The sequence below is a fragment of the Bradyrhizobium hipponense genome, from assembly GCF_008123965.1.
Classification (GTDB): domain Bacteria; phylum Pseudomonadota; class Alphaproteobacteria; order Rhizobiales; family Xanthobacteraceae; genus Bradyrhizobium; species Bradyrhizobium hipponense.
The window spans coordinates 1-50,464 of the sequence record NZ_VSTH01000010.1; the positions used below are offsets into that span (position 1 = coordinate 1).

At 64.4% G+C, this 50,464-nt stretch carries 44 protein-coding genes and 1 pseudogene; 21 read left to right on the forward strand and 24 right to left on the reverse strand.

Annotated features, from left to right (window positions below; genetic code table 11):
* Window positions 1-29 precede the first annotated feature (29 nt).
* The 3 genes from FXV83_RS01435 to murJ all read right to left on the reverse strand — a co-directional run bounded on the left by FXV83_RS01435 (window position 30) and on the right by murJ (window position 3,311).
* Entirely contained in the window at window positions 30-524 is a 495-nt protein-coding gene (locus FXV83_RS01435; protein ID WP_187435579.1) for a universal stress protein, read from the reverse strand.
* Between the two features lie 96 nt (window positions 525-620).
* Window positions 621-1,673, reverse strand: a complete 1,053-nt coding sequence (trpS, locus tag FXV83_RS01440; protein ID WP_148737049.1) for a tryptophan--tRNA ligase — start codon at window positions 1,671-1,673, stop codon at window positions 621-623.
* A gap of 87 nt (window positions 1,674-1,760) precedes the next feature.
* A complete protein-coding gene (murJ, locus tag FXV83_RS01445; RefSeq protein ID WP_148737132.1) occupies window positions 1,761-3,311 on the reverse strand; it encodes a murein biosynthesis integral membrane protein MurJ in 1,551 nt (516 codons plus the stop codon).
* Window positions 3,312-3,435: 124 nt separating this feature from the next.
* On the opposite strand from murJ, the gene FXV83_RS01450 reads away from it, so the two are divergent.
* Window positions 3,436-4,437 (forward strand): adenosine kinase, encoded by a 1,002-nt coding sequence (locus FXV83_RS01450; RefSeq protein WP_148737051.1) that lies wholly within the window; start codon window positions 3,436-3,438, stop codon window positions 4,435-4,437.
* Window positions 4,438-4,670: 233 nt separating this feature from the next.
* On the opposite strand, the gene FXV83_RS01460 is transcribed toward FXV83_RS01450, so the two are convergent.
* Window positions 4,671-5,864, reverse strand: coding sequence for a serine hydrolase domain-containing protein (locus FXV83_RS01460; RefSeq protein ID WP_187435580.1), 1,194 nt, complete (start codon window positions 5,862-5,864; stop codon window positions 4,671-4,673).
* A gap of 348 nt (window positions 5,865-6,212) precedes the next feature.
* Between FXV83_RS01460 and FXV83_RS01465 the strand changes: the two genes are divergently transcribed.
* Both FXV83_RS01465 and FXV83_RS01470 read left to right on the forward strand, forming a co-directional pair.
* Window positions 6,213-6,533, forward strand: a complete 321-nt coding sequence (locus FXV83_RS01465; RefSeq protein ID WP_148737057.1) for a hypothetical protein — start codon at window positions 6,213-6,215, stop codon at window positions 6,531-6,533.
* A 109-nt stretch (window positions 6,534-6,642) separates the two neighbouring features.
* A complete protein-coding gene (locus FXV83_RS01470) occupies window positions 6,643-8,136 on the forward strand; it encodes an NAD-dependent succinate-semialdehyde dehydrogenase (protein ID WP_148737059.1) in 1,494 nt (497 codons plus the stop codon).
* A 120-nt stretch (window positions 8,137-8,256) separates the two neighbouring features.
* On the opposite strand, the gene FXV83_RS01475 is transcribed toward FXV83_RS01470, so the two are convergent.
* From FXV83_RS01475 to FXV83_RS01485, 3 genes are all read right to left on the reverse strand, one after another.
* Window positions 8,257-10,467 carry an SLC26A/SulP transporter family protein gene (locus FXV83_RS01475; protein ID WP_148737061.1) on the reverse strand — a complete coding sequence of 737 codons (2,211 nt, stop codon included), beginning with the start codon at window positions 10,465-10,467 and terminating at the stop codon, window positions 8,257-8,259.
* 240 nt (window positions 10,468-10,707) lie between these two features.
* A complete protein-coding gene (locus FXV83_RS01480) occupies window positions 10,708-11,622 on the reverse strand; it encodes a phosphoribosylaminoimidazolesuccinocarboxamide synthase (RefSeq protein ID WP_148737063.1) in 915 nt (304 codons plus the stop codon).
* Between the two features lie 77 nt (window positions 11,623-11,699).
* A complete protein-coding gene (locus FXV83_RS01485) occupies window positions 11,700-12,617 on the reverse strand; it encodes a pirin family protein (RefSeq protein WP_148737065.1) in 918 nt (305 codons plus the stop codon).
* Window positions 12,618-12,806: 189 nt separating this feature from the next.
* On the opposite strand from FXV83_RS01485, the gene FXV83_RS01490 reads away from it, so the two are divergent.
* Both FXV83_RS01490 and FXV83_RS01495 read left to right on the forward strand, forming a co-directional pair.
* Complete coding sequence (locus tag FXV83_RS01490) at window positions 12,807-13,868, forward strand: AraC family transcriptional regulator (RefSeq protein ID WP_148737067.1); 1,062 nt, start codon at window positions 12,807-12,809, stop codon at window positions 13,866-13,868.
* A gap of 147 nt (window positions 13,869-14,015) precedes the next feature.
* Window positions 14,016-15,443 carry a serine hydrolase domain-containing protein gene (locus tag FXV83_RS01495; protein ID WP_148737069.1) on the forward strand — a complete coding sequence of 476 codons (1,428 nt, stop codon included), beginning with the start codon at window positions 14,016-14,018 and terminating at the stop codon, window positions 15,441-15,443.
* A gap of 200 nt (window positions 15,444-15,643) precedes the next feature.
* Here the strand turns inward: FXV83_RS01495 and FXV83_RS01500 are convergent, their stop codons facing one another.
* A complete protein-coding gene (locus FXV83_RS01500; RefSeq protein ID WP_148737071.1) occupies window positions 15,644-17,017 on the reverse strand; it encodes an MmgE/PrpD family protein in 1,374 nt (457 codons plus the stop codon).
* Between the two features lie 122 nt (window positions 17,018-17,139).
* Here FXV83_RS01500 and FXV83_RS01505 point away from each other — a divergent pair, with 122 nt between their 5' ends.
* Window positions 17,140-18,255, forward strand: coding sequence for an FUSC family protein (locus tag FXV83_RS01505; protein WP_148737073.1), 1,116 nt, complete (start codon window positions 17,140-17,142; stop codon window positions 18,253-18,255).
* Here the strand turns inward: FXV83_RS01505 and FXV83_RS01510 are convergent, their stop codons facing one another.
* From FXV83_RS01510 to rpsT, 9 genes are all read right to left on the reverse strand, one after another.
* The gene (locus FXV83_RS01510) at window positions 18,256-18,741 is read right to left on the reverse strand and encodes a DUF2867 domain-containing protein (protein WP_148737075.1); all 486 of its coding nucleotides are present in this window, start codon (window positions 18,739-18,741) and stop codon (window positions 18,256-18,258) included. It lies immediately after the preceding gene.
* Window positions 18,738-20,129, reverse strand: a complete 1,392-nt coding sequence (locus tag FXV83_RS01515; protein ID WP_148737077.1) for an MATE family efflux transporter — start codon at window positions 20,127-20,129, stop codon at window positions 18,738-18,740. The genes FXV83_RS01510 and FXV83_RS01515 overlap by 4 nt, the downstream gene beginning before the upstream one ends.
* A 209-nt stretch (window positions 20,130-20,338) precedes the next feature.
* Complete coding sequence (gene murA / locus FXV83_RS01520; protein ID WP_148737079.1) at window positions 20,339-21,634, reverse strand: UDP-N-acetylglucosamine 1-carboxyvinyltransferase; 1,296 nt, start codon at window positions 21,632-21,634, stop codon at window positions 20,339-20,341.
* A gap of 265 nt (window positions 21,635-21,899) precedes the next feature.
* On the reverse strand, window positions 21,900-24,335 hold the full coding sequence (gyrB, locus tag FXV83_RS01525) for a DNA topoisomerase (ATP-hydrolyzing) subunit B (RefSeq protein WP_148737081.1): 2,436 nt from the start codon (window positions 24,333-24,335) through the stop codon (window positions 21,900-21,902).
* Between the two features lie 281 nt (window positions 24,336-24,616).
* The gene (locus tag FXV83_RS01530; protein ID WP_148737083.1) at window positions 24,617-26,767 is read right to left on the reverse strand and encodes a hypothetical protein; all 2,151 of its coding nucleotides are present in this window, start codon (window positions 26,765-26,767) and stop codon (window positions 24,617-24,619) included.
* 121 nt (window positions 26,768-26,888) lie between these two features.
* A complete protein-coding gene (gene recF / locus FXV83_RS01535; RefSeq protein WP_148737085.1) occupies window positions 26,889-28,025 on the reverse strand; it encodes a DNA replication/repair protein RecF in 1,137 nt (378 codons plus the stop codon).
* Between the two features lie 202 nt (window positions 28,026-28,227).
* A complete protein-coding gene (dnaN, locus tag FXV83_RS01540; RefSeq protein ID WP_148737087.1) occupies window positions 28,228-29,346 on the reverse strand; it encodes a DNA polymerase III subunit beta in 1,119 nt (372 codons plus the stop codon).
* Window positions 29,347-29,609: 263 nt separating this feature from the next.
* A complete protein-coding gene (gene dnaA / locus FXV83_RS01545; protein ID WP_148737089.1) occupies window positions 29,610-31,022 on the reverse strand; it encodes a chromosomal replication initiator protein DnaA in 1,413 nt (470 codons plus the stop codon).
* Window positions 31,023-32,291: 1,269 nt separating this feature from the next.
* Window positions 32,292-32,558 (reverse strand): 30S ribosomal protein S20, encoded by a 267-nt coding sequence (gene rpsT, locus FXV83_RS01555; protein WP_148737091.1) that lies wholly within the window; start codon window positions 32,556-32,558, stop codon window positions 32,292-32,294.
* Between the two features lie 385 nt (window positions 32,559-32,943).
* Here rpsT and FXV83_RS01560 point away from each other — a divergent pair, with 385 nt between their 5' ends.
* From FXV83_RS01560 to FXV83_RS01570, 3 genes are all read left to right on the forward strand, one after another.
* Entirely contained in the window at window positions 32,944-33,261 is a 318-nt protein-coding gene (locus tag FXV83_RS01560; protein WP_148737093.1) for a hypothetical protein, read from the forward strand.
* 177 nt (window positions 33,262-33,438) lie between these two features.
* Window positions 33,439-34,095, forward strand: a complete 657-nt coding sequence (gene msrA / locus FXV83_RS01565; RefSeq protein ID WP_148737095.1) for a peptide-methionine (S)-S-oxide reductase MsrA — start codon at window positions 33,439-33,441, stop codon at window positions 34,093-34,095.
* A gap of 482 nt (window positions 34,096-34,577) precedes the next feature.
* Window positions 34,578-35,312 (forward strand): polysaccharide biosynthesis/export family protein, encoded by a 735-nt coding sequence (locus FXV83_RS01570; RefSeq protein ID WP_148737097.1) that lies wholly within the window; start codon window positions 34,578-34,580, stop codon window positions 35,310-35,312.
* Window positions 35,313-35,440: 128 nt separating this feature from the next.
* Here the strand turns inward: FXV83_RS01570 and FXV83_RS01575 are convergent, their stop codons facing one another.
* The 4 genes and pseudogenes from FXV83_RS01575 to FXV83_RS43810 all read right to left on the reverse strand — a co-directional run.
* On the reverse strand, window positions 35,441-35,920 hold the full coding sequence (locus tag FXV83_RS01575) for a hypothetical protein (protein ID WP_148737099.1): 480 nt from the start codon (window positions 35,918-35,920) through the stop codon (window positions 35,441-35,443).
* Between the two features lie 233 nt (window positions 35,921-36,153).
* A complete protein-coding gene (locus FXV83_RS01580) occupies window positions 36,154-36,825 on the reverse strand; it encodes a dienelactone hydrolase family protein (RefSeq protein WP_148737101.1) in 672 nt (223 codons plus the stop codon).
* A gap of 196 nt (window positions 36,826-37,021) precedes the next feature.
* Window positions 37,022-37,363, reverse strand: coding sequence for a hypothetical protein (locus tag FXV83_RS01585; protein WP_148737103.1), 342 nt, complete (start codon window positions 37,361-37,363; stop codon window positions 37,022-37,024).
* A 24-nt stretch (window positions 37,364-37,387) separates the two neighbouring features.
* Window positions 37,388-37,471: pseudogene (locus tag FXV83_RS43810) on the reverse strand (alpha/beta fold hydrolase); the annotation flags it as partial.
* A 575-nt stretch (window positions 37,472-38,046) separates the two neighbouring features.
* Between FXV83_RS43810 and FXV83_RS01595 the strand changes: the two are divergent.
* Window positions 38,047-39,141, forward strand: coding sequence for an HD-GYP domain-containing protein (locus FXV83_RS01595; protein ID WP_148737105.1), 1,095 nt, complete (start codon window positions 38,047-38,049; stop codon window positions 39,139-39,141).
* 65 nt (window positions 39,142-39,206) lie between these two features.
* Here the strand turns inward: FXV83_RS01595 and FXV83_RS01600 are convergent, their stop codons facing one another.
* Complete coding sequence (locus FXV83_RS01600) at window positions 39,207-39,617, reverse strand: VOC family protein (RefSeq protein ID WP_148737107.1); 411 nt, start codon at window positions 39,615-39,617, stop codon at window positions 39,207-39,209.
* 126 nt (window positions 39,618-39,743) lie between these two features.
* On the opposite strand from FXV83_RS01600, the gene FXV83_RS01605 reads away from it, so the two are divergent.
* From FXV83_RS01605 to FXV83_RS01620, 4 genes are all read left to right on the forward strand, one after another.
* The gene (locus FXV83_RS01605; RefSeq protein ID WP_148737109.1) at window positions 39,744-40,718 is read left to right on the forward strand and encodes a Bug family tripartite tricarboxylate transporter substrate binding protein; all 975 of its coding nucleotides are present in this window, start codon (window positions 39,744-39,746) and stop codon (window positions 40,716-40,718) included.
* A gap of 95 nt (window positions 40,719-40,813) precedes the next feature.
* Entirely contained in the window at window positions 40,814-41,278 is a 465-nt protein-coding gene (locus FXV83_RS01610) for an ArsR/SmtB family transcription factor (RefSeq protein ID WP_148737111.1), read from the forward strand.
* The gene (locus FXV83_RS01615; protein ID WP_235939279.1) at window positions 41,278-41,622 is read left to right on the forward strand and encodes an SRPBCC family protein; all 345 of its coding nucleotides are present in this window, start codon (window positions 41,278-41,280) and stop codon (window positions 41,620-41,622) included. The genes FXV83_RS01610 and FXV83_RS01615 overlap by 1 nt, the downstream gene beginning before the upstream one ends.
* Window positions 41,623-41,643: 21 nt before the next feature.
* Window positions 41,644-42,381 (forward strand): DUF899 domain-containing protein, encoded by a 738-nt coding sequence (locus tag FXV83_RS01620; RefSeq protein WP_148737113.1) that lies wholly within the window; start codon window positions 41,644-41,646, stop codon window positions 42,379-42,381.
* Window positions 42,382-42,477: 96 nt separating this feature from the next.
* Here FXV83_RS01620 and FXV83_RS01625 read toward each other — a convergent pair whose 3' ends face one another.
* Complete coding sequence (locus tag FXV83_RS01625; protein WP_148737114.1) at window positions 42,478-43,728, reverse strand: S1C family serine protease; 1,251 nt, start codon at window positions 43,726-43,728, stop codon at window positions 42,478-42,480.
* Window positions 43,729-43,927: 199 nt separating this feature from the next.
* Between FXV83_RS01625 and FXV83_RS01630 the strand changes: the two genes are divergently transcribed.
* The 4 genes from FXV83_RS01630 (at window position 43,928) to FXV83_RS01645 (ending at window position 46,334) form a co-directional block, all read left to right on the forward strand.
* Entirely contained in the window at window positions 43,928-44,545 is a 618-nt protein-coding gene (locus FXV83_RS01630) for a hypothetical protein (protein WP_148737116.1), read from the forward strand.
* A complete protein-coding gene (locus FXV83_RS01635) occupies window positions 44,532-44,906 on the forward strand; it encodes a winged helix-turn-helix domain-containing protein (RefSeq protein WP_148737118.1) in 375 nt (124 codons plus the stop codon). The genes FXV83_RS01630 and FXV83_RS01635 overlap by 14 nt, the downstream gene beginning before the upstream one ends.
* A 30-nt stretch (window positions 44,907-44,936) precedes the next feature.
* Window positions 44,937-45,677 carry a di-trans,poly-cis-decaprenylcistransferase gene (locus FXV83_RS01640; RefSeq protein WP_148737120.1) on the forward strand — a complete coding sequence of 247 codons (741 nt, stop codon included), beginning with the start codon at window positions 44,937-44,939 and terminating at the stop codon, window positions 45,675-45,677.
* A gap of 171 nt (window positions 45,678-45,848) precedes the next feature.
* The gene (locus FXV83_RS01645) at window positions 45,849-46,334 is read left to right on the forward strand and encodes a Crp/Fnr family transcriptional regulator (RefSeq protein ID WP_148737122.1); all 486 of its coding nucleotides are present in this window, start codon (window positions 45,849-45,851) and stop codon (window positions 46,332-46,334) included.
* On the opposite strand, the gene FXV83_RS01650 is transcribed toward FXV83_RS01645, so the two are convergent.
* Window positions 46,273-47,100, reverse strand: a complete 828-nt coding sequence (locus FXV83_RS01650; RefSeq protein ID WP_148737124.1) for a metallophosphoesterase family protein — start codon at window positions 47,098-47,100, stop codon at window positions 46,273-46,275. The genes FXV83_RS01645 and FXV83_RS01650 overlap by 62 nt on opposite strands.
* Before the next feature lie 207 nt (window positions 47,101-47,307).
* Here FXV83_RS01650 and FXV83_RS01655 point away from each other — a divergent pair, with 207 nt between their 5' ends.
* The 3 genes from FXV83_RS01655 (at window position 47,308) to FXV83_RS01665 (ending at window position 49,266) form a co-directional block, all read left to right on the forward strand.
* Entirely contained in the window at window positions 47,308-47,994 is a 687-nt protein-coding gene (locus FXV83_RS01655; protein ID WP_148737126.1) for a DNA-3-methyladenine glycosylase I, read from the forward strand.
* Window positions 47,995-48,019: 25 nt separating this feature from the next.
* Complete coding sequence (locus tag FXV83_RS01660) at window positions 48,020-48,748, forward strand: SDR family oxidoreductase (RefSeq protein ID WP_148737128.1); 729 nt, start codon at window positions 48,020-48,022, stop codon at window positions 48,746-48,748.
* A gap of 224 nt (window positions 48,749-48,972) precedes the next feature.
* Window positions 48,973-49,266, forward strand: a complete 294-nt coding sequence (locus FXV83_RS01665) for a hypothetical protein (RefSeq protein WP_148737130.1) — start codon at window positions 48,973-48,975, stop codon at window positions 49,264-49,266.
* Window positions 49,267-50,464 lie beyond the last annotated feature (1,198 nt).

The following is a 50,464-nucleotide window of genomic DNA, read 5'->3' on the forward strand; positions in this document are numbered from 1 at the left end:
CCTCCAGGGGAGGGTAAGAGGCGGCGGCCCTACGACAGCGAATCTACGCTTTGGTCGCTCAGGGCGCCGGAAATGATCGTCACGGGAACGGGGAACGTGCCGAGCGCATGTGCGAGCAGTGTGACCAGCGGCCCCGGACCTTCGGCGCCGGGATTGGCTGCCAGCACCAGCATGGCGATGTCGGGATCCTCGTCGATCACCGCGAGCAACTGTTCCATCGGCGCGCCTTCGCGGATGACCCGTTCCGGGGTGATCGCGGCGATGGCATTGGCGCGGCCGGTGGCACGGTCGAGCGCGGCATTGGCCTCTTCATGTGCCTCGGCGCGCATGATGTCGGCGACCCCCAGCCATTGCTGGTTCTGGTCCTCGATCTCGATAATGCGCAGCATCACCACGCCGCCGCCGGCCCGGATCGCCCAGCGGCTGGCGTAATACACCGCGCGATCCCATTCGGCAGTGTCGTCAACGATGACAAGGCATTTGGGCTTGTGACCCGGCTCGAAGCACTGTCGCTTGCTGGTCATGCATGTCCCGGCGTGTGCACGGCCGGCATGCTGCCACACTCCCTCGTGCTTTGGGAGAGGGAAGGTCGACCGGCGCCGGGCTCGCGAACGCAACAATCAGCGCGGGCGGATGAAACCGACGATGTCCTTGGAGAGCTTCATGGTCTCGTCGGCGATGGTGCGGGCCCGATCGGCGCCGTCGTTCAGGATCCCGTCGATATGGCCGGGGTCGGCGACGAGGCGCTTCATCTCGCCGGCGATCGGCGAAAGCTTGGTGACGCACAGCTCCACCAGCGCGTTCTTGAAGCTGGAGAACTGGCCGCCGCCGAAATCGCGCAGCACCTCGGCTTTCGAGCGGCCGGAGAGCGCGGCGAAAATGCCGACGAGATTGTCGGCCTCGGGACGCGCCTCCAGACCCTTTTCTTCGGTCGGCAGCGGTTCCGGATCGGTCTTCGCCTTGCGCACCTTCTGCGCGATGGTGTCGGCGTCGTCGGTCAAATTAATGCGCGAATTGTCCGATGCGTCCGACTTCGACATCTTCTTGGTGCCGTCGCGCAAGCTCATCACGCGCGTCGCCGGGCCGGTGATCAAAGGCTCCGGCAGCGGGAAGAACAGGCCGTCATTGGCGCCGTGGCTGCGAATCGAATCGCCGAAATCATTGTTGAACTTCTGCGCGATGTCGCGCGAGAGCTCGAGATGCTGCTTCTGGTCCTCGCCCACCGGCACGTGGGTCGCGCGATAGAGCAGGATGTCGGCCGCCATCAGCACCGGATAGTCGTACAGCCCGACCGAAGCGTTCTCGCGATCCTTGCCAGCCTTCTCCTTGAACTGCGTCATGCGGTTCAGCCAGCCCATGCGCGCGACGCAGTTGAAGATCCAGGCGAGCTCGGCATGGCCCGAAACCTGGCTCTGGTTGAACACGATGTGCTTGTTCGGATCGATGCCGCTTGCGATGAAAGCCGCGGTCACCTCGCGGGTGTTGCGCGCGAGCTCGGCCGGTCCGCCCCAGACGTCCAGCCCTTGCGTGATCGCATGCATGTCGACGACGCAATAGATGCAGTTGTGGGTTTCCTGCATCTTCACGAAGTTGACGATCGCGCCGAGATAATTGCCGAGATGCAGATTGCCGGTCGGCTGGACGCCCGAAAAGACCCGTTCAACGAATGGCATGTTAAGCTTTCCTGGCAAGCTTTCCTGGAGGTAATCGGCCGTCGTTTCCAACAGCGGCGGAGCGTCGTCAAGTGTAATTCGCGAGCTTTACGCGCCGGGAGCCTGCGGGGCAGGCTTCCTCAAGGCGTCAACCGTCTCACGCCAGGAGGCGACGCCGAGGATTTGCAGCAGCAGCCCATAGACGCCGATTCCCGCCGCAATCTGCACTCCCACCGCAATGAAACGGATGACGCCGTGGCTGTCGGCAGGCACGAAGCCCGCGGTCAGCCAGAGCAGGGCGCCCATGACGGCCGCGGCGAGTACGATCCGCGGCAGCCGCTTGCGGGCGGCCGCGTCGACCGAGAAGCCGAACTCGGTCGTGCCCTTTCGCAGCAGGGCGAGCGCGCTGCTCCAGGCGCCTGCCGCGATGCTCGCGGCGATCCCGGTTGCGCCGAAAAAATGGCCGAGCAAGACCGCGAGCGCGACGGCGACCACAAACCCCTTGGCGGTTGCAAGCAGCGGCGCCATCGTGTCGCTGCGGGCATAGAAGGCCGGCGACAGCGCCTTGATCAGCACATGAGCCGGCAGGCCCAGCGCCAGCCACATCAGTGCATGCGCGGTGGCTGCGCTGTCACCGGCGCCGAACGCGCCATGCTCGAACAACAGCCGCACGATCGGCTCGGCCAGCACGATCAGGCCGAGCGTTGCGGGCAGCGTAAGCCCGGCTGCTAGTTCCAGCGCGCGCGATTCCGCATGCGCCACCGCGTTGCGGTCGCAGCTAGCCACCGCGCGCGTCAGCTCCGGCACCAGCACGGTACCCATGGCGACACCGACGATGCCGAGCGGCAGCTCGATCAGGCGGTTGGCGAAATAGAGCCAGGAGACAGCGGACGGCGTGGCCGAGGCGATGATCGCGCCGGCGACCATCAGCCATTGCGGGCCCGAGCTCGCGATCATGCCTGGGATAGCCTTGGCGAAGAAGCCGCGCATCTCCTTGTCGAAATTTGCGCGCAGCGGTGTCGCAAGATGTGCGTTCCGCTGCGACAGCAGCATCAGGAGCTGCAGCAGGCCGGCGACGCCGACGGTGGCGGCCAGCATCCACGCGGCCAAGACAGCGTCGGCGTGGCCGAGCAACAGCGCCGCGATCGCGACGATCAGCGCGATGTTGAACAGCAGCGGCGAGAACGCCGTGAGCGCAAACCGCCCCTGCGCGTTGAGCAGTCCCATCAGCACGGTGACGGGGCCGGCAAAGGCGAGATAGGGCAGCATCAGCCGCGCGTTCTGGACGGCGAGATCGAGCGTGCCGCTACCAAGAAATCCGGGCGCAATGACCGTGATGATCAGCGGCATCAGGAGCGCAATGACGATCGAGATTCCGATCAGGGTCGCACTGACCGTGCCGAGCACGCGTCCTGCGAACGCCGCTGCGGCCTTGTCGCCATTGCGCTCGCGGATGCGCAGCCAGGCCGGAATCAGCGCCGCGTTCAGCGCGCCCTCGCTGAGCAGCCGCCGCACCACGTTGACGAGCTGAAACGCCGCCAGAAACGCATCCGCCACAGCGCCGGTGCCCAGCAATGCGGCAATCATGGAATCGCGCGCAAAACCCAGTAGCCGCGAGGCCAGTGTTCCCGTAGATACCGTCAGGAAGGAGCGGATCATCTGGCGTAATAATACCGTTGCTTGCTCGGGCACGGCCGGTCGTGATAGGCCGCGAGCTACATTTTCAGGCCGACAGGAAGCGGATTTTCCGCGAGATCGCAATCGGGCAACGGGATCAAAGTGAATGGCTGACGTGAAATATGACGTTCTCGGCATCGGCAATGCGCTGTTCGACGTGCTGGTCCGGACCGACGAGGCCTTTCTCGCCCGGCACGGCATGACCAAGGGCAGCATGTCCCTGATCGACGAGGCCCGCGCCGCCGCCATCTACCAGGACATGGGCCCGGCCACCGAAGTCTCGGGCGGCTCGGCTGCCAATACCATCGTCGGCATTGGGAGCCTTGGTGCCCGTGCGGCCTATGTCGGCAAGGTCAAGGACGACCAGATCGGCAAGCTCTATATGCATGACATCCGCGCTGCCGGCGTCGCCTTCAACACGCCCGCCGCCAAGGACGGCGCCGCCACCGGCTGCTCCTACATCCTGGTCACCGCGGACGGCGAGCGGACCATGAACACCTATCTCGGCGCCGCGCAGGATCTGTCGCCCGCCGACATCGATCCGGCCGAGATCGCCGGCGCCGGCATCGTCTATCTCGAGGGCTATCTCTGGGACCCCAAGAACGCCAAGGACGCTTTCGTCAAGGCCGCCAAGATCGCCCATGACGCCAAGCGCAAGGTGGCGCTGACGCTGTCGGATTCGTTCTGCGTCGATCGCTACCGCGACGAGTTTCTGGCGCTGATGCGCAACGGCACTGTCGACATCGTCTTCGCCAACGAGTCCGAGCTGCACTCGCTCTACACGACCTCCGACTTCGACACCGCGCTGAAGCAGCTGCGCAACGATGTCAATCTCGGCGTGGTCACCCGCAGCGAGAAGGGCTGCATGGTAGTGTCGCCGGAAGACGCCGTTGCCGCGCCCGCGTTCCCCATTGCCCAGCTGGTCGACACCACTGGCGCCGGCGACCTCTTCGCCGCCGGCTTCCTGTTCGGCCTCGCGCGTAACCTTGCGTACAAGCAGTGCGGTGAGCTCGGTGCGCTGGCGGCGGCCGAAGTGATCCAGCACATCGGCGCGCGCCCGCAAGTGTCGCTGAAGGAGCTCGCCAAGCAGCGCGGGCTGACGGGGTAAGGCGAGCAGCCTCCGCGCATTCCGTCATTGCGAGCGAAGCGAAGCAATCCAGAGTCTTTCCGCAGAGACAGACTGGATTGCTTCGCTTCGCTCGCAATGACGATGTGGAGGCAGATGTCGGCCTGACCCTCAGTCGTCATGCCCGGGCTTGTCCCGGGCATCCACGTCCTTCGAGCCGCGAGGCGTCATGGCCGGGACAAGCCCGGCCATGACGGGTGGTGCGAGTCGCGCAACTAAGCCGCCTTCTGCCCGCTTCCCGCATCGAGCCCGGCATACACCCCACGTTCGAACTCAGCGAACGCCTCCAGGCACTTGGCGTCCGCGAACGGCAGCACCTGCATCAGGATCACGCCGGTGACGTCGCGCACAGGATCGATCCAGTAATAGGTGTTGGCGAGGCCTGCCCAGGCAAGGCTGCCGGCACTGCGGCCTTCCGCCGTCTTGGCAGTGTTGATCATGAAGCTCAGGCCCCACTTCTTCACCTGGTCCGGATAGAGATCGACGTCGTTGCTGTACATCGGCGCCACCGAATTCATCCTGGTGACGTTGATGTCACCGATGTGGTTCTGCCCCATTGTCGCGACCGTCTCGGGCTTCAGCACCTGGTTGCCGTTGCCGCGGCCCTTGTTCAGGATCATCTGGGTGAACTTGATGTAGTCGCCGGCAGTGCCGTAAAGGCCGCCGCCGCCCATATGGAATTCCGGCTCCTGCTCGAGCTCGAACGGGATCGCGGCGAGCTGGCCATCCTCGCCGCGCGCGTGCATGCCGACGAGGCGCTTGCGCATGCTGTCGGTGATCTTGAATGCGGTGTCGTTCATGCCGAGCGGAGCGAATACATGATCTCGCAAATAGGCATCGAGCCGCATGCCGGTGATGGCTTCCACGGCTTTGCCGACAAAATCGATATTGGTGCCGTATTCCCAGCGCGTGCCCGGATCGGTCGCGATCGGCGTCTTCAGCGCGGCGTTCTGGCAGGTCGTGATTGCCGGCGTGCCGGTCTTCTCCAGATAGATCGCGAGATCGCCGTTCCACATGTTGTAGCAGAAGCCGGCGGTGTGGGTCATAAGCTGGCGCAGCGTGATCGGCCCCTTGGCCGGCCGTAGCTTCGGCTCGCCATTGGCGTCGAAGCCTTCGAGTACTTGCGGCGTGGCGAGATCGGGCAGCACCGATCCGATCGGCGCATCCAGCGACAGCTTGCCTTGTTCGACCAGTTGCATCGCGCCTGCGGTCGTCACCGCCTTCGTCATCGATGCGATCCAGAACACGCTGTCCGTGGTCATCGCATCGGGCTTGGACAAATCGCGTTTGCCGAATGCCCCCTGATACAGCACTTCGCTGCCGCTGGCGGCAATCGCCACGACGCCGGGAATCTCTTTTGCGTCGCTCTTCTTGCGCAGGACTTCGTCGATCTCTGCTTGGCTTTGCATGCGCGTTTCCTCCGGTTTGATTATTGTTTGAAGTGATCGATTGTCCTCCCGCATCCGCCGCGCGGCAAGCACATCCACCCGCCTGCGCCGGTCGCGATGTCGTGACTTGACGGTCCGCGCCTGACGCAGGACGACAAGGCGGCTGAACTGCAACACCTCCTCCTCACAATCTGCGGTGGATGGCCGCACTTCGCGGTGACCCGGAATGGGTCGAGGCGATATGTTTCGAGAGTTTTCGAGCACTTGAAACATTTTGTGCGTTGCGGCGCTCAGCACCCGGCCCAATCGCGCGGCCGCCGTTAAGACTTGATGTCAATTTGGCGGTCATCGGCCGCGAGGGGACCTTTGATGATTTCGACCTGGAGCGAATGGAAACGCTATCCCCGTCCCGGACGGGGCGAGAATCTCGAGGCGCCGATCTCGCCCGGCATCTACGAAGTCCGCATCGCCGGTACCGGCGCGCTCTATTCCTTCGGCGCCGTCGATAATCTGGCGCAGGCCCTGGCGCTGCTTCCGGTCGGTTCAAAATCCTGGTTCGGCCGCCGCGACACGTCCGACGCCCCCGATCTCGAATACCGCACCTGTGCGACCTCCTCGAAGGCCGGCGCCAAGGCGGCCGCAGAGCGCATGATCGGACGGCGCGAGACCTATATGAGCGGCGCGGCCTGACGCTCCGGCTCCCAATTTCGTCATAGGCAGATGCGCGTTGCGGGACGGTGCATTGCGCGCCGCTTGTCCCTATATTCCGGCCGATCCGATCGTCCGAAGGAGTAACGCCATGTCCCCGACCTCCGCCGCACGCGCTCAGCACACCACCGCCGCCCTGCGCGACCGGTTGAAGGACCCCTCGCTGCTGAAGGAGGCCTGCTACATTGATGGCGCCTGGGTCGGTTCGCCGAAGCTTGCCGTGAACAATCCGGCGACCGGCGTCGAGCTCGCAAAGGTGCCGCAGCTCTCGGCCGATGATGCCACCAGGGCCGTGGAAGCCGCCGAGCGTGCGTTCCCGGCCTGGGCCAAGCACACCGCCAAGCAGCGCTCCAACATCCTGCGTAAATGGTTCGAGCTGATTATCGCTAACCGCGAGGACCTCGCGCTGATCCTCACTTCAGAGCAGGGCAAGCCGCTCAGCGAGGCGCTCGGTGAGGTCGACATCGGCGGCGCCTATGTCGAATTCTTCGCGGAGGAAGCGCGCCGCGTCTATGGCGAGACCATCCCGACCCAGCGCGCCGATGCGCGCCTGCTCGCGATCAAGCAGCCGATCGGCGTCTGCGGCGCGATCACGCCGTGGAATTTCCCGAACTCGATGATCACGCGAAAAGTCTCGCCGGCGCTCGCGGCCGGCTGCACCGTGGTGCTCAAGCCCGCCAATGAAACGCCGCTGTCGGCGCTGGCGCTTGCGGTGCTGGCGGAGAAGGCCGGCGTGCCCAAGGGCGTGTTCAACATCATCACCGGCGATGCGCCGCCGATCGGCAAGGTGCTGTGCGAGCATCCGGCGGTGCGCTTCGTCGGCTTCACCGGCTCGACCGCCGTCGGCAAGATTTTGTACCAGCAGGCCTCCGTCGGCGTGAAGCGGCTCGGCCTCGAGCTCGGCGGCAACGCGCCGTTCGTGGTGTTCGACGACGCCGACATCGATGCGGCAGTCGAAGGCGCGATCGTCTCGAAATACCGCAACATGGGCCAGACCTGCGTCTGCGCCAATCGCCTCTACGCCCAGGACAAGATCTACGACGAGTTCGTGCAGAAGCTGTCGAAGAAAGTTGCCACGATGAAGATCGGCGACGGCACCGAGAGCGGCGTCATCCAGGGTCCGCTGATCAACATGAAAGCGGTCGACAAGGTCGAACGCCACATCGCCGATGCCATGAAGCGCGGTGCCAAGATCGTCACCGGCGGCAAGCGCAGCGAGCTCGGGCGCTCCTTCTTCGAGCCGACCGTGCTCGCCGACGTCAAGCCGGATTCGTTGGTCGCGCAGGAGGAGACGTTCGGTCCGCTCGCCCCGGTGATCCGCTTCAAGGACGAAGCCGACGTCATCGCCATGTGCAACGCCTCGCCGTTCGGCCTCGCCTCCTACTTCTACGCCCGCGATCTCGGCCGCGTCTGGCGCGTCGCCGAAGCGCTGGAATCCGGCATGGTCGGCGTCAACACCGGCCTGATCACCACCGAAGTCGCGCCCTTCGGGGGCGTCAAGGAAAGCGGCTTGGGGCGCGAAGGCTCGCATCACGGCATGGAAGAATATGTCGAGATCAAATACGTGATGATGGCGGGGGTGTGAGGCCGCCGTTATTCCTCCACGTCATTGCGAGCGAAGCGAAGCAATCCAGAATCTTTCCACGGGGACAGTCTGGATTGCTTCGTCGCAAGAGCTCCTCGCAATGACGAAGCTATAGGCTGATCACCGCCGCAGCACCGAGATCGTCCGATTTGCAAATGTCAGCCGCTCGGCCATGACCGAGACGAAATAGGTCAGCAGCTTGTGGCTGAGCGCGGGATCCTCGCTCTTGATCGCGTCGAACTGGTGCGTGTTCAGCACATAGAGCACGCTGTCGACCTCGGCCTGGATGGTGGCGCTGCGCGGGGTCTGTGACACCAGTCCCATCTCGCCGATCGTGGTGTAGCGGCCGAGACTGCGCACGCGGGTGGTGCGGTCGTCGTCGGCCGGGATCATGATGCCGACGCGGCCGTCGAGGATGAAGTGCATGGAATCGGCGGGATCGCCGGCCTGCACGATGATTTCGCCGGCCTCGACCTCGAGGCGCTGGCAGCGGCGGATCAGCTCGTCGGCGTCGTCCTCGCTGTCGAGCATCCCCGTGAACCAATCGCGCAGGCTCGCCTCCTCCTGCGCCAGCTCCTGGTGCTGCGCGATGAGCTCGTTCTCGCACCACTCAAGCGCATGATCGAGCTCGGGAATGACGGTAACGCCTGCGCCGATGAAATCGCTGGAGCGCAGCACCTTCTCGGCGGCAGCCGACAGGTGCACCAGGATCAGCTCGACGCCGAGGTCACCTGCGCTGCGCTTGATCTGGGCGAAACTGTAGGCGGCCGAGGAATCGACGCCGGTGACGAGCTTGAAGTCGACCAGCAGATAGCGGCACTCCGGCCGCTGCTGGAGCAGCAGCTTGACGTGCTGGTAGAGCCGGTTGGCGGAGCCGAAGAACAGATAGCTCTGCAGATTGAGGCCCTGGATCTTGCCGCCATGGGCCAGCAGCACCTGCTGGTCGTCGCGCGAGCGGTCGAGCGAAGAGTGATATTCGGAACCGTCGAAGCTGTACTTGATCGATTCGACCCGCGCCGCGCTGAACGCGAAGGTCGCGCAGCCGATGACGACGCCGATCAGGATGCCCGGCACGAAGCCCCAGGCGACGATGATCGCGATGATGGCGACCAGCGACAGATATTCGAGCCGGGACAGACGCTTGCGCGACTCGATCAGCCATTTGTGCAGCTGGTCGGCGCCGAGATAGAGCAGCAGGCCGCCGAGCACGAATTTCGGCATGAAGCCGAGCAGCTCCGGTGCGACGGCGAGCATCAGCAGCGACATGGCTGCAACCGTGAGGCCGGACAGGCGCCCGCGGCCACCGCTGGAGAAATTGAGGATCGAGCGGCTGACCGAGACACAGCCGGCATAGCCGGCGAGGGCGCCGGTCAGGATGTTGGCGGCGCCGGTGACGTTCAGCTCGCGCTCCAGATTGGCCTCGCGATGCACGGCAACCTCGATTCCCGTCGTGTTGAACAGCGTGCTTGAGGCCGTGACGAAGATGACGGCGACGACGTTACCGAGCAGGTCCGGCACCGCGGACCAGGGATAGCGGGCAAGATCGTCGGTGTGCCAGGGCAGCATGAATGTCGCCGGCGGCGGCGGCTGGAAGGTCCAGCCCAGGGCACGCGCCTCCTCCGGTGAGATGCCCGCGATCCAGAACACCAGATGTGCGGTGAGCATGCCGCCGATCAGGATGATCGGCAATCCGAACGCGCTGCGCGAGCGGTGCCAGGTCAGGTACAGCACCAGCGCCATCGCGCAGGCGGCGCCCAGTTCTGAAAGCGTGACGCCGTTGGTGAAGTGCGGCAGCGTGGCCAGCTGCACGGGATGATCGGTGATCACCCGGATCGCACCCATCACGATCAGCAGTCCGGTGGCGCCGAGGAAGCCGCCGACCACCGGATAAGGCACGTAGCGGATGGCGCGGCCCATCCGTGTCAGTCCCAATCCGCACAGCACGACCCCGGTCAGCACGGTCGACAGGCCAAGCGTGATCAGCACGGGCGGGAGCAGGGGTAAATGCGCCGCTTCGATGCGTTCGACCAGCGAGGCGGCCATAATGCCGGTCACCGCGGCGGTCGAGCTGTCGGGGCCGGCGATTGCGAAGGGCAGGGAGCTTCCCAGCCCGATGACGGCCGCGAGCACCGCGGAGCTGATGAAGGTCGCGGCAATGCCGTAGGACAGATAAGGCGACAGCGGACCGGCGAAGATCAGCAGCGCGTAGGACAGCCCGAAGGTGACGGTCAGGACGCTGGCGGCCCCTCCGCCCAAAATATCATTCAGCGCACGCTTGAGCGACGGATTGACCCCAGTGACCGGACCGAAGCCAATTGCTGGATCTGTCACGTGCTGAAACTCGCTCATAAGGATTGCCGTCCGAGACGTAGACGACTGCGAGCCTAGTGCAACAGGATTCTTTCAAGTGTGAAATTGCCGATAGTTTCGGGGCGACCTCGGCAGCGATTTAGGGGGCCCGGCCTCTCCACGTCATTGCGAGCGCAGCGAAGCAATCCAGAATCCCACCGCGGAGACAGTCTGGATTGCTTCGCTTCCCTCGCAATGACGGAGCTTGGAGCGACAGCCGGGCTAAATCTTCAGTTCGCTCCCGGTCACCCGGCGATACGCTTCCAGATACCTCTTGCTGGTCGCCTCCACCACGCTCGCGGGCAATGGCGGCGGCGGGGCGTCGCCGTTCCAGCGGCCGGCGCGGCGCTCGACGTCGAGATAGTCGCGCAGCGGTTGCTTGTCGAAGCTGGCCTGTGGCTGGCCGGGTTTGTAGGCACTGACCGCCCAGAACCGCGAGGAGTCCGGCGTCATCACCTCGTCGATCAGGATGATGCGTCCGTCCTTGTCGCGGCCGAATTCGAACTTGGTGTCCGCGATGATGATACCCTGCTCGCGCGCCAGCTCCTCGCCCAGCGTGTAGATCGCGCGCGTCATGCTTTCGAGCGTATAGGCCGTCTCGTCGCCGACGACCTCGCGCATCCGCGCGATGGTGATGTTCTCGTCATGGCCGGTCTCGGCCTTGGTCGCCGGACTGAAGATCGCCGGATCGAGCTTCTCGCTCTCGACCAGTCCGGCTTTCAACTTCTCGCCCGCAAGCGTGCCGCTCGCCGCATATTCCTTCCAGGCCGAACCGGAGAGATAGCCGCGGATCACGCATTCGATCGGAAACACGGTGGTGCGGCGGCAGAGCATGGCGCGGCCGAGAATCTCGGAACGATGCGGCTTCAAGGCCGGCACGGCTGCGATGATCGCGTCGGTGTCGGCGCTGATCATGTGATGCGGCACCACGCCTTCGAGCTCACCAAACCAGAACGCACTCACTTGCGTCAGCACCGCGCCCTTCATCGGGATGGTCTCGCCCATCACGACGTCGAAGGCGCTGATGCGGTCGGTGGTGACGAGCAGCAGGCGGTCGTCGTCGACGGCGTAGATATCGCGGACCTTGCCGCGCCCGATCTTGGGCAGGGGCAGGTCGCTGGAGAGCATGGTGGTCATCGGAAATACTTTCGCAGGCAGGCTTTCGCGCAGAAAATCCAGCCGCGCCGGACAGCGCGACCGGAAACCGGATTAGCCTATTCCGGCAGCGGAATGAACTCATGTTCCTGTGGAACCGCCGCAAAGCGGCCGGTTTTCCAGTCCTGCTTGGCCTGCTCGATCCGCTCCTTGCTGGAGGAGACGAAATTCCACCAGATGTGGCGCGGCCCTTCCAGCGCATCGCCGCCGAGAAACATCATCCGCGTGGCCTTCAGCGCCTTCACCGTGATGCGGTCGCCGGGCCGGAAGATCAATAGCCGGGGCCCCTCGTAGCGCTCGCCCGCGATCTCGACCTCGCCGTCGACGACGTAGATGGCGCGCTCCTCATGATCGGGGTCGAGCGGCACGCTTGCGCCCGCAACGGCCGTCACCTCGGTGTAGAACCAGGGCGACACCATCGAGACCGGCGAGGCGATGCCGAACGCGGAGCCCGCGATCACCCGCGCGGTGAAATCGCGCTCCGAGATCATCGGCAAATCGCCCGCGCCGTAATGCTGGAACGACGGCGCGATCTCTTCCGATCCGGCCGGCAGCGCGATCCAGCTTTGCAGCCCCAGCATCTTCTGGCCCGAGGCGCGCTGCGCATCCGGCGTGCGTTCGGAATGGGCGATGCCGCGGCCGGCCGTCATCAGATTCATGGCGCCCGGCTGAATCTCCCGGACGTTGCCCTCGCTGTCGCGATGCATGATCGCGCCGTCAAACAGATAGGTGACGGTGGCAAGTCCGATATGCGGATGCGGCCGCACGTCCATGCCCTTGCCGGAGATGAACTGAACCGGGCCGAAATGGTCGAAGAAGATAAAGGGACCGACCATCTGCCGCTTGCCATGCGGCAGCGCACGCCGCACTTGAAATCCGTCGCCGAGATCGCGGGTGCGCGGCACGATGACGAGGTCGAGCGCATCGCAGGACATGGGATCGCCGAGCACGGGATCGTTGGAGGGCTGCCAGCTCATGGTGGACTCCTTTTGGCTTTCTTAGGCACGATCCTAGCAGGATTTGGCGCCGACGTCGCGGCAATGCCGGGACCTAACATCGCACGCGTGTGATGAAGCGTCGCTAAGCCTGCCATCCGGATGGTGCTTGAAAAAGTTGGCCCGACAGACGATGTTCGGCTCCCTCATACCAATCGGCCAAAGCATCTGATGACGTCAGCCGCTCTTGAACTTGCCTTCCGCTCTGCCGCCGTCGCGCTGCTTGTGGTGCTGGCTGCGTCACTGCTCTCGGATTTTCGCAACGTGCTGGCGGCCCGGCTCGGCGCTGCGTTCGCGCTGGGGTCGGCCGCGCATGCGGCAAGCTATTCGGTCGGCGTGTCGTCTCTGGTTCCGGCCTGGCATGCACCGCTGATCGCGCTGTCGACCGGCAACATCGTGGTGTTCTGGCTGTTCACGCGCGCGCTGTTTGACGACGATTTTCGCCTGCACTGGTGGCATGGATCGATCTGGGGGCTGGTGACGGCCTTCAGCTTCGTCGGGTGCCTCTGGATCGCACCGGGCGGGAACGCCCGTTTCTCCGTCACGATGGTCAATCTGATCGTGCTCGGCTTCATCGCGCTCGCCGTCGTGCAGACGATCGCCTCGTGGCCGGCCGATCTGGTCGAGCGCCGCCGTCGTGTTCGCGTCTTCATCGTCTGCGCCGCTGCGCTCTATGGCGGGTTGAACGCGGTCCTCCAGATCTTTGTTGCCGGCAGCGATGTCGGCGATTTCGCCAACACGATCAATGCCGGCGTGCTTGCCTGCATCGTCGCGGCGATCGCTTACGCCATGCTGCGTGTCGACGGCACCGACCTGTTTCCGGCCACCGCGGAGACTGCGCCGGCGATCGTTTTCAGCCAGCCTGCGGCAGACGACACTGCCGACCAAAAGCTGATCGATGCCTTGATGCGCTTGATGGCGGACGAGCGGATCTATCGCCACGAGAACATCACCATCGGCGTGCTGGCCGGCCGGCTGAAGATTCCGGAGTACCGGCTGCGCCGGCTGATCAACCAGCGGCTCGGCTACCGCAACTTCAACGTTTTCCTGAACAACCACCGCATCGAGGAGGCCAAGGCCGCACTCGCCGACCCCGCGCAGGCCGCGGTGCCCGTCATCACCATCGCCATGGACGCCGGCTTCCAGTCGCTCGGCCCTTTCAACCGCGCCTTCAAGGCGGTCACAGGCGTGACGCCGACGGAGTATCGGCGGCTCAAGGTGAATGCGATCTGATCTCTAATCCGCTGGAATAATTGGATAATTTTGGAATCGGCAAGCCTCTGCGAAGCTTCGGCGATGCCGTTTTCCAAATCCGGCGAGCAGAGCTCTCGCACATCCCGCTTCCTCTTCGGCGCAATTCGCCCAAGCCGGAGAAAGCCCGTGACCCGCCGCCGCAAGATCGTCCTCCTCACCACCGCCATCGCCTGTGCTGGTCTCGCGCTCGGCGCGGCGCGCGCCCGCGACGTGCCGAAGGTCGCTACCGGTTTCGTCGCCGGCATCCTCTGCGCCGAGACGTTCGTCTCAAACCTCGATCCCCGGCGCAATTTCAGCGAGACCACCGATGCGATGCCCGGCACCAGCCTGATCACCTGGGCGATGGATTACCAAGTCGATCGCGCGCGCAAGGACATCACCGTGACGTTGTTCGGCATCGGCCGCAGCCATGCCGTCTATCGCGAGGGGCTCGGCTGCACGCTCGATCATGGCGCGGCGCTTGCCGACGTCACGGCGCCCGCGGATGACAGGCACCCCGCGCTGCTGCCGGAGATCGCTGGCCCGTCGATCGTGTCGCCGCAAACTCCGCAACTGACCGCCGCACTCGACCGCGCCTTCACTGAACCCGCGCAGCCGCCCTACCGGCACACCCGCGCCATCGTCGTCATGAAGTCCGGCCGCGTCATCGCGGAGCGCTATGCGGACGGCATTGGACCGGAGACGCCGCTGCTCGGCTTCTCCATGACGAAATCGGTGACCTCGGCGCTGATCGGCGTGCTGGTGCGTCAAGGCAAGCTGAAGCTCGATGGGCCCGCGCCGGTCGCCGCTTGGAAGGACCCGGATGACCCGCGGCATGCCATCACCGTCGATCAGCTGCTGCGTCACACCGCTGGCCTTGCCCTCGGAAGCTCGTTGCAGGCTTCGCTCGGCTCCGCCTTCGAGCCGGTCAATCGCATGAAGTTCATGGAAGGCGATATGGCCGCCTATGCCGAAAGCATGCCGCTCAAGACCACACCGGGCGCCGCGTGGAACTATCACGACGGCAACATCCTGATTCTCTCGCATCTGATCCGCAACGCGACCGGTGGCAATCCGGCCGACGTGCTTGCCTTCGCGCGCCGCGTACTTTTCGCGCCGCTCGGCATGCGCCACGTCACGCTCCAGCTTGACGGTGCCGGCACAGTGGAGGGATCGAGCGAGATGCTGGCATCCGCGCGCGACTGGGCGCGTTTCGGCCAGCTCTATCTCAATGACGGCATGGCCGGCGGCAAGCGCATCCTGCCGGAGGGATGGGTGAGCTACTCGGCTTCGCCGACGCCAAACGCGTGGGTCGGCATCGGCGCCGGCTTCTGGAGCAACCAAGGCGACAGTTTTGGCGCGACCTACCGCGTCGAGCACGGCTGGCCGCGCGATGCGTTCTTCGCCAAGGGTACGATCGGGCAATACGCGATCGTGATTCCGTCGGAGCGCCTGGTCATCGTCCGCCTGGGCCGCTCGCCCAACTGGCCGCAGGAGGCCGATGGCGTGTTTCAGCTCGTGCGGGATGTGGTGGCGGCAACGCGCGAGAAAGGGAAGATGGCGGGGATGGATTGAGCTGTTTCTTACCCTCCCCTGGAGGGGGAGGGTCGTTTCGCATGCAGCGAAGCGAAATGCGAAACGGGGTGGGGTGACGGTGTCTCCGCGTCGAACGCTGTTCCGTGCTGAGAGATCACCCCACCCCGTCTCGCATCGCTGTCGCGCTGCGCGCCGACCCTCCCCCTCCAGGGGAGGGTAAGGGGAGCGTCCGTACGTCGCTAGCTCTGCCTCCCCAGCTCCGTCGCCTTCGCCACGCGGTCGAACCGCTCCAGCGACATGATCGCATCCGCAAGCTTCTCCGCCCGCGCGTTCAGCGCGGGCCGTGCCAAAGTCAGAAACTTCTGCTGCATCGCTTGCGCATCCGGGAAGGAGGTCGGCTCGCCGGATGGATCGGCGTAGATTCGTTCGTGCACGCCATCGTCGGTGGTGATGCTGACGCGGGCGCCAAAGGGGTGGGTGCGGCCGATCTCGAGCCGGTCGTCCTGCACCACGTCGAACTTGTCGGCGAGTGCGTCGATCGCGGCATCGCCGAGGCGGCGATAGTCGTCCCAGCCGAAGCTGCCCTGGTCGAGCGCGAGCGCGCCGGTGAAGAACATCGAGAACTGGCCGCCGACGATCGAGGTGGGATGGCGTTTGGTCGCGGCATCGCCGGTCAGCGTGATGCCGTTGCGATGCAGGCCGATCTCGACGCGCTTGACCTGGTCGGGCGTCAGATTGTGCTCGCGTCGCATCGCGATCAGCGCATCGATCGCCGCGTGGGTGTAGCGGCAGCTCGGATACGGCTTGACGCCGATTTTCATCGTCTCATAGCTCGTGCCGAGCCCGGCGACGGCTTTGTCCGGATGCGCGTCGTCGGTATAGCCGGCGAGCAGGCCGTGCTTGCCTTCGACCGATTCCGTCGCGCCGACGAAATCGCTGCGCGCCAACGTCGCGGCGATCACGCCGTTCATCGCGGCAGCGCCGACCTGGTAGCGCTTGTTCCAGGCGCCGTTGACCAGAAATTGCAGCGAACCGGCGGCCTGGCTGCCGGCGACGCCGAAGGCGGCGATGATTTGCTTGTCGGAGAGGCCGAACAGCTTGGCCGCCGCTGCCGCCGCGCCATAGGTGCCGGCGGTCGCGGTCGGATGGAAGCCGCGGGCATAATGCGAAGTCGGATCGAGCGCGTTGCCGAGCCGGCAGCAGACTTCATAACCTGCGACGATCGCTGTCAGCACGTCGCGGCCGGAGGCGCCGACCATCTCGCCGACGGCGAAGGCAGCGGGAACGACCGGCGCGCTCGGATGCAGTGAGGAATCGGCGTGGGTATCGTCGAAGTCGAGGGAGTGGCCGAGCGCGCCGTTGAGCAGCGCCGCGACCGCCGGTGTCCAGGTCTTGGCATCGCCGAACACGGTGGACTCGCCCTTGGTGTCGAGCGCCAGCGCCTCCAGCATTTTGAGCAGCGACGGGGTGGATTCCGCCTCGCGCCTCGCCCGGATCGCGCTGCCGAGGAAATCCAGCGTCAGCACCTTGGCCCGATCCAGCACTTCGGCCGGAATGTCCTGATATTTCAGGCTGGCGACGTAGGCGGCGAGCGTTGCGGTTTCGTGGGCCATCGTGTTTCCTCGTTTTGGCGCGCAAGTTAGGCGGGCTGATTTGGCCTTTCAAGCGGCCTGGCGGCTGCGGGCATCAGCCATGCTGCCGGCATGGACGGGATCGGCGACCGGGACATTTGGTGATGACACTCGCAAGACAGCTGTTCGACCGGATCCGGTCGCGGCGAACGCAGCTGGGACTGGCGATCCGGGTCACGGTGGCGGCGACCGCGGCTTACGCAATTGCCACGGCGCTGCATCTGTTGCTGCCGCTCTGGGCGGTGCTGACCTCGCTGATCGTGACCCAGATGAGCGTCGGGCGCTCGCTGAAGGCGACGCGCGATTACATGCTCGGCACCATCGGCGGCGCCATCTATGGCGGAGCCATCGCGATCCTGATTCCGTATTCAAGCGAGTTCGGGTTGCTGGGCCTGCTGGTGCTCTCGGTCGCCCCGCTCGCCTTCATCGCCGCGATCAATCCGAGCCTCAGCGCTGCCACCGTGACCGCCGTGATCGTGCTGCTGGTTCCGACCATGCACCATTCCGATCCCATGACCTCGGCGATCGACCGCGTCAGCGAGGTCGGGGTCGGCGCCATCACGGGATTGCTGGTCTCCTTCGTGGTGCTGCCCTCGCGCGCGGTGCGGCAGATCCGCGCCAGCGCGGCAAAACTGCTTGAGCTAATCGCGGAGGCCTTTACCGAACTGCTCGCAGGGCTCACCCGCGGCCGCGACAACGACGCGCTGCACCGGATCCAGGACGGCATCGGCACCGCGATGGTGGGCATGAATGCCATCGGTGCCGAGGCCGAACGCGAGCGCGCTGCGCGTCTGTCGAGCGGCCCCGACACCGGCCCGCTGCTGCGCACGATTTTGCGGCTGCGCCATGATGTCGTGATGATCGGCCGCGCCACCGTGGTGCCGCTGCCGGCCGACGTGCAGATCAGGCTCGCCGCGCCGCTTTCGGAGGTCAGCGCGGCGATAGCACGCTTTCTGAAGTCCGCGGCCGAGGCGCTGCGGGCCGGCGCCGGCGCGCCGCCGATCCACCCCGTGCATGTCGCGCTCCAGCACTACGCCGAGGCAGTCGCCGCCGTGCGCCAGGACGGCCTGATCCGCGGCCAGCCCAGCGATACCGCGGAGCGCTTCTTCGCCATCGGCTTTTCGCTGGAGCAGATGCACCAGAATCTCGGTGACCTCGATCGTGTCGTCGGCGAGTGGTCGGAGGCTATGTCGGACAAGCCTCCGCGGGTTGCCGATTAGCTATCGCGCCGGCTCCACGATTCGTCCCAACATGCTGCGCACCACGAGCTTGTGGAACGGCATGATCAACGTGAGGTAGGTGCGGCCGAGCAGATTATGCGTCCGCACCAGCGTGGTCGAGGTGACCTGGCGGCGCGTCGTTTCGCCGTTGACATCGACCACCAGGCGGAAATCGAGGTGATAATCGTTGAAGCCCGCCACCAGTCGCTCCGGGGTTTCGCTGAGCACCGGAAACAGGCCGATCAGGCCGCCCGGCGCCGGCGCGCCTTCGCCCGAGGTCTTGAGCCCGAACGGCGTTACCAGAACATTGCGCAGGCGCACCAGCGCATCGATCCAGCGCGGTCCGTGCAGCACCATCCGGGTGCAGGCCTGCCGCGCGTCGAGGTTGGCCGTGCCGATCTCGACGCGAAAGGCGTCGATGAACTGCGCGCCAGCGAGCACAGCATTCGCGTCGACATTTGGGGTAACTTCGCGGACCGAGGTCATGCGCCCAATCTGCGCGCCAACATCCGAAACCGCAAGATCAGCAGCCCGGCATAGATAAACGTCCCGATCGACAGTCCGATCCAGACGCCGACGGCACCAAGTCCGGCGTGAAAGGCCAGCATCCAGGCAATCGGGAAGGCGATGCACCAATAGCCGATCGCAGCAAACATGAGCGTCATCCGGGTGTCATTGATGCCGCGCAGCGCGCCGCCCATGATGGTCTGGAGGCCGTCGGCGATGAAGAAGGTCGCGCCGACCAGGAGCAGCATTGCCGTCAGCTCGACGGTAGCCGCGTTGGATTCGCCGCTGCCGAAGAACAGCCGGCCCAGCGCGTAGCGGCCGAGCACGATCGCGATCGTGAGAGCGGACACCAGCGCGATCCCGAGCACGGCGGCGACCAGACCCGCGCGCTTCACCGCGAGCGGATCGCCGCTGCCGAAGGCGTGGCCGACCCGCACGGTCGCGGCCATGCCAATGCCGAGCGGGACCATGAACAGTACGGCCGTGACCTGGAGCGCGATCTGATGCGCGGCGAGTGCGGTGGTCGAAATCAGCCCCATCAACAGCGCGGCCGACGAGAACAGGCCATACTCCATCAGCAGGGACAGCGAGATCGGGGCGCCGATCATGACGAGCTCGCGCATCAAAGGCCAGTCGATCCGCCAGAGATGGGCAAGCGGACGATAATCGGCGAACGGCTTTCGCAAGCCCACAATGGCGATTGCGGCAGCGAAGGTGCCGGCATTGACCAGCGTGGTCGCAAGGCCGGCGCCGAGCAGGCCGAGCTCCGGCAGGCCGAACAGGCCGTGGATCAGGACATAAACCAGCGCGGCATTGGCGGGGATCGCCGCGAGCGTGATCCACAGCGGCGCCAGCGGCCGGTTCACCGCGCTCATCATGCTGCGCAGCGCGACGAAAGCGAGCGCCGGCGCGATGCCCCAGGCCAGCCCGTTCAGATAGTGCTGGGCAAGGCTTGCGGAATGCGGCGCCTGTCCGAGCGCCAATAAGATCCGTTCGCCATAGAGCGGCGAGGCCATCATCGGCAGCGAGATCAGCAGCGCGATCCACAAGCCGGCCCGCAAGGCGTGCCGGAGCCGTCTGACGTCGCCGGCACCAAACGCCTGCGCCGCCAGCGGCGATACCGCCACCACGAGGCCGAGCCCGAACGTGAAGCTGACGAAATAGACTGTATGGGCCAGTGCAGCGGCCGCGACCGCGTCCTCGCCGAGCCGACCGATCAGCGCGAGATCGGTCGTCATCATCGCGATCTGCCCGAGCTGCGTCAGCATCATCGGCACGGCCAGCCGCAGCGTCTCGACGAATTCATCGGCGAGATGGTTGGGCTGCACGCCTTGCGGCTGCGAACGAGACTGGACGGTGTCGAGCATGGCGGGTGAATAACACAGCCACGCGTCGAAAACATGGCCCCGCTTTTTTCCCCTCTCCCCTTGTGGGAGAGGGTGGCTCGTCGCGTAGCGGCGAGACGGGTGAGGGGTTGTCTCCGCGAGCGAGCCTTTCGCAGTCGTCGTGCGGATAGATACCCCTCATCCGGCGCTTCGCGCCACCTTCTCCCACAAGGGGAGAAGGGAGGGAGCCCTCAGCCCTTGCGTTCGGGCACGCGCTTGATCCTGGCGCCGAGTGCGTTCAGCCGTTCCTCAATGCGCTCGTAGCCGCGCTCGATCTGGTCGGCATTGTTGATCGTCGATGTGCCCTCGGCGCAGACCGCCGCAAGCAGCATCGCCATGCCGGCGCGGATATCCGGCGAGGTCATCGGCGCGCCGCGCAGGCGGCTGGGTCCGGCGATGATGGCGCGGTGCGGGTCGCACAGCACGATGCGCGCGCCCATCGCGATCAGCTTGTCGACGAAGAACATCCGCGACTCGAACATCTTCTCGAACATCAGGATCACGCCCTCGCACTGCGTGGCGGTGACGATTGCGATCGACATCAGGTCGGCGGGGAAGGCCGGCCAGGGCTGGTCCTCCAGCTTCGGCACGTGGCCGCCGAAATCGTCCTGGATCTTCAGCGTCTGGTTCGAGGGCACGATCAGGTCGTCGCCCTCGACGCGGCAGACGATGCCGAGCCGTTCGAACCCCATGCGGATCGAGCGCAGATGCTCGACGCCGGCGCGCACGATGCGCAAGGGCGAGCGCGTCACGGCGGCAAGTCCGATCAGCGAGCCGACCTCGATATGGTCAGGCTGGATCCTGTAAGTGACTGAACCCAGCGTCGCCGGCCCGTGCACGATCATGGTGTTGGTGCCGATGCCTTCGATTCTGGCACCGAGCGCCACCAGGAAGTTGGCGAGGTCCTGCACATGCGGCTCGGAGGCGGCGTTGCGCAAATACGTGATGCCGTCGGCGGCCACGGCCGCGACCAGCGCGTTCTCGGTCGCGGTGACGCTGGGCTCGTCCAGGAACACGTCGGCGCCGGTGAGCTTCGAAGCGCGGAATTCAAGCCGGTCGGTCGCGGTCACCTTGGCCCCGAGCTGCTCCAGCGCCAGCATGTGCGTGTCCAGCCGGCGCCGGCCGATGACGTCACCGCCAGGCGGCGGCAGCATCACCTCGCCGCAGCGGGCGAGCAGGGGACCTGCGAGCAGGATGGAAGCGCGGATGCGGACGCAGAGCTCGGGGTCGAGATCGGCGGCGCGGATGCTCTTGGCGTGAATGACAAGCGTATTGCGGGCGGTCCATTCGGCCGACGCGCCGACCGAGCGGATCAGCTCGACCAGCGTCTCGGTGTCGCGGATCCGCGGCACGTTCTCCAGCGTCACCGGATGCTCGGTGAGCAGCGCGGCCGCGATGATCGGCAGCGCCGAATTCTTGTTGCCGGACGGCTCGATCGAGCCCGAGAGCCGGTGACCGCCCTCGACGATATATTGGATGGGCGCCACTTGGGTTCTGTCCTGTTGATTGAGCCGGGCCGCTTCGGGAGCGGAAAATACAGAGAATTGAGCAGGGTAGCAATTCTGCACTTGTCGCGGACTGAGGTCGCTCATTGGGCCCGAAGAGGCCTTTGGGCTCGCCGCGTCACAAGACCCTCATGGTGAGGAGCGCGGTACGCGCGTCTCGAACCATGAAGGCCCCGCTCTCGCCCGCGGCCATCCTTCGAGACGCCCGCTTGTCGCGGGCTCCTCAGGATGAGGGCGAATGCAAGCCTCAGATATCGATCGTCGCGCTCAGCGAATGTTCCTGGATGAAGTCGCGGCGCGGCTCGACGACGTCGCCCATCAGCTTGGTGAAGATGTCGTCGGCCTCGTCGACCTCCTTGACCTTGACCTGGAGCAGCGAGCGCGCGTCGATGTTGAGCGTCGTCTCCCACAGCTGCTCGGGGTTCATCTCGCCGAGACCTTTGTAGCGTTGCAGCGTGACGCCCTTGCGGCCGGCGTCGGTGACCGCTTCGAACAGGTCGACGGGGCCGTAGACCATGTGCTCGACATCCTTGCGGCGCAGCTTGCCGGGGCGGGCGTAAACCTCCTGGAGCTTCTCCGTGTACTCGTCGAGCTTGCGGGCTTCGACCGATCCCAGAAAGGCGTCGTCGATGACGGCGGCTTCCTTGACGCCGCGCACCGTGCGCTCGAACTGGAAACCCTGGCCTTCCACGTATTGACCGATCCAGCCGCGCTCGACCTCCTCGGCCAGAGTGTCCAGGCGGGCGGCAATGTATTTTGCGGCTGCGGCGGCCTTCTCCGGATCGCCGTAGATCGCCTTGTTGAGCACGCCGGTGATGGCGGCCTGCTCGATCACCTTGCGATTGTAGCGGCTGTGCAGGCTGCGCAGGACGCCGCGGACGGTGCGGGCATCGTCGATCAGCGAACGCAGATCGCGGCCGGTGCGATCGCCGCCGGTGCCGGGACTGTAAACGCAATCATCGAGCCCGGTATCGATCAGATAATCCTCCAGCGCCCGCTCGTCCTTCAGGTACTGTTCGGACTTGCCGCGGTTGACCTTGTAGAGCGGCGGCTGGGCGATATAGAGATAGCCGCCGTCAATGATATCGCGCATCTGGCGGTAGAAGAAGGTGAGCAGCAGGGTGCGGATGTGCGCGCCGTCGACGTCGGCGTCCGTCATCACGATGATCTTGTGATAGCGCAGCTTCTCGATCGAGAACTCGTCGCTGATGCCGGTGCCGAGCGCGGTGATCAAGGTTCCGATCTGCTCGCTGCCCAGCATCTTGTCAGGACGCACGCGTTCCACGTTGAGGATCTTGCCGCGCAGCGGCAGCACCGCCTGGAATTCGCGGTTGCGGCCCTGCTTGGCGCTGCCGCCTGCCGAATCGCCCTCGACGATGAACAGCTCGGATTTCGCCGGGTCCTTTTCCTGGCAGTCGGCGAGCTTGCCGGGCAGCGAGGAGACCGAAAGCGGGCTCTTGCGCGTCAGCTCGCGCGCTTTTCGCGCGGCTTCGCGGGCGGCGGCGGCCTGGATCACCTTGCCGACGATCATCTTGGCTTCGCTGGGGTGCTCCTCGAACCAGGCCTGCAGCGCCTCGTTCAGGACGTTCTCGACCACGGGACGCACTTCCGAGGACACCAGCTTGTCCTTGGTCTGCGACGAGAACTTTGGATCGGGCACCTTCACCGACAGCACCGCGGTGAGGCCTTCGCGGCAGTCGTCGCCAGTCAGCGCGATCTTTTCCTTCTTCGCATTGTTCTCGGCATAGCCGTTGACCTGGCGCGTCAGCGCGCCGCGGAAACCGGCGAGATGAGTGCCGCCGTCACGCTGCGGGATGTTGTTGGTGAAGCACAGCACGTTCTCATGGTAGCTGTCGTTCCACCACAGCGCGGCCTCGACGCCGATGCCGTTGGCGTCCGCGCGCACCATGATCGGCGCCGGCACGATCGCCTTCTTGTTGCGATCGAGATATTTGACGAACTCCTCGACGCCGCCGGAATAATGCATCTCCTCGCGCTTCTCGACCGCGTGACGCATGTCGGAGAGGGCGATGTTGACGCCGGAGTTGAGGAAGGCGAGCTCGCGCAGCCGGTGCTCGAGGGTCGCGAAATCATATTCGATGTTTTTGAAGGTGTCGGGCGAGGCGAGGAACGTCACCTCGGTGCCGCGCTTGCCCGGCGCGTCGCCGACCACCTTGAGCGGGGCGACGGCATCGCCATGGGCGAACTCGACGTAGTGCTCCTTGTTGTCGCGCCAGATCCGCAAGCCCAGCTTGCTGGACAGGGCGTTGACCACGGAGACGCCGACGCCGTGCAATCCGCCGGACACCTTGTAGGAGTTCTGGTCGAACTTTCCGCCGGCGTGGAGCTGGGTCATGATGACCTCCGCCGCCGAGATGCCTTCGCCCTTGTGGATGTCGACGGGAATGCCGCGGCCGTCGTCGCGCACGGTAACGGAACCGTCGGCATTGAGGATCACATCGACGCGCGTGGCGTGGCCGGCGAGAGCCTCGTCGATGGCGTTATCGACCACCTCATAGACCATGTGGTGCAGGCCGCTGCCGTCGTCGGTATCGCCGATATACATGCCCGGACGCTTGCGGACGGCATCGAGACCCTTGAGCACCCGGATCGATTCCGCGCCGTATTCATTCGCGGGAGTGGGCTCGGTTTCGGCGGTCGTCTGCCGGGCAGGTTCTGTCATTGAGAGGCCTTCGAGGATGTCGTCGAATCAGCGGCGCAAAAAGGCGCTGATTGCAGCTATTTGTGCCATGAAAGGAGGATTGCGCCTAGCGCAAAGTATCCTCCCGCAACCCTTTGAGCAGATAGGGATTTTCGCCCGGTTTTCAAGCCGTTTGAAAGCTGATTTGGGGCACTGCGAAAAGCCCGATTCGGCCCCTGGTTTTCAGTCCCGGAAGGCGTGGATTTTGCGGGTATGGGAAGCGCGGTTCCGAGACGCCTTGCGCGCCCCGGAACGACCCGCGCTCAGTACATCTGCAGCGGCAGGACATCGCCGCTCGGCCCCACCATGAGGCCCCAGGTATCGCCGGCGGCCACGGTGAGGGTCTCATTGCGGGCGGGATGCCCGGCCACGCGCAGCGCATATTGGTACTTGCCGGGCGGCAGGTCGAGCATCGGGCCTTTCGGCGATTGCGGGCTGCCAGCACCGGCTGCGATCTTGATGGTCTGCTTGTTGATCGTCAGCGCAGCTTCCTTTTGCCCCACATTGCCGAGCATCAGCCTGGCCTGTCCGGGCTTCGGCATGATGTCGGCCCTGGTCGCGGCATCCGGATTCTTCTGCGCCAGATTGACCGTGGTCTCGCCCCCGGCGCGGCCGAGCTTGAGCACGGCGGGGCCCTGCGGCGAGGTGAAGTCGATCTGCGCGCGTTCTGCGGACACGGTCGCACCGTTGGCCTTTTCCTCCCAGCCGAGCTTTCCAAGTTCGGATCGGTAGAAGGCCAGGACGTCGCCAAGCGGGGCAGGGATGCTGGCTTCCAACTCGCGGCGGAATGGGGCCTCGCTGCCCGGCAGCTTTGTAGCGGCAAGCGAGGTCGATGAACGCTGCGTCGGTACCGGCAGTTGAGATTCGGAATCGGGCTTGAGCGGCTCCGCGGATTTGGCCTGTGCCTCGGCCGCAGGCTTGGCTGCGGCCACCATGAGGCCGGAGCCGTCGGCGCGGACATTCACCTTCGGGCCCATCTGCATCACGGTCATCGAGACCGCCTTGCCGGCTTTCGAGAACTCCATCATCGCCATGTTGGGCTGGTTGATGACTGATGGTTGCTCCTTCCAGCCCGCGGACTTCAGCGAGGCGCGATAGAAGGCGGTGAGCGCTTTCACGCTTGAGCTGGACGAGAATTCGAGCTGGCCGTCGTCGCCCGCGAATTTCACGCCCTCGGCCGTTTCGGGGAGCGGCACAGGCGTTTTGCTGTCAGCGAGCGCGTTCAGCGGCGCGTCGGACAGTGTTGCGGCCTGCGTCTTGCGGCGGATTTCGTCGGCGGCGATGACCTGCTTGGCGGCCGTCTCCGCATCCTTGAAGAATCTTTCGTCGGCTTCCTTCTTCGCCTTGATCCGCGCCGCCAGCGCCGCTTCCGTCAACTGCGTGGCCATGCTGACAATGGTGAAATCATATTTGCGGCCGAGCCGCAGCACGCCGCTTTCCTCGGCCGAGGAGACCTTGATCGCCATTTCGTCGTCCGTGGCAACCGTCGCGTTGCCATTCTCCTGCCATCCGCGCGCAGCGAGCTCGCGACGATAGAAGGCGAGCACCGCGGGCAGCTCGGCCATTACGGCGGCCGACATCTCGCGCTTGTCGGAGCTGGCGCTGCCCTTACCCATGGCCGTCTTGGTTGGACTCGGCCGCGGCAGGCCGGCGAGGTCGCTGTCTGCCCTGAGATCGGCGGGGAGAGCGAAGGGCGCGATCCTGATGTCGACATTGGTCCTGCCGTCGTCGCGGCGCGTCAGCGTCAGCATGACCGGCTTCTGCTTGTAGAAGCCGGTGACGTCGCCGTCGGGATGGTCGAAGAACGCGCGCTGGCCATTCGGAACGGTCTCGTCCAGACCGGTCGTCGTCCAGGGGGCGGCCGTCTCGGGTGTCAGCTTCCGCCAGCCGATCGCCGCCATCTGGCTGGTGTAGAAATCCGATGTTGTATCGGGCGCGGTTGGCGCGACGCAGCCCAGATAGGGCCTTGTGCCATCGAACACGATGTCGCTTGCGCCCTCGGGGAACGGCACGTTCGAATAGATCCGGTCGGTCGTGTAATAGACCACGGACTGGTCGGGCCGGCCGAGTGCTTGGGTGAAATGAACCGAAAGTCCCTGCCGCCCCTTCTTGAATTTCAGCGTGGTGCTTTTTTCCTCCAGCGGCATCACATAGGGCACCCAGCCGTCGGCACTCAGGAGCTTTCGCACGGCGGGCAATGTCACCACCTGTGGCGTCGGCACGCGATATTCCACGCGGTAGCGATCCGGGTGCGATGTGTCCTCAACCGCGCCCTCGAGCTGCGGCAGGGCGTGCACGTCGACGATGCCGTCGTCAGCGCGCGCGGGAAGCGAAGCGCTCGCCATGAACAGAAGGCTGCAGGCAAGCAGCCGCCAGCGTGCCGGGACCTGGGCCCCGCGCTTGATCATCGACATCGCCAAAACTCCTGGATTTCGCGCCGGTCTTCATTCCACGCGCGACTGCAGGCTGCGACACCGTCGGCGCGGCCTCAGACAACTAGTCGCGGCAGGAACCGGAGAGGTTCAACAGGGGCAGCTAGCGCCGGGCCGACACCCGTCCGTTCTCGACGTCGAAAACGTCGCCCCCGGCGCTGATCTCGGCGAAGGCAGCGGGATCCGCGCCGGTCAGCCACACCTGCGCGCCGAGCTTGCGCAACTCCTCGAACAGCGCTGTACGCCGGTTCGGATCGAGATGGGCGACGACTTCGTCGAGCAGCAGCAGCGGCACGATGCCGGTCATCTCGGCCACCAGGCTCGCATGCGCCAGCACAAGGCCGATCAGCAGCGCCTTTTGCTCGCCGGTCGAGGCATCGCGCGCCGGCATACCTTTCGGCGCATAGATCACCTGCAGGTCGGTGAGATGCGGGCCGTCGGTGGTGCGGCCGGCAATGGCGTCGCGCGGACGGTTGTCGCGCAGGATCTGGCGGTAACGGTCCTCGACCGCGGTCGCGGTCTCCGTGAGCAGCGCGTTCTCCATCCAGCCGTCGAGCGCGATCTGAGCCGACGGGAAGGCGGAGGCCTGCGCGCGCATGTTCAGCATGCCCGTCAGCCGTGCGGCGGTCTGGCCGCGCGTGGCCGCCACCGCGACCGCAAGCTCGGCGGTTTCGCGCTCGATCGCGTCACACCAATGGTCGTCATAGTTGCGGGTCTCGAGCAGGCGGTTGCGCGAGCGCAACGAGCGTTCGAGCGCCGAGATGCGGCTGGAGTGGTCGCTGTCGATGGCGAGCACAAGGCGGTCGAAGAAGCGCCGCCGCTCGGAGCCTGCGCCCATGAACAGCCCGTCCATCGCCGGCGTCAGCCAGACCATACGGATGTGGTCGCCGAAGCTGCTGGCCGAATTGACCGGCTCGCGGTCGATGCGGCAGCGCCGGCTGACCGCGCCATCGGGCAGCGGGGCGTCAATGCCGGTGCCGAGCGTGGCAAGGCCCAGCGCGCCCTCGACCTGCGCGGACACCGCCCAGGAGCCGTCGCCCTGGTTGTCGGCAACGTCGTCCAGCGTCGCGCGGCGCAAGCCGCGGCCCGGCGACAGAAACGAGATCGCCTCGATGCAATTGGTCTTGCCCGCCCCGTTGGGCCCGACCAGCGCCACCATGTCAGCCGCCGTCTCGAGCCCCGCCGCCCGATAATTGCGAAAATGCGTCAACGTCAGGCGATGAATGCGGGAAGGGGTCATATTGTTTTTGTCATTGCCGGGCTGCGCTTACCCTCCCCCTTGTGGGGTCAGCAGTAGGGTGGGCAAAGCTTCCGCCGCAGCTCGAAGAGCGAAGGCGAAAGCGTGCCCACCATGCAATGGCCGAGATCGCCGAGAGGTGGTGGGCACGGCACGCGAAGAGCGTGCCTTTGCCCACCCTACACCTTTGAGGGCCGATTGAAACTCACACCCGCATCGGCATCAGCACGTACAACGCGCTCTTGTCGTCGCGGTCTTGCACCAAGGTCGGCGAGCCGGGGTCGGCGAGCCTCAGTGTTGCGACCTCACCTTCGATCTGGGAAGCGATGTCGAGCAGATAGCGCGAGTTGAAGCCGATATCGAGCGCGTCGGAGGCGTATTCGACCTCGATCTCCTCTGTCGCGCTGCCGGAATCCGGATTGGTCACCGACAGCACCAGCTTGCCCGGCGACAGCGAGAGCTTCACGGCGCGGCCGCGCTCGCTGGAGATGGTCGAGACGCGGTCGACCGCGTTCTCGAAGTCCTTCTTGTCGACCACCAGTTCCTTGTCGTTGTTCTGCGGAATGACGCGGCCATAATCGGGGAAGGTGCCGTCGATCAGCTTCGAGGTCAGCACCACATTGCCGATGGTGAAGCGGATCTTCGCCTGCGACAGCTCGATCGTGACCTCGGCCTCGTTGTCCTCGATCAGCCGTTGCACCTCGCCGACCGTCTTGCGCGGGACGATGACGCCGGGCATGCCGTCGGCGCCCTTGGGCTGGACCAGGTCGAGCTGGGCGAGACGGTGGCCGTCGGTGGCGACGCCGCGCAAGGTGGCGGCCTTCGCGGTGCCGGCGGCGTGCAGATAGATGCCGTTGAGATAGTAGCGCGTCTCCTCGGTCGAGATCGCGAACTGGGTGCGGTCGATCAGCCGCTTGACGTCCTTGGCGGCGAGCGAGAACGAATGCGACATGTCGCCGGCGGCCAGATCCGGAAAATCATTCTCCGGCAGGGTCTGCAGCGTGAAGCGCGAGCGGCCGGCGCGGATCGCCAGCACGGCGCGGTCGCCGTCGGCCTCCAGCACGATCTGCGAGCCGTCCGGCAGCTTGCGCACGATGTCGTAGAACATGTGCGCCGGCACGGTCGTGGAGCCGGCGGTCGCAGTCTCGGCCGCGAGCGTTTCCGTCACCTCGAGATCGAGGTCGGTCGCCTTCAGCGACAGTTTGGCGTTCTCGGCGCGGACCAGGACGTTGCCGAGGATCGGAATCGTGTTGCGGCGCTCGACCACGCGGTGGACATGGCCCAGCGATTTCAGGAGTTGCGCGCGTTCGACCGTAACCTTCATTGCACTACTCGCCCGATCCCCAAGGAAACACAACGTTGAAAAAGCCGGACGGCCGAAAAGCGCGCCGCGGCACCGAAGACCCCGAAAAGCCGGATCACCCAGCCGATATGACCAAAGCCGTCAGGGTCGCGCAAGGTGGCGCGGATAGCCTTGGGTTTCAAGGGATTGGGAGGCAGTTCCCCCACGATTTACAGGCAAAAACGCCGCCGCCGCCCCGGCGTGGCCGGGGCGGCGGTCGAACGGGGAAAGGTGAGCCTAGGCGTTTATTCCTGAAGCTGGCGCTTGAGCGATTCAACCTCTTCCGACAGTGCCGTGTCCTTGCTGACCAGGGCCTCGATCTTGCGCACGGCGTGCAGCACCGTGGTGTGGTCGCGTCCGCCGAAGCGGCGGCCGATCTCCGGCAGCGAGCGCAGGGTCAGCGTCTTGGCGAGGTACATCGCCACCTGGCGCGGGCGCACCACGTTGGCGGTCCGGCGCGAGGACAAGAGGTCGGAGCGGCTGACATTATACTGCCGCGCGACCACGCGCTGGATGTCCTCGATCTTGATCCGCTTCGGCTCCTGCGGCCGGATCAGGTCGCGCACCTCGTGCTCCGCCATCTCCAGCGTCACCGGCCGGTTATTGAGTTTCGAGTGCGCAAGCAGACGGTTGATCGCACCTTCGAGATCCCTGCCGTTGTGGGTGATGGCGCGGGCCAGATAGGTCAGCACCTCCTCCGGCACCTCGAACGTTGCATGATGGGCGCGCGCGGCTGCGACGCGCGACTTGAGGATGCCGTGCCGCAATTCTTCGCCGAGCGAGCCCATCTCGACCACGAGGCCGCCGGCCAGCCGCGAGCGCACGCGGTCATCGAGGCTTTCGAGGTCGGACGGCGGACGGTCGGCCGCGATCACGACCTGGCGGCCGGCATCGATCAGCGCGTTCAGCGTGTGACAGAATTCGGCCTGGGTCGACTTGCCCTGCAGGAACTGCAGATCGTCGATCACCAGCACGTCGATGCCGCGCAGCGCCTCCTTGAAGGCGAGGGCCGTCTGCGTCTTCAGCGCGGCGACGAAGCCGTACATGAACTTTTCGGCCGTGAGATAAAGCACCTTGCGCTCGTTGCCGGAATTGCCGGCCCAGGTCACCGCCTGGAGCAGATGCGTCTTGCCCAGCCCGACCCCGGCATGGATGTAGAGCGGGTTGAACATCACCGGATCGCCTCTGCGACCTTCCGCGACCTGGCGCGCTGCCGCATGGGCCAGCGTGTTGGAGCGGCCGACGACGAAGCTTGCGAAGGTCAGGCGCGGATCGAGCGGCGAGCCGCCAAGCGCATCATGATTGGCGGAGACCGGCACGGTCGCGGTCGAGCGCAGCTCGGATGTCGGCGCGCGGCGCATCTCGACCGGCGCGGGCGCTTCCTTCGGCGGCGCGATCGGGCGCACCGCGGTGCGCACGGTGAGATCGATGCGATGCACTTCCGGCATTTCGGCCTGCCAGCACGACAGCACGCGCTCGGCGTAATGGGCCTGGATCCAGCTCTTCAGGAAGCGGGTCGGGACCGAGAGCCGCACGCTTTCTTCCTGCACGCCTTCCAAATCCATGCGCGCAAACCAGCTCGTGTAGACGTCTTCGCCAACGCTCGAGCGCAGCCGACCCTTCACGCGTGACCAGCGATCCTGTTCCGGTGTTGTCATCGTTTGAAAACTTTTCTTGAGAGATAAGGTTGCGTGGTGGTGGGCGCCATGCAGGGTTCCTGCCAGGACCCCTAGAATGGCGAGACCTCAAGCGATTCCATCCTCAGGCATGGCTCGACCGTTCGGCGAGAACGCCGCGCCCGATCGATGATGTCAGAGATGGAGGGGTCGCGAGGTCAGCGCGTACTCGGCGCTCTGTTACACGCGGGAGGCTGAAGGTCGGACGGATCTAGGACGGCGTCGCTGCAAAGGAAAACCTGTTTCAATACCGCGTTGAGTCCGTAAGACATGATACCTCCCCGTCCTGCCGTGATTGCTCACGGCAAGGTCCTGCGTGTCCTGAAGACAACCCCGTCAAAAGCCGCGACTGTCCTGCCCTCTGTACAAGTCGTTCGCCTGGCTTCGCCATCGTGCGTGTCGGGTAGCTTCAACCGTCTCTCATTTGCGCTCGGCGCGAACGAGACCCTTAAGATCCCGCTTGGAAACGTTCAGACAAAGAACTACCGTTCCCATATCGCTATGGGTTTCGAACCGACCATCGCTTGATTAAGCGCCGCCAACGTGCACATCGCCGCCGATTTGCACGCTCGCCCCGTTTTCCAAAACCGCGCTGGTCTCAAGATCGTGGGCGCCGCGAACGACTTAAGGAATACACTATGCGGAAAGACTCGCAACGAAATTGATTCACACTTGAGGCATCAAAAAACTTGATCTGCGTTAACGCCGCGCGCGAGTTGTTCACAGGCTTGAGAGCAACGTTTTGAATCAGCGCACAGAATCGAAGACGAAACGCGATGTGTGACATTTCTCGAACGCCGACCAAAAATATTTTACAAAACCTTCACGCGAGTGCCGCGCCGGCTCATTTTCCAAATGCTTGTCGTCACTATGTGGATAAGTGATTATCGAAGCACCGTTTTTTGAGTCTCGTTTCGCAGGGTAACTCCACCGCGATACCCGTTCCGGTAAACTACGGTGCGCAGAGCTCGGGCGCGCGCGAATTCAACTTGAGCCCGCCTCGCAAGGGTTTTTCGCAGCGCACTCGCCGTTTCCAGTCTTGCGTTTCCAGTCTTGCAAAATCGCCGGCAGGTAAAATTACGGAGCGCAGCTCGTCGACCATCCCGAGCGGGCGCCGAACGACCGCAGGCGCGATTATGACAGGCAACAAAAAAGCCCGGCGAGATGCCGGGCTGATTGATGGTTGCGATCATCGATCAGATCGATCGATGACTTGGCCAGCTTCCTTGCCTGTTTTGCTTGGCGAGCTCGTTACTTGGCGAGCTTGGCGATTTGCGCGGTGAGCCGCGAGACTTTGCGGCTGGCATTGTTCTTGTGAATGATGTTGCGCTGCGCGGCGCGCATCAGAGCGGGCTCTGCATTCGCCAGCGCCGTCACGGCGGCGGCGCGATCGCCGGTCTTGATGGCTTCCTCGACAGTGCGCACGGCGCCGCGCATCTGGGTGCGGCGCGACTTGTTGACGGCAGTGCGGCGGGCAATCTTGCGTGTCGCCTTCTTGGCGGAAGTGGTGTTGGCCATGGTCTCAAATGTCCTCTGCGGGTACCGGTCGCGTCTTGATCGGGTGGCGCCGGCTGCTTGACCGCGAAATCGACGCTCGGATTTAGGGTGTTCGGTTCAAGGCCATTCCCGGAACATGAGCGACAACCTTGCGGCGATCTCCGAGGCTCGAGGAGCCTGCAAATGCTCAAAGAACAGCGGCGGCAGGATTGCGCCCGCCGCCAGTTGGCGCCCTTATAGAGGGGGGCCGCGGCACCGTCAACGCTTTCCAGGCCCGGAAAACCGGCCCTTTGGCGCGCCAGCTGTGGCCTTAACGCCCTGATGAGGTTGAATTTCTGCCGTCTTGGGGCTATTGGCTGGCAGCGTTCTGAGGGTCGTCCGATCGGACGACCATATAAGGTGAGGCATGATCCGCGGCTTTTTTCGACTGATTGGGCTGTTGCTGCTCGCCGGCGGTTTCATATTCATGGTCTATGACGGCGCCCGCTGGGTGGCCGACCAGACCCTACGGTTCACCCGGTTCGGCCAGTTCTGGAACGACATCCACCAGGCCAGCCAAGCGGCGTTCCGGACCTGGGTCGAGGCCAAGGCGCCCTGGCTCTGGACCTCCGTGATCCGCCTAGTGCTGGATCAGCCGGTTTTCGCCGTCCTCGGCATCCTCGGCATCCTCTTGATGATCCTCTTCCGGCCGCGCAGGCCTTTGATCGGCTATTCCCGGGATTGAGCTTTCGCGCGATGCCGCGGCGTAACGGAGCTGCCTATCGCTGCGTAAATGCCTATATTCCAACTCTATCGCGAGCTCGCCGCCTGAGCGCGTTGGCTCAGGAGATTGACTTGTCGGAAGATTGACTTGTCAGGAGATTGATTTGGGCGACACACGGCTCGTCTCGGAGATCCGACCATGCTGTTCATGCGCAAGACCACCGCACTGCCGAGCGCAGCCGAGGCGCTGCCGGGCCGCGCGCAGCCTCTACCGACCGCCACCACCCATTTCGTCAACGGCGCCAAGCTGAAGCCGCCTTATCCCGCCGGCCTCGAGCAGGCCGTGTTCGGACTCGGCTGCTTCTGGGGTGCCGAGCGCAAGTTCTGGGAGCTCGGCGAGGGTATCCACGTCACTGCGGTCGGCTATGCCGGCGGTCACACGCCGAACCCGACCTATGAAGAGACCTGTTCGGGTCGCACCGGCCACACCGAAGTGGTGCTGGTCGTGTTCGATCCAAAGAAGATTTCGTACGAGCGCCTGCTGAAGGCGTTCTGGGAGAGCCACAATCCGACGCAAGGCATGCGGCAGGGCAACGACGTCGGCACGCAGTACCGCAGCGCGATCTACACTTACTCGGGTGCGCAGGAGAAAGCGGCCGAGGAGTCGAAGGCGCTGTATCAGAAAGCGCTCGCCGCCAAGGGCCTCGGCGCCATCACGACCGAGATCGCGCCTGTCGGCGAGTTCTACTTCGCCGAGGACTACCACCAGCAATATCTGGCAAAAAATCCCGCCGGTTATTGCGGCCTAGGGGGCACCGGCGTGTCCTGCCCGATCGGCGCCGGCGTGAGCGCGTAAGCTAGCGACGAATTCGGTGCACCTCTCCCGCTTGCGGGAGAGGTCGACGCGCCCCGGGCGATGCGAAGCATCGTCCCGAGCGTGGCGGGTGAGGGCTCGCTCGGCATCGGGATTGTCGATTGCGGAAGCACCCTCTCCCTCAAGCGGGAGGGCAATCGCATATGGCACTTGGGGGCCATGAAAGTGCTCGGCCTGCATGGTTCGAGACGTCCGCTTTGGCGGGCTCCTCACTATGAGGGTCCAAGAATTCGCCGCGAAACAAGACCTCATCCTGAGGGCCCGCCCCAAGGCGGGCATCTCGAAGGATCGGCCACAAGCAAACCGCACGCCGGCTTCTTTTTCATATGCGATTGCCCTGCCGCTTGCGGGAGAGGGAGCACACTGCGCACGCCGCGTCCACTGTCCCGCCTCACCCCCCTCAACGCTTTATTAACCATACCCGGTGCATCACTAACGCTGTCTCGTTTCGAGGGATGGCTCTGGTGCGGGTTGTGCGCGCGTTTCGATTGTCGATCTTGGCAGCGTCCGCCGCGCTTGCCCTTGGCGGCTGCATGCAGACCGCCGGTCCGGTCGCGATCGCCCAGCCGCGCGCCGATCTCGACTCGATGGTTTATGGCCAGCCCTACGGCGCGCCGCAGCCGGCTGTCGTTGCCGACAGTGGCGGTGCCATCGGCGCGTTGCGCAATTCCTTTGCGTCGGCTCCAGCACCCATGCCGGTCGGCTACGCCGCGCCGATGGCAGCACCGGTCCGCTACGATGCCTCCTACCATCTTGACGCCGGCGACAAGCTGCGCGTCGTGGTCTATGGCCAGGAAGGTCTCACCAACAACTATGCGATCGATGCCGGCGGCTCGATCACCATGCCCTTGATCGGCGCCGTGCCGGCGCGCGGCCGCACCACGGCGGGTCTCGCCGGCGAAATCGGCGCGCGCCTGCGCAATGGCTATATCCGCGAGCCCTCGGTGGCGGTCGAGATCGAGGCCTATCGCCCGTTCTTCATTCTCGGCGAAGTGTCCGCGCCCGGGCAATATCCATACGTGCCGAACATGACGGTCGAGAGCGCGGTCGCCATCGCCGGCGGCTTTTCGCCGCGCGCCAAGCGCGACGTGGTCACCATCACGCACACCGAAGCCGGCGGCTCCATGCGCGCCATGGTGCCGCTCGGCACCCCCCTCAACCCCGGCGACACCGTGTTCGTCGGCGAGCGCTGGTTTTAACAATTCTCTCCTTTCGTCATTCCGGGGCGCGCGTAGCGCGTGCTATGATGCGCAATTGCGCATCACAGCCTGCGCCTGTCGGCGCATCCCGGAATGACGACGATGAGAGGGGCACGTCGCGCCGCGCCTCACCGCCGAAAATCCAGCCGTCCGTTCGGAAAGCGGCCGTCAATGCGCGTGGCATCGACCACGAGTCCGACCCATGGACGCCTGATCGCGGGCGTGGTCAGGTTGATGTACTTGCCGACCAGCCGATGCGCGCCGTCGCGTGCGGCATCGATCAGTCCGTGCCGGCGGCCATTGTCCCAGTCAAAGCGCAGATAGACCCGCTCGCCGACGGCGCGGATCTCGGCGCGGCCCTGTTTCCATGTCTCAGGCGTGTCGCCGGCGATGGTCGGATCGGCGCCGCCGTTCCAGCGGCTTGCCCAGGTGCCGTCGAGCGGATCGGGCATGGGAAAGGACGCCCACTGTGCCGCATTGTCGTCGGCCGCATCGCCGGCAAGCGTGGCGGTCGCGGCATAGTCCATGACTTCGGAATCGCCGGGCTCGGGAACGTCCATGGTTCCAAAGGGGTTGCGGATGACGAGGTGCGTGACGGCCTGCTGCATGTTGTTCTCCGGCGTGAGCTGGCTTGATTGGCCAGCTCTATCGTCAGGGATCACGCAATGCCCACCCGATTCCTGCCAACCTCTCCCCGTCATTCCGGGGCGCGCAGAGCGCGAACTTTGATGCGCACTTGCGCATCAGAGAATCCATTCTTCCACCAACACTGACGCACAATGGATTCCGGGCCTGCGCCCGTCGGCGCATCCCGGAATGACAGTGGGGAGGGCCGCGCGCGCTATTTCAAATGCTTGGCGAAAAATCCCATGCTGCGCGGCCAGGCGATGTCGGCGCTGGTCTTGTCGTAGCTCGCGCGCTCGTCGCAATGGAAGCCGTGCTGGGCGCCGGGATAGACGAAGACCTCCACGTCCGGTCGCTTTGCCTTGATGATCTCGACGTCGGTCAGCGGAATGCCTGCGTCCTTCTCGCCGAAATGCAGTTGCACCGGCACCCTGGGCGTCTCGTCCGCAAAGCGCACGACCGCGCCGCCGTAATACCCGATTGCCGCTTTCAGGCCCGACAATCGCGTCGCCGCGACGAAGGCCACGCTGCCGCCGAGGCAAAAGCCGATGATGCCGACGGGACCGACATTCGCCACCGCATCGATCGCCGCCTGGGTGTCGCGCAGCATCGCCGTCCAATCCGGATTGGCGACGAATTTGCGCGCCTCGGCAACCTCATCGGGCGAGTAGCCCGACTGGAAGTTGGGCACGGTGCGATCGAAGATCGACGGCGCGATCGCGACATAGCCCTCCTCGGCGAGGCGGTCGCAGACCGAGCGGATGTGATGATTGACCCCAAAGATCTCCTGGATCACCACCACCGCGCCCTTCGGGCTGCCTGCCGGATCGCCGCGATAGGCGCCGAATTGGAAATTGTCGGAGGCGGTTAGTTTGATGTCTTGTCCCACGCGGGTTGTCCTTCTTGTTGATCGTCCATCACGAGTTACACTCTCACCCCTCATCCTGAGGAGCGCGCCCTTGCGCGTCTCGAAGGATGGAGGCCGAGAGGCGGCCGCGAGGGCCTTCGTGGTTCGCCCGGCGATGCAAGCATCGTCCGGAGACGGCGCTTGCGCGCCTCCTCACCATGAGGGTGAGAGTTATGCGTCACTCCCACATCCAGTTCTCGCCGTAATCCTCCTTCCATCCTGCCAGCCGTCCGTGACGGAACTGCAGGAACAGGCGGTGGCGAGAGGGGATCAAGCCGCTGCCGCCGATGTTGCGCAGGGCGAGATAGATCTCGTTGCCGGCACGCCCGCGCACGTATTGCAACGGCTGGCCCAGGGCACGCGCGGTCTGCCCGGCATCCATTCCGAATGCCAGTGGCGTAGTGTTTGACGATGTCGCGACGAATGGCAGGCCCGGCGGCGGCGCACCGAACGGTTCGGCGCGCGCCGACGCCGAGAGTAATCCCGCAATCATGATCGCGGCCAACATCGCCTGCTTCATCGTCTGCGTTCCCGTCTGACCGGCCTATGCCGGCAAGTTCTTCAGGAAAGGCCGCACCGCGTCAACAAAAGCCTGCGGCTGATCGATGTTGACGGCGTGTCCGGCCGCGAGTCCAACTGCTATTGAATTCGCGGATAGATACCCCTCATCCGGGCCATAGCCGAAGCTTCGCTTCGGCGTCCTTAAGAACGGCGGCCGAAGGCCCTCTATGCCACCTTCTCCCACAAGGGGAGAAGGGACGACTGGTAGCTAACTTCACCTCACTTCTACCGCGCCGGGTTACCTGGTCCGCCGGAGGGCAACCTCCGGCGGATTTTTTGGTTTTGAGGCAGTCGTCATCCCTGGGCTTGTCCCGCCTGCGCGGCCGAAGCCGCTTCGGCGAGGCGAAGGCTCGGGCATCCACGTTCTTGGTGCCGCAGGTCAAGGCGTGGATGGCCGGGACAAGCCCGGCCATGACGACGCTTTGGTGTTCGAAAACTCCCTTTATCATCAACGGTCCGTCTACTGTGCATGGGGTTGTTTTTCGACTTTTTGGTCAGGGGCGCAGGGGCTGGCCAATTCCTAAAATTGTACGGATCTCCGCAGGCCTCCATTGAGCACGCCTCTTAAGGGCCGGAGAACCTGATCGGGCTTAGGCTGATGCGATCACAGTCCCGTGCACTTTTGTTGCTCTTGGGGAAGCCATGAACGCCTCAGCCAAACCAACCGCCAAACGCCGGCTTCTGCTCGCCTCCGACCGGAGCGACGAGAGCAGCGAGCTCGCCAGCATCCTGAAGGCGGTGGGTGACGTCTCCACGGTGACGACCCAGGAGATCCCCGAGCAGCCCGCGCGCGGTCTCTCCGGCCTCGTGGTCGACATCAACCTGCGCTCGTCCGAGAGCGTGCAGCGGGTGCGCAACAAATTGCGCGGCGACGCCTATCGTGCGATGCCGCGGCTGTTCGTGCTCGCCGACGCGCTACATCACGGCACTATGCAGGCCTGGGCGCTTGGCGCCACCGATACGATCTCGCGGCCGCTTCAGCCAGAGGCGATTTTGCAGCGCATCCGCGCCGCGTTTCCCGACACCGCCAGCTATGACGCGACCGATCGCGGCAAGACGCTCAACCGCGGCGTCGAGGCGGCGCATGCGGTGCTGAGGAAGATGTTCGAGAAGCTGCCGCTCGGCGTGCCCCTGACCTTCGACGATATCATCGCCGCCGAGAGCAAGATCCTGAAGGCGATCAAGCACTCCTCGCTGCGCGAGTGGCTCACCACCGTCGGCTGCCACCATGTCGGCAGCTATCGGCACTGCCTGTTCGTCACTGGATTTGCGGTCTCCTTCGCGCAGCATCTCGGCATGCGCGAGGACGATCAGCGCCGGTTGACCCGCGCCGCCCTGCTGCACGACGTCGGCAAGGCCTTCGTCCCGTCCGCGCTGCTGGACAAGCCGGGCAAGCTCACCGACGAGGAGATGGATGAGGTCCGCCAGCATCCGCGCCGCGGCTATGACGCGCTCGCAGCGCAAGGCGGCTTCCCGCCCGAGATGCTGGACGTGGTGCTGCACCACCATGAATTCCTCGACGGCAGCGGCTATCCCAACGGCCTGTCGTCGAACCAGATCAGCGATATCGTCCGCCTTACCACCATCGTCGACATCTACGCCGCATTGGTGGAAAAGCGCGCCTACCGCATGCCCTTCACCCACTCCCGCGCCTTCACGATGATGGAGGGCATGGGCGGCAAGCTCGATCAGCAACTGCTGCAGGCGTTCCGCCCGGTGGCGCTGGGATCGTTCTGACGGTCCACGGCCGGTGAAGCGATTCGTCCGCTCCAGCATCTTGGCGGAGCGAGCAAATGGATCCGTCAATCCTCGTACGACGAAATCTCGATCAGGCTGCCGTCGGGATCCCGGCAGTAGACCGAGCGCAACGTGCCGCGAGCGCCTTGCCTGGGTCCGGGACCCTCCTCGATCGCGACCCCGTTGGCCTGTAAATGCGCCACGACCTCTTCGGGTGTCGCGGAGGTGAGGAAGCACAGATCCTCGCTGCCGGCGGCCGGATGGTCCGCGGTGAACCATTCAACCTTGTCGGTGTCGCGCGGCCGGACGTTGATCTTCTGGTTACCGAATTGCAGCGAAGTCCGCGGCGCTTTGCCGCCGCCGGGGTCGAACACCTTGACTTCCATGCCGAGGATCTTGCGATACCACTCGGCGGTAGCTGCAACATCGGCGACGTTGATGACGAGGTGATCGAGGGCCTGAACCTTGACCGGCATGCCTTAATCCTTTCGTCGCGATGTGCGTTGCGCACTTTCCGCGTGCTCCGGGCTTTGTTACAACGCCGCTCACGCCACTTTCAAGACATCCGGCTTTGAAGAACAACACGTGGGAGAACCCTTGAGATGATCACTCGCCGTACCGCGCTGGGCCTGCTCGCCGCCAGTCCGCTTGCAGCCACTCCGCTGTCGAAGGCCTTTGCCGCCGATTACCCGGCCCGGCCGGTTAAATGGGTGGTCGGCTATCCGCCGGGCGGAGCCACCGACATCCTGGCGCGGTTGATCGGCCAGCGGCTGTCGGAACGGCTCGGCCAGCAATTCATCATCGAAAACAAACCCGGCGCCGGCAACAATATTGCCACCGAATCCGTCATCAATGCCGAGCCTGACGGTTACACGCTGCAGCTGGTCAATCCGGCCAACTACATCAACGCTTCGCTCTACACCAACCTCAAGTTCAACTTCGTGCGCGACATCGCGCCGGTGGCCTCGTTCCAGCGCGTGCCAAACGTGATGACCGTGAACAAGGACGTGCCGGCCAAGACCGTCGCCGAGTTCATCGAGTACGTGAAGTCCAATCCCGGCAAGGTGAACATGGCCTCGTCGGGCAACGGCACCTCGGTGCATCTGTCCGGCGAGATGTTCATGGCGATGACCGGCTGCAAGATGCAGCACGTGCCCTATCGCGGTGCCGCGCCCGCGATCACGGACATGCTCGGCGGCCAGGTGCAGGTGATCTTCGACAACATGCCCTCGATCATCCAGCACATCCGTTCCGGCAGTCTGCGCGCGCTCGCTGTCACCACCACGCAGCGCTCGGCGCAACTGCCCGACGTGCCGACGGTCGACGAGACCGTGAAGGGCTACGAGGCCAGCGCGCTGTTCGGCATGAGCGCACCGAAGAACACGCCGAAGGAGATCATCGCCAAGCTCAACAATGAGATCAACACGCTCATGAAGGAGCCGGACATGACCAAGCGCCTGGTCGAGCTTGGCGGCGAGCCGCGGGTGCAGACGCCCGAGGCGTTCGGTGAGGAGATCAAAGCCGAGACCGAGAAGTGGAAGAAGGTCGTCGACTTCGCCGGCCTGAAGGTCGAGTAGCGATCTTGTGATCGTTGGGATGGAGCCCTGCCGTATGGCAGGGCTTTTTTCTTGAGAGGCTTGACGCGCTTCCGTTCGAGCCTATACTAAACCATATGGTTAAGTATCAAGACGAGATCCTGGACCGGACTTTCGCGGCGCTATCCGATCCGACGAGGCGCGCGCTGCTCGCGCGCCTCGGCGGAGGGGGCAGCCTGTCCGTGAGCGAACTGGCCGCGCCGTTTCCGATCTCGCTGCCGGCGATCATCAAGCATCTCGACGTGCTCACCGATGCAGGTCTGGTCGTGCGCGAGAAGACCGGGCGTACGGTCTCCTGCCGGCTTACCGCGCAGCCGATGGAGCAGGCGATGAACTGGCTCAATCGCTACGCGCAGTTCTGGTCGGACAATCTCGATCGCCTTGCCGCTTTTGTGGAGGAAGACTCATGGCCGACGCCGCCGTCAATGCCGACCCCCGCGCCAACGAACGTCCAACCGAGCGTCCAAGCCTCACGCTCACGCGCCGGCTCCGTGCGCGGCCGGAAAAAGTCTACGCCGCCTGGACGCAAGCCGAGCAACTGATGCAATGGTTCGGCCCGCCGAACATGAAGCCGGCCACGCTCAATGCTGAGCTGGATGTCCGCACCGGCGGCCGCTACCGGATCAGCTTCACGCGCGATGACGGCGAATATTTTGAAGCCCGCGGGGCCTATCGCGAGGTGGTCCCGAACGAGCGGCTGGTCTTCACTTGGGCCTGGCATTCGACACCAGAACGCGAGTCGCTGGTGACGATCACGCTGAAGCCCGAGGCCGCCGGCACGCTGATGGTGTTCCATCACGCCCAGTTCTTCGACGAGACCGCGCGCGACAACCACCAGCGCGGCTGGACCTCGTTCTTCGACAAGCTCGACGCCTTCGTCGCCTGATCCCTGTCAAAGGAGGATATCATGCAACAACATCAGATCGTCTCGCGCGAGCAATGGATCGCAGCCCGCAAGGCTCATCTGGTCCACGAGAAGGAGTTGACACAAGCGCGCGAGCGCCTCGCCGAGGAGCGCCGCGCATTGCCATGGGTCAAGGTCGACAAGGATTACGTCTTTGACGGGCCGAACGGCAAGGTGACGCTCGGCGATCTCTTTAAGGGGCGCCCTCAGCTCGTCGTCCAGCACGTGATGTTCGCGCCCGATTGGGACGCGGCCTGCAAGAGCTGCTCGTTCTGGGCCGATGGTTTTGAGCGCATGGTGCCGCATCTGGCCGCGCGCGACACCACCATGGCCGCGGTGTCGCTCGCGCCGGTCGCCAAGCTCGAAGCCTTCAAGAAGCGGATGGGCTGGAGCTTCGACTGGGTCTCCTCAGGGAGCAACAGTTTCAACCAGGATTATGGCGTGACGTTCTCGCCTGAGCAAATCGCCACCGGCAAGCCGATGTACAATTTCGGCACCACGCGCATCTATGGTCCCGAGCTGCCCGGCATCAGCGTGTTCTACCGCAACGAGGCCGGCGAGGTCTTCCACACCTACTCATGCTTCGCCCGCGGCCTCGACATGATGAACGCCGCCTATCAATACCTCGACCTGACGCCGCTCGGCCGTCACGAGGAAGGACTGCCCTATCCGATGGATTGGGTCCGCCTGCGGGACGAGTACGAACCGCAGGTGACGAAGGCGTCGTGCTGCCACGGGTGAGCTGATGTTGGCGTGAGCAATCCATCACCGTCATCCTGAAGTGCCCGAGCGTAGCGGAGGCCTGGAAGGATGACGGGACTTGTTGCGCAGCCCGCCTTAACGCTTCGCGTCCGCTTGCTCGGTCCCGTTGCACGAGATCAGCATCGTGTAGGGCCGCGCGTTGGCGGCAATGTCGGTGGCCTTCAACTCGATCTTCGGCGCTGCGGTCTGGTAGGGCACGACGGAATTATCCAAGAAGTCGCGCAGCGCGCCCGTCTTGATGGCGAAGTTGACGTTTTCGGTCAACTGACCGGTCTCCCTGATCATCCTGAGTGCGTTGAGCTTGGACACGACGACGCCCGCCACCTGACCGGACATATCGAACAAGGGGCCGCCGCTGTTGCCTGCCTGGATCGCGGCGCTGATTTGGAGGCGTCCAGTGTGATTGCGGATGCCGCTGAGCGAACTCACGATGCCGGTGGTCACGGTCAGGTCGGAAGTGAGCATTCCGTGGAGCGGATAGCCGATCGCCACGACTGAATCACCCGAATGCATCGAGCGATCACGGATTCTTGCAAAATCCTTGAATGTCGCAGTCGTCGGCGCTTGCAGTAGTGCTAGATCATTGGTCGCATCGCTGGAGACGACCCGCAGCACCATTGCGGCGTCACCGGCGAGATTACCCTTGATATCCCCGACGCAGCCGTCGATCACATGATGATTGGTGACGATATGTCCGTGGGGGCTGACCACAAAGCCCGTACCGGTGAAGGTTCCGGTTCGTCCCGGCTTGGCCGCGGGCGGCGTGCCTGGCTTGTCACCGGACGCTGCGGGCTTCGCCGCCACTTTGGTGAAATCGCCGGCCTTGCTCAGGCCATCGGCTTTCACTTTGGCGACGCAATTGGTCAATGCCGCGATCACGGGCCCGGTCGAGGTCAGATCGAAATTCAGGACGGTGCGGCCGGCCGTCGCGACCATCAGGCTTGCCTTTTGAAAGGTTCGCACGACGTTGGCCGGCATGATGGCCGTGAGCATGTTCGGCTGATAGGCGGTCGCAAACAGCCTGGCCTGCTCCTGTCCGTCAAAGATGACGTCGATCGCCGCGTTCTCGCCCTTGTTGAAACGGTAGCCGGGGCTCGCAAAGGCCAGCGACCACGTGCCGGCAGCATTGTAGCCCACGACGAGGATGACTCCGTTCGCGTAGGGCGTCGTCGCCGCACAATGGGAGAAAGCGCCGGTTTCATCATTACTGAAGGCGCCGCCGATCCAATTGCCGATATTGACCGAGCCGAACGGCCCCGCCGCGTTCGCTACTCCGACGACGCTCACATGCAACAGAGCCGCAACGACAAATGATTTAAGCCACATACCACCCCCCGGGACGCTTTGGGGTCCATCTTATCCGTGGGAGGACGCGGCGCGCAACCGGCAGTTGTTCGTTCAGGCTCGATCCCGTCAGGGCAACTCTCGGTCTTGCCTTTACTTTGCAATCCGATATACTTTGCAGTACAAAGTAACAGGGTGGGCGATCCTGAAAGCATGGGCGGAGCGGGGCTTGGTGTTGCCAATGCGTGATCTCGACAAGGCACTGGCCGACATCGTGGCGATCCGAAGCCAGATCGCGGCCGGAACCGCGTTCCGCGGCTACGGCCCGGCGACAATGGCTGCAACCGGCGCGATCGCGCTCGTCACCTCGCTGCTGCAATTTTGGCTGCTCGGCGATCCCACCAGCGAGCCGCTCGGCTTCTTTCTCGGCTGGTTCATCGCCGCCGCACTTTCCGGCCTGATCATCGGGATCGAGATGCGCGCGCGTTCGCGTCGCCATCATTCCGGTCTCGCCGATGCCATGATCCACCAGGCGGTCGAACAGTTCCTCCCCGCCGGCGTCGCCGGCGTCCTGCTTGCCGTGGTGATGTGGAAGTTCGCGGCCGAGACGCTGTGGCTCCTGCCTGGGCTGTGGCAGATCCTGGTGTCGCTCGGCATTTTCGCTTCCGTTCGCTCGCTGCCGCGCACGGTCGCGCTTGCCGGCGCCTGGTATTTCATTTCGGGCTTTGCGGTTGTGGTGCTGGCAAGCGCGACCCATACGCTGTCGCCATGGACCATGGGCCTGCCCTTCGTGATCGGCCAGTCGGTGATGGCCGCCATTTTGTATTTCGCGTCCGGAGACAACGATGTCGAAGACTGACAGCGCGCCGTTTTCCTATCAGGGGCTCGACCGCGTCATTCACGAGAAGGCGAGGCTCGGGCTTCTGACCTCGCTGATGGCGCATCCGAAAGGGCTGGCGTTCGCCGATCTCAAGCAGCTCTGCGGCCTGACCGACGGCAATCTCAGCCGGCATCTCGCCGTGCTCCAGGATGCCGGCCTCGTCGAGGTGACCAAGGGCTATGAGGGCAACCGTCCGCACACCACCTGCCGCCTGACCAAGGCCGGCCGCCGCCGCTTCCTCGACTATCTCGCCGTGCTCGAGCGCCTGGTGCGCGACGCTGCCAAGGCCGCCGGCCGCGAGGCGCCGCCGCTCGGTCGCCTCGGCATGCTCTCGACCTGATCGTCCCCCTTTTTGACCGGAGACTTTGCAATGCAAAGTGACGTCACGTGCCAGAACGAGAAGCTTCATGTCGGTATCATCATGGACGGCAACGGCCGATGGGCGACACGCCGCGGCCTGTCGCGCGCGCGCGGCCATGAGGCCGGCGTCGAGGCGATCCGCCGCGTCGTCGAGATCGCACCCAAGCAGGGCGTCGGCACGCTGACGCTCTACGCCTTTTCCACCGACAATTGGCGCCGGCCCAAGGCTGAGGTCGCCGCGTTGATGACGCTGCTGCGGTTCTATCTCGCGAGCGAGGTGCAGAGCCTGGTGAAGAACGGCGTGCGCCTCACGGTGATCGGCCGCCGCGACCGTCTGCCTGACGGCATCGCCGCCGCCATCGCGCGCGCCGAAGCCGCCACCGCTCACGGCAGCACGCTTCATCTGCGCATCGCAGTCGACTATTCCGCGCGCGATGCCATCCTCAATGCCGCGGCGAAAGCGGCGGCGCTCACCAGCCTTACCCGCGAGGCCTTCTCGCAGCTCGTCACCGGCGAGGCCGGCCTGCGCGACGTCGACCTCATCATCCGCACCAGCGGCGAAAAACGGCTGTCGGACTTCCTCTTGTGGGAAGGCGCCTATGCCGAGCTGCACTTCACCGAGCGGATGTGGCCCGAATTCGATGCGAGCGATCTCGCCGAGGCGCTCGCTTCATTCCATGGCCGAGAGCGTCGTTTCGGCGGCCTGCAGGCGATCGTCCCGGAGGAGGTGCCGTCGCTCTCACGGGTGTGATGCCTGGCAGCGAGAGGCGCGAACGAGCGCTGAAATGCGCGGCTGGCTGCAACAGGCGCCTTTTCGTCGATGTGCCGAAAACTTGAGCAAGCGTGCGGCAGGCTCGAAAACCGCTGCACGTTACCGCGGATCGTGCTCTAGTGGCCGTTCGCGACGGGAGTTTTTCGCAAGATGCGCGCAGTTCTGGACTATTGCACCGGCGGAACGGAACGTCGGGTCACGGCCGGCACGTTCATCATCACCGAGGGTGGTACCACCGGTCACCTCTATGTGCTGATGCAAGGCAAGCTCGAAGTGCTCAAGGGCGAGATGGTGGTCGCAATTGTCACGGAGCCCGGCGCGGTGCTCGGTGAGATGTCGGTACTGTTGGGACAGCCGCACACGGCGACGGTGCGGGCCTGCTCCGACTCGGTCGTCTACGAGTTCGAGGATGCCGCCTCGGTCCTCAAGCGCGAGCCTGAGGTTGCGCTGCTGATCGCGCGCCTGCTGGCGCAGCGGCTTAATGTCGCCAACACCTATCTCGCCGATCTCAAGCGGCAATATGCCGGCCACGGCACGCATCTGGCGATGGTCGGCGAGGTTCTTCAGAGCATGATCAACCTGCCGCCGCTTGAGGTCTCGCCAGGCTCGGATCGACAATCCGATCCAAGGATGTAAGCCAGTCCGGCGCAGCCGCGACCGGCAAAGCGGGTCGCTTCAGCGGCGCGCCGAGATCGATCCACTGCGCTTCGCCCGCCGCCAGCCAGAATGCTTGCTCCGCCTCGAGATCCAGCACGATATGGGTCGGCGGCCGGCCGGGTTGCAGGCCGGCATTGACGACCCAGGTTGGCCCCAGCCGGTCGAACCACGAGCCGTCCTTGATGAAGGGCGATTGATGCACATGGCCCGAGATCACCAGCGACGGCTGGTACTGCATGATCCACTGCACCAGCTCGACATCGCCGAAGAAGCGCTTGCCGCCCCAGCTCGTCGGCGAATCCGCCGGCGGCGCGTGATGCACCCAGATCCATCGCTGCGGCCGGTTGAGGGAGGCATCGCGAAGCTGGTCGGTGAGACGCTGCTTGACCAACGGACCGTCCCACCACGGGCAGACCGTGAATAGTGTATCCCCTATGGTGAGGCTGTCGCCGTCGCAGGCGATCCCGAGCTCTCGCACCTCCGAGATCCAGCGCGAGATCTTCTCGCCTTCCGTATTGCGCTCGTCGAGATCGTGATTGCCGGAGCAGAGGATGACCCGCGTCCGGGCGGCGAGCAGTGCAAGGTATTTTTTCACCACCACGATCTGCGCGCGAAAATCCACCATCGAGCCGATGTCGAGCGCATCGCCGGCGAAAATCACGAGGTCGAATTGCGGCGCCGCGCTGACCAGCCAGTCGAATTGCGGCAGCGAGTAATGCAGGTCGGCAACGACCAGGCAGCGCATTGGAAAATCCGTGAGCGAGAGATTGAAAAATATCTGGAAATTACAAAATGCACTAAGCAAGAAGCAGACCAGCATGGCCGCTCCTTGACGTCAATCCGATCAGGCAAGCATGCTCCCGCGTGGTCGGACACGCAAGTGCCTGACGCCGCAGGGCTGGACCGGATCATCGAATTCTGATGTCGTGGCGCATCCCCACGCGGTGATCGCATGATCTCCTTCAAGACCATTCGCGCCCGCGCCGAGAAGCGCAAGGGCGGGCCCAAGGCACTCGAAAAGCTGATGCCGGCAAAGCCCGATTTGAAGCGGCTGGCCAGGCTCGGCGACGATCGCATCCTGGCCGAGATGACCAGGCGGGTCTTTTGCGCAGGCTTTGCCTGGAGCGTGATCGACGCAAAATGGGACGGTTTCGAGGACGCCTTCCTGCGCTTTGAGCCGGCCAGGCTCACCTTCCAGCCCGAGGACTTTTGGGAGGGCCTGCTGCGCGACGCGCGCATCGTGCGCAACGGCGCCAAGATCATGTCGGTGCGTGACAACGCCGCCTTTGTACAGGACATCGCAAAGGAGCATGGCAGCTTCGGCAGGTTTCTGGCGAAGTGGCCATCGTCCGACGAGATTGGCCTGCTCGACTTCCTCGTCAAGCGCGGCAGCCGGCTCGGGGGCAATACCGGCCAGATGCTGCTGCGCTTCGTCGGCTGGGATGGCTTCGTCACGTCGAAGGACGTCGTTGCCTGCATGCGCGAGGCCGGCCTCGACCTTGCCGAGGAGGTCAAATCCAAGGGCGATCTCGCCCAAGTGCAGGCGCAGTTCAACGCCTGGGCCGAGGAGACCGGACTGCCCTACACACATTTGTCGCGGATCTGCGCGCTGTCGGTTGGCGAGAACCGGGAAGACTAGCGAGGAGAGTAACGGAGAGAGGCTCATGGCAGGTGAATTGGAAGGCAAGGTTGCCGTTGTCACGGGAGCTGCGTCGGGCATCGGACTGGCCAGCACAAAGGCGATGCTGGCCGCCGGCGCACGCGTGGTGACGGTGGACCGCGACGGCGCGGCATTGAAGGCGCTCTGCAGCGCGCACGGCGACGCCGTGATCCCGCTCGTCATCGACCTCCTTGATCCCACGGACTGCGCCACGCTGCTGCCGAGAGTTTTGCAGAGCGCCGGCCAGCTCGACATCCTGCACGCCAACGCGGGCGCCTATGTCGGCGGCGACCTCGTCGATGCCGACAGCACTGCGATCGACCGGATGCTGAACCTGAACATCAACGTCGTGATGAAGAATGTGCACGACGTGCTGCCCCACATGATCGAACGCCGGACCGGCGACGTCATCGTGACGAGCTCGCTGGCGGCCCATTTTCCAACGCCGTGGGAGCCGGTCTATGCGTCGTCGAAATGGGCGATCAATTGCTTCGTCCAGACCGTGCGGCGTCAGGTCTACAAGCACGGCATCCGCGTCGGCTCGGTGTCGCCCGGTCCCGTCATCACCGCGCTGCTCGCGGACTGGCCGCCTGAAAAACTGAAGGAGGCCCGGGACTCCGGCAGCCTGCTGGAAGCCGGCGAAGTGGCCGACGTCGTGATGTTCATGCTGACGCGGCCGCGCAGCATGACGATTCGCGACGTCGTCGTGCTGCCGACCAATTTCGATCTCTAGCGCGCTGGCGCCGGAGCGTCAAAATGATGTGCATGGTGTGGCGACCTCGCGCCGAAGCTGCGGCAGGCGCGATTCGTCATCACGAAATGCATTTCGGCGGAACTATTGTGCGCAGCATCCGTTCGGGAGTTTGAGCCAGGCGAACAGAAACGCAGGGAACGCCTGCTCTGGCCCAAGCCAACGAAAAGCCAACGAAACCGAAAATCACAAAAACGGAGCAGCCCATGAAGCTAACATCCGCGCAGGTCAAGCAGACCGTCAATCAACTCGGCGCTCAGGTGCTGCCCGACGAGCATCCCGCCATGCCCCAGCTCAGCAGCATGTTCGGCGAGCACACGTTCTTCGTCGATGAGTCAGGACTCAAGGTTGTCGAACCCACTCCATCGCCCGCGACGGACCGTCAGAGCGGCGAAGTTGTCAGTCTCGCCAACTGGGCCGATTCGGACCTGACGCGCCTGACGGCGCATGAGCCCGAGCCGACCGGCGTGATCGTGGTGTTCGAGCAGATGAAGCACTGACGCCACCAGGGCGCGCAAAGCGGGCGGTTGGTCGTGGCGAAATCGGCCAGAGGAAGTGGCGCGCCACGGCCAACGAACACGGCCAATGAACATGGGCACTATTGTTTCGCCTAGCGCGATGGTGCCATGGATCGGTTATGCGCTCCGACCGACTGACTTGCGATGGCCTGTGGTCTTTCATCGGGCCTCATGGGCAGCGGTCTTCCGAGTTTCTCAGGACAGTCCGGCGACCTTCGATAGCGGCTCTCTACCAATGTCGATATCGACGCGATAGGCCGACGACCGACTATTCGATCACTTCGTCGGCGCCGGCAACGAGTGTCGGAGACGGCTCGATGCCGGATGCCCTGACTACGGGCAGGCTAAAAGCGGCCGTTGAGTTGCTGAACGATGATCACGACGTGAGGCTCCGGGCTGAGCCGGTTTGGCGCTAACCTCGGAGCGCCGAAGCACTGCAGACTCGCCGACAAATGAGATCAGCCACGAAATGGGCTGGATCGAATGAACTGTTATCGTGGGATTGCGACTAATAGCTTATAGCCGGCATCAAGGGGTGCGGCATCGAACCGTCCTGCAATCATCGTCATCCACTGCGGCTTCATATTTCTCGAGCTTCGGCAACGAAGTAGCGGATGGGCGCGAATAGGCATATCCCATCACCAGTCTTGGGCTCAGCACGAGCTTGTCCTGGGCTGGGCAAGCTTGGTTGGGGTGATCGCCCTGTCAACTGTCATGCGACCAATGCGTCAAAAAGCCGTTGGCCGCATCGAACAAGCCTGAAGCCGCATATGAACGCACCACTCTGAATGCGCTGGGTGGATCACTGGTCAATCCGGAGCTTTTGAGATGTATGCATTGAGTCAGAGCAAGGCTTTCGTGTTTCTCGTGTTGCTTGTCAATTGTTTAGTTGCACCGATATTGCCAGCCGCGGCTCAGGGAAGATCCGGCGGAGATTGCGTATTTTGTTACATGGTTTGTGACCGACATTACACCGGCGCGGCGATCTTAAGCTGTCGTTCGGACTGCAATAGAAATCGTTGTATCCAGGCAAATAAGACCGGCTGCAATCGCGGCTGGCATCATACGGCAACGGGTTGCAAGCCCAATCCCCCCGGGTGGCGACCGGGGTCGCGGCTCCCGCCCGGCGAAGTTCCTTACTGACCTCTCGACGATATCTTTCGAACGTAACCGGTATGAG

Excerpts from the sequence above, each read along its gene's own strand:
- FXV83_RS01585 (WP_148737103.1), bottom strand. The coding sequence starts at position 37,363 with ATGAAGCAGGCGATGTTGGCCGCGATCATGATTGCGGGATTACTCTCG.
- FXV83_RS01530 (WP_148737083.1), bottom strand. The coding sequence starts at position 26,767 with ATGTCGATGATCAAGCGCGGGGCCCAGGTCCCGGCACGCTGGCGGCTG.
- FXV83_RS01620 (WP_148737113.1), top strand. The coding sequence starts at position 41,644 with ATGCAACAACATCAGATCGTCTCGCGCGAGCAATGGATCGCAGCCCGC.
- FXV83_RS01635 (WP_148737118.1), top strand. The coding sequence starts at position 44,532 with ATGTCGAAGACTGACAGCGCGCCGTTTTCCTATCAGGGGCTCGACCGC.
- FXV83_RS01660 (WP_148737128.1), top strand. The coding sequence starts at position 48,020 with ATGGCAGGTGAATTGGAAGGCAAGGTTGCCGTTGTCACGGGAGCTGCG.
- FXV83_RS01510 (WP_148737075.1), bottom strand. The coding sequence starts at position 18,741 with ATGACCTCGGTCCGCGAAGTTACCCCAAATGTCGACGCGAATGCTGTG.
- FXV83_RS01665 (WP_148737130.1), top strand. The coding sequence starts at position 48,973 with ATGAAGCTAACATCCGCGCAGGTCAAGCAGACCGTCAATCAACTCGGC.
- msrA (WP_148737095.1), top strand. The coding sequence starts at position 33,439 with ATGCTGTTCATGCGCAAGACCACCGCACTGCCGAGCGCAGCCGAGGCG.
- FXV83_RS01435 (WP_187435579.1), bottom strand. The coding sequence starts at position 524 with ATGACCAGCAAGCGACAGTGCTTCGAGCCGGGTCACAAGCCCAAATGC.
- FXV83_RS01490 (WP_148737067.1), top strand. The coding sequence starts at position 12,807 with ATGACGTCAGCCGCTCTTGAACTTGCCTTCCGCTCTGCCGCCGTCGCG.
- FXV83_RS01650 (WP_148737124.1), bottom strand. The coding sequence starts at position 47,100 with ATGCGCTGCCTGGTCGTTGCCGACCTGCATTACTCGCTGCCGCAATTC.
- FXV83_RS01645 (WP_148737122.1), top strand. The coding sequence starts at position 45,849 with ATGCGCGCAGTTCTGGACTATTGCACCGGCGGAACGGAACGTCGGGTC.
- rpsT (WP_148737091.1), bottom strand. The coding sequence starts at position 32,558 with ATGGCCAACACCACTTCCGCCAAGAAGGCGACACGCAAGATTGCCCGC.
- FXV83_RS01595 (WP_148737105.1), top strand. The coding sequence starts at position 38,047 with ATGAACGCCTCAGCCAAACCAACCGCCAAACGCCGGCTTCTGCTCGCC.
- FXV83_RS01460 (WP_187435580.1), bottom strand. The coding sequence starts at position 5,864 with ATGCAAAGCCAAGCAGAGATCGACGAAGTCCTGCGCAAGAAGAGCGAC.
- FXV83_RS01470 (WP_148737059.1), top strand. The coding sequence starts at position 6,643 with ATGTCCCCGACCTCCGCCGCACGCGCTCAGCACACCACCGCCGCCCTG.
- FXV83_RS01615 (WP_235939279.1), top strand. The coding sequence starts at position 41,278 with ATGCAATGGTTCGGCCCGCCGAACATGAAGCCGGCCACGCTCAATGCT.
- FXV83_RS01605 (WP_148737109.1), top strand. The coding sequence starts at position 39,744 with ATGATCACTCGCCGTACCGCGCTGGGCCTGCTCGCCGCCAGTCCGCTT.
- FXV83_RS01600 (WP_148737107.1), bottom strand. The coding sequence starts at position 39,617 with ATGCCGGTCAAGGTTCAGGCCCTCGATCACCTCGTCATCAACGTCGCC.
- FXV83_RS01465 (WP_148737057.1), top strand. The coding sequence starts at position 6,213 with ATGATTTCGACCTGGAGCGAATGGAAACGCTATCCCCGTCCCGGACGG.
- recF (WP_148737085.1), bottom strand. The coding sequence starts at position 28,025 with ATGACCCCTTCCCGCATTCATCGCCTGACGTTGACGCATTTTCGCAAT.
- FXV83_RS01575 (WP_148737099.1), bottom strand. The coding sequence starts at position 35,920 with ATGCAGCAGGCCGTCACGCACCTCGTCATCCGCAACCCCTTTGGAACC.
- FXV83_RS01625 (WP_148737114.1), bottom strand. The coding sequence starts at position 43,728 with ATGTGGCTTAAATCATTTGTCGTTGCGGCTCTGTTGCATGTGAGCGTC.
- dnaA (WP_148737089.1), bottom strand. The coding sequence starts at position 31,022 with ATGACAACACCGGAACAGGATCGCTGGTCACGCGTGAAGGGTCGGCTG.
- gyrB (WP_148737081.1), bottom strand. The coding sequence starts at position 24,335 with ATGACAGAACCTGCCCGGCAGACGACCGCCGAAACCGAGCCCACTCCC.
- FXV83_RS01515 (WP_148737077.1), bottom strand. The coding sequence starts at position 20,129 with ATGCTCGACACCGTCCAGTCTCGTTCGCAGCCGCAAGGCGTGCAGCCC.
- FXV83_RS01450 (WP_148737051.1), top strand. The coding sequence starts at position 3,436 with ATGGCTGACGTGAAATATGACGTTCTCGGCATCGGCAATGCGCTGTTC.
- FXV83_RS01505 (WP_148737073.1), top strand. The coding sequence starts at position 17,140 with ATGACACTCGCAAGACAGCTGTTCGACCGGATCCGGTCGCGGCGAACG.
- FXV83_RS01610 (WP_148737111.1), top strand. The coding sequence starts at position 40,814 with ATGGTTAAGTATCAAGACGAGATCCTGGACCGGACTTTCGCGGCGCTA.
- murJ (WP_148737132.1), bottom strand. The coding sequence starts at position 3,311 with ATGATCCGCTCCTTCCTGACGGTATCTACGGGAACACTGGCCTCGCGG.
- FXV83_RS01640 (WP_148737120.1), top strand. The coding sequence starts at position 44,937 with ATGCAAAGTGACGTCACGTGCCAGAACGAGAAGCTTCATGTCGGTATC.
- FXV83_RS01480 (WP_148737063.1), bottom strand. The coding sequence starts at position 11,622 with ATGACCACCATGCTCTCCAGCGACCTGCCCCTGCCCAAGATCGGGCGC.
- dnaN (WP_148737087.1), bottom strand. The coding sequence starts at position 29,346 with ATGAAGGTTACGGTCGAACGCGCGCAACTCCTGAAATCGCTGGGCCAT.
- FXV83_RS01560 (WP_148737093.1), top strand. The coding sequence starts at position 32,944 with ATGATCCGCGGCTTTTTTCGACTGATTGGGCTGTTGCTGCTCGCCGGC.
- FXV83_RS01485 (WP_148737065.1), bottom strand. The coding sequence starts at position 12,617 with ATGAGCTGGCAGCCCTCCAACGATCCCGTGCTCGGCGATCCCATGTCC.
- FXV83_RS01630 (WP_148737116.1), top strand. The coding sequence starts at position 43,928 with ATGCGTGATCTCGACAAGGCACTGGCCGACATCGTGGCGATCCGAAGC.
- trpS (WP_148737049.1), bottom strand. The coding sequence starts at position 1,673 with ATGCCATTCGTTGAACGGGTCTTTTCGGGCGTCCAGCCGACCGGCAAT.
- FXV83_RS01655 (WP_148737126.1), top strand. The coding sequence starts at position 47,308 with ATGATCTCCTTCAAGACCATTCGCGCCCGCGCCGAGAAGCGCAAGGGC.
- FXV83_RS01500 (WP_148737071.1), bottom strand. The coding sequence starts at position 17,017 with ATGGCCCACGAAACCGCAACGCTCGCCGCCTACGTCGCCAGCCTGAAA.